This window comes from Acinetobacter sp. CY05, from assembly GCF_059515805.1.
The window spans coordinates 114,674-172,344 of record NZ_JCAKMW010000004.1 but is presented as its reverse complement, the minus strand read 5'-3'; the positions used below and the strand labels follow the sequence as shown (position 1 = coordinate 172,344).

The 57,671-nt window shown below is 41.0% G+C and carries 57 protein-coding genes and 1 other RNA gene (1 of these 58 cut by a window edge); 20 read left to right on the top strand and 38 right to left on the bottom strand.

Going from position 1 to position 57,671, the window contains the following annotated elements; translation table 11 throughout:
* The 3 genes from fba to AC5YCD_RS05925 all read right to left on the bottom strand — a co-directional run.
* Positions 1–140, bottom strand: the 5' end (the start) of a protein-coding gene (fba, locus tag AC5YCD_RS05935) for a class II fructose-bisphosphate aldolase (RefSeq protein WP_496129141.1). It extends 901 nt beyond the left edge of the window; only the first 140 of its 1,041 coding nucleotides appear in the window; the start codon lies at positions 138–140; its stop codon lies beyond the left edge, outside the window.
* A gap of 132 nt (positions 141–272) precedes the next feature.
* A complete protein-coding gene (locus tag AC5YCD_RS05930; RefSeq protein ID WP_496129140.1) occupies positions 273–506 on the bottom strand; it encodes a hypothetical protein in 234 nt (77 codons plus the stop codon).
* Between the two features lie 127 nt (positions 507–633).
* Positions 634–1,821, bottom strand: a complete 1,188-nt coding sequence (locus tag AC5YCD_RS05925; RefSeq protein WP_496129139.1) for a phosphoglycerate kinase — start codon at positions 1,819–1,821, stop codon at positions 634–636.
* A 140-nt stretch (positions 1,822–1,961) separates the two neighbouring features.
* Here AC5YCD_RS05925 and AC5YCD_RS05920 point away from each other — a divergent pair, with 140 nt between their 5' ends.
* The 5 genes from AC5YCD_RS05920 to AC5YCD_RS05900 all read left to right on the top strand — a co-directional run bounded on the left by AC5YCD_RS05920 (position 1,962) and on the right by AC5YCD_RS05900 (position 5,477).
* The gene (locus AC5YCD_RS05920; RefSeq protein ID WP_496129138.1) at positions 1,962–2,345 is read left to right on the top strand and encodes a DUF2237 family protein; all 384 of its coding nucleotides are present in this window, start codon (positions 1,962–1,964) and stop codon (positions 2,343–2,345) included.
* Complete coding sequence (locus AC5YCD_RS05915; RefSeq protein WP_496129137.1) at positions 2,345–2,938, top strand: Maf family protein; 594 nt, start codon at positions 2,345–2,347, stop codon at positions 2,936–2,938. Before AC5YCD_RS05920 ends, AC5YCD_RS05915 begins: the two co-directional genes overlap by 1 nt.
* 328 nt (positions 2,939–3,266) lie before the next feature.
* Complete coding sequence (locus AC5YCD_RS05910) at positions 3,267–3,569, top strand: hypothetical protein (RefSeq protein WP_496129136.1); 303 nt, start codon at positions 3,267–3,269, stop codon at positions 3,567–3,569.
* 61 nt (positions 3,570–3,630) lie between these two features.
* Positions 3,631–4,095, top strand: coding sequence for an SMI1/KNR4 family protein (locus AC5YCD_RS05905; RefSeq protein WP_496129135.1), 465 nt, complete (start codon positions 3,631–3,633; stop codon positions 4,093–4,095).
* 209 nt (positions 4,096–4,304) lie between these two features.
* Complete coding sequence (locus tag AC5YCD_RS05900; protein WP_496129134.1) at positions 4,305–5,477, top strand: ribosomal protein uL16 3-hydroxylase; 1,173 nt, start codon at positions 4,305–4,307, stop codon at positions 5,475–5,477.
* 36 nt (positions 5,478–5,513) lie between these two features.
* Here the strand turns inward: AC5YCD_RS05900 and AC5YCD_RS05895 are convergent, their stop codons facing one another.
* Positions 5,514–6,158 (bottom strand): response regulator transcription factor, encoded by a 645-nt coding sequence (locus tag AC5YCD_RS05895; protein WP_496129133.1) that lies wholly within the window; start codon positions 6,156–6,158, stop codon positions 5,514–5,516.
* Positions 6,159–6,363: 205 nt separating this feature from the next.
* Here AC5YCD_RS05895 and AC5YCD_RS05890 point away from each other — a divergent pair, with 205 nt between their 5' ends.
* Positions 6,364–8,034 carry an FMN-binding glutamate synthase family protein gene (locus tag AC5YCD_RS05890; protein WP_496129132.1) on the top strand — a complete coding sequence of 557 codons (1,671 nt, stop codon included), beginning with the start codon at positions 6,364–6,366 and terminating at the stop codon, positions 8,032–8,034.
* Between the two features lie 36 nt (positions 8,035–8,070).
* Here AC5YCD_RS05890 and AC5YCD_RS05885 read toward each other — a convergent pair whose 3' ends face one another.
* The 10 genes from AC5YCD_RS05885 to AC5YCD_RS05840 all read right to left on the bottom strand — a co-directional run bounded on the left by AC5YCD_RS05885 (position 8,071) and on the right by AC5YCD_RS05840 (position 19,303).
* The gene (locus tag AC5YCD_RS05885) at positions 8,071–9,099 is read right to left on the bottom strand and encodes an alpha/beta hydrolase (protein WP_496129131.1); all 1,029 of its coding nucleotides are present in this window, start codon (positions 9,097–9,099) and stop codon (positions 8,071–8,073) included.
* Positions 9,100–10,185 (bottom strand): YdcF family protein, encoded by a 1,086-nt coding sequence (locus AC5YCD_RS05880; protein WP_496129130.1) that lies wholly within the window; start codon positions 10,183–10,185, stop codon positions 9,100–9,102.
* A 3-nt stretch (positions 10,186–10,188) separates the two neighbouring features.
* Positions 10,189–11,226 carry a UDP-N-acetylmuramate dehydrogenase gene (gene murB / locus AC5YCD_RS05875; protein ID WP_496129214.1) on the bottom strand — a complete coding sequence of 346 codons (1,038 nt, stop codon included), beginning with the start codon at positions 11,224–11,226 and terminating at the stop codon, positions 10,189–10,191.
* A gap of 8 nt (positions 11,227–11,234) precedes the next feature.
* Positions 11,235–11,741 carry a low molecular weight protein-tyrosine-phosphatase gene (locus AC5YCD_RS05870; RefSeq protein ID WP_496129129.1) on the bottom strand — a complete coding sequence of 169 codons (507 nt, stop codon included), beginning with the start codon at positions 11,739–11,741 and terminating at the stop codon, positions 11,235–11,237.
* A gap of 216 nt (positions 11,742–11,957) precedes the next feature.
* Complete coding sequence (locus AC5YCD_RS05865) at positions 11,958–13,421, bottom strand: adenylate/guanylate cyclase domain-containing protein (RefSeq protein WP_496129213.1); 1,464 nt, start codon at positions 13,419–13,421, stop codon at positions 11,958–11,960.
* A 25-nt stretch (positions 13,422–13,446) separates the two neighbouring features.
* Positions 13,447–13,881 (bottom strand): HIT domain-containing protein, encoded by a 435-nt coding sequence (locus tag AC5YCD_RS05860; RefSeq protein WP_004976660.1) that lies wholly within the window; start codon positions 13,879–13,881, stop codon positions 13,447–13,449.
* A 147-nt stretch (positions 13,882–14,028) separates the two neighbouring features.
* The gene (mfd, locus tag AC5YCD_RS05855; RefSeq protein WP_496129128.1) at positions 14,029–17,496 is read right to left on the bottom strand and encodes a transcription-repair coupling factor; all 3,468 of its coding nucleotides are present in this window, start codon (positions 17,494–17,496) and stop codon (positions 14,029–14,031) included.
* Between the two features lie 94 nt (positions 17,497–17,590).
* Positions 17,591–17,947, bottom strand: a complete 357-nt coding sequence (locus AC5YCD_RS05850) for a hypothetical protein (RefSeq protein ID WP_496129127.1) — start codon at positions 17,945–17,947, stop codon at positions 17,591–17,593.
* Between the two features lie 165 nt (positions 17,948–18,112).
* Positions 18,113–18,619, bottom strand: a complete 507-nt coding sequence (gene rraA, locus AC5YCD_RS05845) for a ribonuclease E activity regulator RraA (protein WP_496129126.1) — start codon at positions 18,617–18,619, stop codon at positions 18,113–18,115.
* A 15-nt stretch (positions 18,620–18,634) separates the two neighbouring features.
* Positions 18,635–19,303 (bottom strand): NAD-dependent epimerase/dehydratase family protein, encoded by a 669-nt coding sequence (locus tag AC5YCD_RS05840; RefSeq protein ID WP_496129125.1) that lies wholly within the window; start codon positions 19,301–19,303, stop codon positions 18,635–18,637.
* Between the two features lie 214 nt (positions 19,304–19,517).
* Between AC5YCD_RS05840 and rpsT the strand changes: the two genes are divergently transcribed.
* The gene (rpsT, locus tag AC5YCD_RS05835; RefSeq protein WP_122897879.1) at positions 19,518–19,784 is read left to right on the top strand and encodes a 30S ribosomal protein S20; all 267 of its coding nucleotides are present in this window, start codon (positions 19,518–19,520) and stop codon (positions 19,782–19,784) included.
* 39 nt (positions 19,785–19,823) lie between these two features.
* On the opposite strand, the gene AC5YCD_RS05830 is transcribed toward rpsT, so the two are convergent.
* Both AC5YCD_RS05830 and AC5YCD_RS05825 read right to left on the bottom strand, forming a co-directional pair.
* Complete coding sequence (locus AC5YCD_RS05830; RefSeq protein WP_496129124.1) at positions 19,824–20,555, bottom strand: phosphoglycerate mutase family protein; 732 nt, start codon at positions 20,553–20,555, stop codon at positions 19,824–19,826.
* A gap of 53 nt (positions 20,556–20,608) precedes the next feature.
* Positions 20,609–21,460, bottom strand: a complete 852-nt coding sequence (locus AC5YCD_RS05825; RefSeq protein WP_496129123.1) for a 3'(2'),5'-bisphosphate nucleotidase CysQ family protein — start codon at positions 21,458–21,460, stop codon at positions 20,609–20,611.
* 238 nt (positions 21,461–21,698) lie between these two features.
* Between AC5YCD_RS05825 and AC5YCD_RS05820 the strand changes: the two genes are divergently transcribed.
* The 4 genes from AC5YCD_RS05820 to AC5YCD_RS05805 all read left to right on the top strand — a co-directional run bounded on the left by AC5YCD_RS05820 (position 21,699) and on the right by AC5YCD_RS05805 (position 24,610).
* Positions 21,699–22,373, top strand: coding sequence for an HAD-IA family hydrolase (locus AC5YCD_RS05820; protein WP_496129122.1), 675 nt, complete (start codon positions 21,699–21,701; stop codon positions 22,371–22,373).
* A complete protein-coding gene (locus AC5YCD_RS05815; RefSeq protein ID WP_496129121.1) occupies positions 22,366–22,806 on the top strand; it encodes an RNA-binding S4 domain-containing protein in 441 nt (146 codons plus the stop codon). The genes AC5YCD_RS05820 and AC5YCD_RS05815 overlap by 8 nt, the downstream gene beginning before the upstream one ends.
* Before the next feature lie 125 nt (positions 22,807–22,931).
* Positions 22,932–23,975: a recombinase RecA gene (gene recA / locus AC5YCD_RS05810; RefSeq protein ID WP_496129120.1), complete on the top strand. Its 1,044-nt coding sequence runs from the start codon at positions 22,932–22,934 to the stop codon at positions 23,973–23,975.
* A gap of 158 nt (positions 23,976–24,133) precedes the next feature.
* Positions 24,134–24,610 carry a regulatory protein RecX gene (locus AC5YCD_RS05805; RefSeq protein ID WP_496129212.1) on the top strand — a complete coding sequence of 159 codons (477 nt, stop codon included), beginning with the start codon at positions 24,134–24,136 and terminating at the stop codon, positions 24,608–24,610.
* 54 nt (positions 24,611–24,664) lie between these two features.
* Here the strand turns inward: AC5YCD_RS05805 and ffs are convergent.
* An RNA gene (gene ffs, locus AC5YCD_RS05800) (signal recognition particle sRNA small type) lies at positions 24,665–24,761 on the bottom strand.
* 234 nt (positions 24,762–24,995) lie between these two features.
* On the opposite strand from ffs, the gene AC5YCD_RS05795 reads away from it, so the two are divergent.
* The gene (locus AC5YCD_RS05795; protein WP_496129119.1) at positions 24,996–25,823 is read left to right on the top strand and encodes a YbgF trimerization domain-containing protein; all 828 of its coding nucleotides are present in this window, start codon (positions 24,996–24,998) and stop codon (positions 25,821–25,823) included.
* Positions 25,824–25,860: 37 nt separating this feature from the next.
* Here AC5YCD_RS05795 and lpxA read toward each other — a convergent pair whose 3' ends face one another.
* The 12 genes from lpxA to rimO are packed head-to-tail and all read right to left on the bottom strand — an operon-like array spanning position 25,861 to position 38,004.
* The gene (gene lpxA, locus AC5YCD_RS05790) at positions 25,861–26,649 is read right to left on the bottom strand and encodes an acyl-ACP--UDP-N-acetylglucosamine O-acyltransferase (RefSeq protein WP_496129118.1); all 789 of its coding nucleotides are present in this window, start codon (positions 26,647–26,649) and stop codon (positions 25,861–25,863) included.
* Positions 26,646–27,131 (bottom strand): 3-hydroxyacyl-ACP dehydratase FabZ, encoded by a 486-nt coding sequence (gene fabZ, locus AC5YCD_RS05785; RefSeq protein ID WP_496129211.1) that lies wholly within the window; start codon positions 27,129–27,131, stop codon positions 26,646–26,648. Before fabZ ends, lpxA begins: the two co-directional genes overlap by 4 nt.
* 11 nt (positions 27,132–27,142) lie before the next feature.
* Positions 27,143–28,213, bottom strand: a complete 1,071-nt coding sequence (lpxD, locus tag AC5YCD_RS05780) for a UDP-3-O-(3-hydroxymyristoyl)glucosamine N-acyltransferase (RefSeq protein WP_496129117.1) — start codon at positions 28,211–28,213, stop codon at positions 27,143–27,145.
* Between the two features lie 3 nt (positions 28,214–28,216).
* Positions 28,217–28,702 (bottom strand): OmpH/Skp family outer membrane protein, encoded by a 486-nt coding sequence (locus tag AC5YCD_RS05775; RefSeq protein ID WP_496129116.1) that lies wholly within the window; start codon positions 28,700–28,702, stop codon positions 28,217–28,219.
* A gap of 34 nt (positions 28,703–28,736) precedes the next feature.
* Positions 28,737–31,103 carry an outer membrane protein assembly factor BamA gene (gene bamA / locus AC5YCD_RS05770; RefSeq protein ID WP_496129115.1) on the bottom strand — a complete coding sequence of 789 codons (2,367 nt, stop codon included), beginning with the start codon at positions 31,101–31,103 and terminating at the stop codon, positions 28,737–28,739.
* A gap of 40 nt (positions 31,104–31,143) precedes the next feature.
* A complete protein-coding gene (gene rseP / locus AC5YCD_RS05765) occupies positions 31,144–32,496 on the bottom strand; it encodes an RIP metalloprotease RseP (protein WP_496129114.1) in 1,353 nt (450 codons plus the stop codon).
* Between the two features lie 3 nt (positions 32,497–32,499).
* Entirely contained in the window at positions 32,500–33,693 is a 1,194-nt protein-coding gene (gene ispC, locus AC5YCD_RS05760; protein ID WP_496129113.1) for a 1-deoxy-D-xylulose-5-phosphate reductoisomerase, read from the bottom strand.
* Complete coding sequence (locus tag AC5YCD_RS05755; protein WP_496129112.1) at positions 33,694–34,521, bottom strand: phosphatidate cytidylyltransferase; 828 nt, start codon at positions 34,519–34,521, stop codon at positions 33,694–33,696.
* 3 nt (positions 34,522–34,524) lie between these two features.
* On the bottom strand, positions 34,525–35,274 hold the full coding sequence (gene uppS / locus AC5YCD_RS05750; protein ID WP_496129111.1) for a polyprenyl diphosphate synthase: 750 nt from the start codon (positions 35,272–35,274) through the stop codon (positions 34,525–34,527).
* Positions 35,275–35,277: 3 nt separating this feature from the next.
* Complete coding sequence (frr, locus tag AC5YCD_RS05745) at positions 35,278–35,832, bottom strand: ribosome recycling factor (RefSeq protein WP_496129110.1); 555 nt, start codon at positions 35,830–35,832, stop codon at positions 35,278–35,280.
* 60 nt (positions 35,833–35,892) lie between these two features.
* Positions 35,893–36,624 carry a UMP kinase gene (pyrH, locus tag AC5YCD_RS05740; RefSeq protein ID WP_122897912.1) on the bottom strand — a complete coding sequence of 244 codons (732 nt, stop codon included), beginning with the start codon at positions 36,622–36,624 and terminating at the stop codon, positions 35,893–35,895.
* A gap of 39 nt (positions 36,625–36,663) precedes the next feature.
* Positions 36,664–38,004, bottom strand: a complete 1,341-nt coding sequence (gene rimO, locus AC5YCD_RS05735; RefSeq protein ID WP_496129109.1) for a 30S ribosomal protein S12 methylthiotransferase RimO — start codon at positions 38,002–38,004, stop codon at positions 36,664–36,666.
* A 353-nt stretch (positions 38,005–38,357) separates the two neighbouring features.
* On the opposite strand from rimO, the gene glnL reads away from it, so the two are divergent.
* Entirely contained in the window at positions 38,358–39,467 is a 1,110-nt protein-coding gene (glnL, locus tag AC5YCD_RS05730; protein ID WP_496129108.1) for a nitrogen regulation protein NR(II), read from the top strand.
* Complete coding sequence (gene glnG / locus AC5YCD_RS05725; RefSeq protein ID WP_496129107.1) at positions 39,454–40,923, top strand: nitrogen regulation protein NR(I); 1,470 nt, start codon at positions 39,454–39,456, stop codon at positions 40,921–40,923. Before glnL ends, glnG begins: the two co-directional genes overlap by 14 nt.
* A gap of 31 nt (positions 40,924–40,954) precedes the next feature.
* Here the strand turns inward: glnG and AC5YCD_RS05720 are convergent, their stop codons facing one another.
* Complete coding sequence (locus tag AC5YCD_RS05720; RefSeq protein ID WP_496129106.1) at positions 40,955–41,281, bottom strand: hypothetical protein; 327 nt, start codon at positions 41,279–41,281, stop codon at positions 40,955–40,957.
* A 182-nt stretch (positions 41,282–41,463) separates the two neighbouring features.
* Between AC5YCD_RS05720 and AC5YCD_RS05715 the strand changes: the two genes are divergently transcribed.
* The gene (locus tag AC5YCD_RS05715; protein ID WP_496129105.1) at positions 41,464–42,375 is read left to right on the top strand and encodes a LysR family transcriptional regulator; all 912 of its coding nucleotides are present in this window, start codon (positions 41,464–41,466) and stop codon (positions 42,373–42,375) included.
* Between the two features lie 14 nt (positions 42,376–42,389).
* Here the strand turns inward: AC5YCD_RS05715 and map are convergent, their stop codons facing one another.
* On the bottom strand, positions 42,390–43,196 hold the full coding sequence (gene map / locus AC5YCD_RS05710) for a type I methionyl aminopeptidase (RefSeq protein ID WP_496129104.1): 807 nt from the start codon (positions 43,194–43,196) through the stop codon (positions 42,390–42,392).
* Between the two features lie 365 nt (positions 43,197–43,561).
* Here map and brnQ point away from each other — a divergent pair, with 365 nt between their 5' ends.
* From brnQ to AC5YCD_RS05695, 3 genes are all read left to right on the top strand, one after another.
* A complete protein-coding gene (gene brnQ / locus AC5YCD_RS05705) occupies positions 43,562–44,854 on the top strand; it encodes a branched-chain amino acid transport system II carrier protein (protein ID WP_496129103.1) in 1,293 nt (430 codons plus the stop codon).
* Between the two features lie 332 nt (positions 44,855–45,186).
* The gene (locus AC5YCD_RS05700; RefSeq protein ID WP_496129102.1) at positions 45,187–45,411 is read left to right on the top strand and encodes a hypothetical protein; all 225 of its coding nucleotides are present in this window, start codon (positions 45,187–45,189) and stop codon (positions 45,409–45,411) included.
* A 98-nt stretch (positions 45,412–45,509) separates the two neighbouring features.
* Positions 45,510–46,361 (top strand): alpha/beta hydrolase family protein, encoded by an 852-nt coding sequence (locus AC5YCD_RS05695; protein WP_496129101.1) that lies wholly within the window; start codon positions 45,510–45,512, stop codon positions 46,359–46,361.
* Positions 46,362–46,392: 31 nt separating this feature from the next.
* On the opposite strand, the gene AC5YCD_RS05690 is transcribed toward AC5YCD_RS05695, so the two are convergent.
* Positions 46,393–47,916 carry a DUF475 domain-containing protein gene (locus AC5YCD_RS05690; RefSeq protein WP_496129100.1) on the bottom strand — a complete coding sequence of 508 codons (1,524 nt, stop codon included), beginning with the start codon at positions 47,914–47,916 and terminating at the stop codon, positions 46,393–46,395.
* 427 nt (positions 47,917–48,343) lie between these two features.
* Between AC5YCD_RS05690 and AC5YCD_RS05685 the strand changes: the two genes are divergently transcribed.
* Entirely contained in the window at positions 48,344–48,808 is a 465-nt protein-coding gene (locus AC5YCD_RS05685; protein WP_496129099.1) for a MarR family winged helix-turn-helix transcriptional regulator, read from the top strand.
* A 2-nt stretch (positions 48,809–48,810) separates the two neighbouring features.
* Here AC5YCD_RS05685 and AC5YCD_RS05680 read toward each other — a convergent pair whose 3' ends face one another.
* From AC5YCD_RS05680 to AC5YCD_RS05660, 5 genes are all read right to left on the bottom strand, one after another.
* The gene (locus AC5YCD_RS05680) at positions 48,811–49,476 is read right to left on the bottom strand and encodes an SOS response-associated peptidase family protein (protein WP_496129098.1); all 666 of its coding nucleotides are present in this window, start codon (positions 49,474–49,476) and stop codon (positions 48,811–48,813) included.
* 65 nt (positions 49,477–49,541) lie between these two features.
* Positions 49,542–50,984, bottom strand: a complete 1,443-nt coding sequence (locus AC5YCD_RS05675) for an aldehyde dehydrogenase family protein (RefSeq protein ID WP_496129097.1) — start codon at positions 50,982–50,984, stop codon at positions 49,542–49,544.
* A gap of 157 nt (positions 50,985–51,141) precedes the next feature.
* Positions 51,142–53,307: a malate synthase G gene (locus tag AC5YCD_RS05670; RefSeq protein WP_496129096.1), complete on the bottom strand. Its 2,166-nt coding sequence runs from the start codon at positions 53,305–53,307 to the stop codon at positions 51,142–51,144.
* A 284-nt stretch (positions 53,308–53,591) separates the two neighbouring features.
* Entirely contained in the window at positions 53,592–54,728 is a 1,137-nt protein-coding gene (gene zapE, locus AC5YCD_RS05665; protein WP_496129095.1) for a cell division protein ZapE, read from the bottom strand.
* Positions 54,729–54,797: 69 nt separating this feature from the next.
* On the bottom strand, positions 54,798–55,805 hold the full coding sequence (locus AC5YCD_RS05660; protein WP_496129094.1) for an AraC family transcriptional regulator ligand-binding domain-containing protein: 1,008 nt from the start codon (positions 55,803–55,805) through the stop codon (positions 54,798–54,800).
* Positions 55,806–55,972: 167 nt separating this feature from the next.
* Here AC5YCD_RS05660 and AC5YCD_RS05655 point away from each other — a divergent pair, with 167 nt between their 5' ends.
* Positions 55,973–56,881, top strand: a complete 909-nt coding sequence (locus AC5YCD_RS05655) for a LysO family transporter (RefSeq protein ID WP_496129093.1) — start codon at positions 55,973–55,975, stop codon at positions 56,879–56,881.
* 92 nt (positions 56,882–56,973) lie between these two features.
* Here AC5YCD_RS05655 and pyrF read toward each other — a convergent pair whose 3' ends face one another.
* Positions 56,974–57,654 (bottom strand): orotidine-5'-phosphate decarboxylase, encoded by a 681-nt coding sequence (gene pyrF, locus AC5YCD_RS05650; protein ID WP_496129092.1) that lies wholly within the window; start codon positions 57,652–57,654, stop codon positions 56,974–56,976.
* Positions 57,655–57,671 lie beyond the last annotated feature (17 nt).

Here is a 57,671-nt window from a genome sequence, read left to right as displayed (position 1 = left end):
ACAATAACAGGTGAGTTGGTTTGATCAGCAGCAAGCATGATCGCACGCATTTGTTCTAAGTTGTTTACGTTAAACGCTGGTACGCCGTAAGCATGTTCGCCGGCGTGATCCAAGAGCTGGCGCAATGAAATAAGAGCCATAATATCCTCCCAGGTAATGCGGCATATTCTACATGGTCATGCCATGTAATTCAGCAACAAAAAACACTATTTCATAAAAAATCCCCGCGATTGCGAGGACTTTTAGGCACTTCACTGATGTTAAGGTGCGCTCTATTGCACCTTTGGCTCAGCATCAGCGATCTCTTGAGGTACATCTGTATTGTTTTCATCTAATACAGGTTGATCGATAGCATCAATTGCTGCTTGTTGTTCTGCAGTAACAGTCGTAGCTTCAGTGGTTGCCACTTGTTCTGCACCTGCCTCTGCTGGTGCTTCTTTTTTACCACAACCTGTTAAAAGTAATGGACCAAGGATAAGTGCTGCAAGCGTGATTTTCAATTTCATCTAGTTTTCCTAGCAACAAGGATGCTTTAAGTTGAGCAGATTCTAAAAACTTAATATGACACTTTGATGAAGACCAATAAAAAAAAGGCTGACCGTAGTCAACCTCTTTGATTTAATCAACCGAAACTTATGCGCGTTCGATCAGCGCTGCAACTGCAGGTAGGGTTTTACCCTCTACAAACTCTAAGAATGCACCACCACCTGTAGAGATGTAGCCAATCTTGTCAGCAACTTCATATTTATCAATTGCAGCTAAAGTATCACCACCACCGGCAATTGAAAAACCAGCAGATTCAGCAATTGCTAAAGATAATGCTTTTGTGCCTTCGCCAAATTGATCCACTTCAAACACACCCACTGGGCCGTTCCAAAGAATGGTTTTAGAGGTTTTTAAGATCTCTGCAAATGCTTGCGCAGTTTCTGGACCTACATCTAAAATCATATCGTTATCAGATACATCTGCTACTTTTTTTACAGTTGCTTTGGCAGCAGCGAGTGAACCTAAGAAGTCATCAAAATTGATTTCTGAAGCATCAGCAACAACAACATCCGTTGGAAGCGGTACAGAAACTTTGGCAGCAATGGCTTTGGCTGTGTCGATTAAATCATTTTCACATAATGATTTACCTACGTTATAGCCTGCTGCTGCTAAGAATGTATTGGCAATACCACCACCTACGATCAATTGATCACAGATATCAGAAAGCGACGTTAATACGTCAAGTTTTGTTGAAACTTTAGAACCTGCAACAATCGCCACCATTGGTTTTTCAGGCGTTTGTAAGGCACGGCCTAAAGCATCAAGTTCGGCTGCCAGTAAAGGCCCTGCTGCGGCAACTTGAGCAAAACGTGCCACGCCTTCAGTTGAAGCTTCAGCACGGTGCGCTGTACCAAAAGCATCCATGACAAATACGTCGCAAAGCGCGGCATATTTTTGTGCAAGCTCTGGATTATTTTTCTTTTCGCCGTGGTTAAAACGTACGTTTTCAAGTAATACCACTTGACCTGGCGCTACCTCTACGCCATCTAAATAGTCAGTGAATAATTTCACTTCTTGACCAAGTGCTTGTGTTAAATACGCAGCAACTGGCGCAAGCGATTGCTCAGGTTTTGGCTCGCCTTCTACAGGACGACCTAAGTGTGAGTACACCATGACTGCAGCGCCTTTTTCTACAGCGGCTTTAATTGTTGGCAACGCGGCACGTAAACGCGCATCACTGGTAATTACGCCATTTTTTACAGGAACGTTTAAGTCTTCACGGATTAGAACACGTTTGCCTGCTAAATCGAGGTCAGTCATACGCTGAAAGTTCATGTATAGCTCACTTTATAAATATCAAAAACGCGGTGATTTTAAATGATTATGCAAAAAAAGGTTAGCAACTTTTGTATAAAAGCCGCCTAAATGCAAAGTTTTGCTATGATAGGCAAAAGTCTTTTCTGATTTCAGCGCCTATGTCGATTCATCCAGATCCAAAACTCAATCGTTTTAATGTGTTAGGTGAGCCTTTAGCCAGCTGTTGTTATGATCCGATTACAGGATACTTTCGCAATGGATTCTGCCACACTGCCAGCACTGATCTCGGTCAGCACACCATGTGTGCCCAAATGACCGCAGAATTTCTCAATTTTTCACAAAAAATTGGCAATGACTTAATTACTCCTTTGCCTGAGGTGGGCTTCGCTGGCCTACATCCGGGTGATTTTTGGTGTATTTGTGTCAGCCGGTGGGTAGAAGCCTATCAAGCCGGCGTTGCCCCGCCTGTTAAGGTACAAGCGTGCCATCAAGCCGTTTTATCTTACGTCCCTCTTCACGTGCTTATGGAATATGCAGTGTAATGAATAATTCTTCAATCATCTTGGCTTCATCAAGTCAAACGCGTAAAGCCTTAATGGATCGCTTACATCTTGATTATCAAACTATCGTGCCAGATATTGATGAAAGCCCACAAGGTGAAAATCATGCTGATGATTTAGCCAAACGTTTAGCTTTTGAAAAAGCCAAAGCGATTAGCGAATTACATCCTGAGGCGATTGTGATTGGTTCTGATCAAGTAGCTTGGCGTGAGGGTGCACCTGATATTTTTATGGGAAAACCGTTAACTGTTGACAAGGCCATTCGTCAGCTACAAGCCAATTCAAATAAAATTGTCTACTTTAGTACAGCTTTAAGCGTGCAACAGAAATCAACGGGTTTTAAAAAAACCATTGTTGAACACTATAAAGTCAAGTTCCGCCGCCTGTCTCAAGCTGAAATTGAACGCTATATTGAAATTGAACAACCGTTACACTGTGCCGGTAGTTTTAAATGTGAAAGTTTAGGCATTAGTTTATTTGAAGAGATGATTGGGCAAGACCAAACCACATTAATGGGTATGCCGATGATTAAGCTGTGCCAAATTTTGCGTGATTTAAAGGTTTTAGTGCCTTAATCTAGGCTTTTTTTTGTAAAAAGACCGAGTCATTTAACTTGGTCTTTTGATAATATTTTAATAAAAAAGTCTCAAGCATATTTGATCTGCACAGCATTTTTAAGTGAAATAGCAATAGCTTGTTTTATATTTAATCTTTCTACATAAAATCGTGAAGTATCGTGTAAATACTAAGCGTGGAACGATCTAATTTACTTAAAAAGCCCAACTGCTTAAATCTAGGTTTTTTGATTAAATCATTGAATTTTATAAACTAATAAGACTCATTTCGTATAACCGGTATTATGTTAATTTTAGAAATAATTAAAAGTTTGGAAATACTAGTAAAATGCAACTTATAGAAATAGAGCCTTATTTTTGGGAACTATATGAGGATAGCGAAAATATATACCTCAATGTTTGTATAAATATGAGTGCAGTTTCTTGGGCGAAAACGATCTGCCTAGATAAACAAACGATTCAGCAATATCAGACTCAAGGAAAAAGTTTTATTGATGACTTAGCTAAAAGAATTGAAAGCAGCCAATTTAGAAAAGATTATGAAAGATTTTACTCATATCCAGATGCTGCCAAAGAACAGAAAGAGCGAATGCTTCAAGCATTTAATGAATATAAGGCTAAGCAAAATTAAAGCCATTTAACATAATGGCTGTTATACGAAATTTCACTACTCTCAGCAGGTAAACAATCAAATGCCTTATCAAAACTTAAATATTATGTATGACTTTGGACCGATCGATATAAAGGTCATAGAGAGTTTTGAGCAAGATAATAAAATTAATTTTCCTTTAAATTATAAAAAGCTGATTGCTTCCCACAATGGCGTGCAATTTATGGAGAATAGCTTTGAATATAAAGATTCTAACAATATACTCGAAGAATCTAGCATAAGCTTTTGTTGTTTTGGAAAGCCAATAGGAGGTGATGATATTGAAAACTTTCAAGATCAGGATATATATGGGCATGACAGAGTAGTCATCTTTGGACTCAATGGTGGTGGTGACTATATCGGATTTGACTACCGATCTGACGTTAATCGTCCTAACATAGTTCTTATCCACCATAATCAATATATTAAAGATCAATATGGACAACCTAAATTAAAATTAGTCGAAGTCTCTGATAGTTTTGATAATTTTTTAAGTTTGCTAAGATAAATGAAATTATTAACATAAAATCTCTTATATAAAATTAACATATAAGCCCAAATAAATGTCCAATTTCTTAAGAATCACTGTTCCCACCAATTCTAAATCTCCTTGCATTATGCTGGCCTATAAGAAAATACAAGCTTTTAAAGCCCTGTCACTTGCAGAACTTATAGCGTTCAAGGGACAATAAGCAAAATTTAGTTGTAGTATGTGTTATGTCCCAAACTTTAGACGTCTTAGGCGGTATCAGCGCTGAACAATTCCTTGCCGAATATTGGCAAAAAAAACCTCTCCTGATTCGTAATGCCATGCCTGAAATTGTTGGCTTGTTAGAACCAAACGATGTCATGGAATTGGCACTCGATGAAAACGTCACTGCACGTTTAATCAAACAAAAAGACCGTGATCCAAATCAATGGTCAGTCAAATCATCACCTCTACTTAAAGCCGATTTCCAAAAAATGCCTAAACTTTGGAGCGTTTTGGTTCAGGCTGTCGATCATTATTCTTTTGATTTAGCAGCACTTTGGAAAAAGTTTCCTTTTATTCCACAGTGGCGTCGTGATGACATCATGGTTTCTTATGCACCCAAAGGTGGTTCAGTAGGTAAACACTTCGATTTTTATGATGTGTTCTTAGTACAAGCTCATGGTCATCGTCGTTGGCAGCTTGGTCAAATGTGTGATGCCGACACCGAGTTTTTAGCTAATCAGCCATTAAAATTATTGCCAGAAATGGATGTGCATTTTGATGAAGTGTTAGCACCGGGTGATATGCTGTATGTTCCACCGGGTTTATCGCACTATGGTGTGGCTGAAGATGAATGTCTGACTTTCTCTTTTGGTTTCCGTATGCCAAATGTCAGCGATATGATGGATCGCGTCAGTGATAAATTCTCTGCCAATGAAGTGTTACGTAATCCAATCCGCGATATTATTCGTGATCAACTCAGTGCGGCGGGTGAAGTCACTGTAAATGAATTGGCATATTTAAAAGACAAGCTCATGGCACAGCTGCAAAACTCAAATGTGCTTGAAGATGCAATTATGAGTTTAATGTCTGAAGCGAAATATCCTGAAAATATTCCTGAAGCTGAAGAAATTGGTACGGGTGACCTAGAAGATGCTTTAGGCTTAGGCTATTCATTGATGCTAGAACCTGCATCGCGCCTCTTGTATAGCGAAGAAGACGGTCAAACCTTGTTTTGGGCCAATGGTGAAGGCTTATGTCTAAGTGATGCCTCAAGCGATATTTTAAAACAATTGGCAGATGGCGAAGTGGTATTGATGGACGATCGCTTCTATGATGCTGATTTATTAGAGGATATTGCAAGCTTACTCAATGAATCTATTTTGATGTTATTACCTGCTGAAGACCAGCAAGCTTAAGACATCAGAGAAATGCCCAAGTTCGCTTGGGCATTTTTATAATAAGCCTAAATTGCGCGCTGTACTGACCGCTTGCATGCGTTTGGTCACCTCAAGCTTCCGATAAATATGTTTAATATGGCTATCAACTGTATGCCTGGAGACATACAGTTTTTCGGCAATTTGTTGATTAGATAGCCCTTCTGCCACCAGTTGTAAAATTTGTTTTTCTCGGTTGGTCAGTTCAATTTCAGAGCTAACCAGTGCGTGAATATTTTGTTGCTGCGGCAGTTGCTGTAATAATGACGCTAATAGCCGTCTGGTAATCGCGGGGTCAATCGGGGCATCGCCACTGCTCCAACTTCGCAATGCTAACAGCATTTCTGCATCATCACGTTCAGATAATGTACACCCTGTTACCCCTGCATGAATCGCACGAATAATGCCATCACTTTGACTTAAATCTGCCACTACAAATACATCTTTACTCTGCTGTAATAAACGATGTAATACCGCGTCTACCTCAGCTGCGTTTAAATCAATAATCCATAACTTTTCATGATGATGCTGTAGTGTGCTTTGCTCAAAAAGCGTGACTGTGACATGGCCCATATGTTGAAGTAAGGCATAAAAACGCTGAAAAAATTGCACATCTTGGCTATAAATCCCGATCGGGTTTGCATACTGCTGTGTTTGGCTCATCTTGAGCTCCCCCAATTATTTCAGCTGATCAGGTCATCGCTCAGCTGGATTATTTTAAACTTATCATTTATTTTTTTATCAATCATAATTTAAATTGGGTAGTTTTAATATCCCTTGATTTAAAAATACTTTCACAATTCCCTACTTGAGCGTGTACTTAAATCTTGGCACAGTAGCTAAAACGACAAAAATAGGACACGCTGAAATGGCAGGACCGGCTCAACTCGTCAGACATAAATTACTTAATACTTTCTTTTCACGACATTCGATTTGGTTCGCTTGTATTTTTTTAGCATTATTTCTTACTTGGTTACGTTTATATTATGACCCGCACTATTTGTATTATTTTATGTCAGATACAGTCATCAATAGTATTTGGCTGATCACTGGTCTACTCAGCTTAGTGGGTTTATATGATGTGCTCCAAAATAAGCATTCTATTTTAAAAAATTATCCAATTATGGGACATTTTCGCTTTTTATTTGAAGATTTCCGTCCTGAGATTCGTCAATATTTTATTGAATCTGATCAAGATGCGCTGCCTTTTTCACGTATGCAACGCAGTCTGGTCTATCAACGGGCTAAAAATGAAAATGCCGATAAGCCTTTTGGCTCGATTATTGATGTCTATCAAGCCGATTATCGTTTTATGACCCATGCCCTCAACCCGTGTAAACCTGCAGACCCACAAAGCTTTCGTATTACCATTGGTAATCACGCCTGTAGCCAACCCTATTCAGCCTCTATTTTTAATATTTCTGCCATGAGTTTTGGCAGTTTAAGTGCCAATGCCATTCGAGCTTTAAATAAAGGCGCACAGATGGGGAATTTTTATCATGATACAGGTGAAGGCAGTATTAGTCCTTATCATTTAGAACATGGTGGCGATATTATTTGGGAATTGGGAAGTGGTTATTTTGGCTGTCGAACTTTAGATGGCCAATTTGATCCAGAGAAATTTGCTAAACAAGCTGCTCTCCCCCAAGTTAAAATGATTGAAATTAAACTATCACAAGGCGCGAAGCCTGGTCACGGCGGTATTTTACCTAAAGATAAAATTAGTGCAGAAATTGCGCAAATTCGAGGAGTGAGTCGTGAGGTAGATTGTGTTTCGCCATCACGTCATCCTGCTTTTAGCACCCCCATTGAAATGATGCACTTTATTCAACAATTACGCGATTTATCCGGTGGTAAACCCGTGGGCTTTAAATTGTGTATTGGGCAACCGTGGCAGTTTATGAGTATGGTCAAAGCCATGCTACATACGCAAATTATCCCCGATTTTATTGTGGTGGATGGCGCTGAAGGTGGCACAGGAGCCGCGCCTATTGAACTAATTAATCACATGGGAACGCCGTTACGAGAAGGCTTATTATTTGTACATAACACCTTGGTAGGTGCAGGTCTACGCGAGCAAATTAAAGTAGGCGCCAGTGGTAAAATTATTAGTGCTTTTGATATTGCCAGCATTATGGCCACCGGAGCCGATTGGTGTAACTCAGCACGTGGCTTTATGTTTGCTCTTGGTTGCATTCAGGCACAGAGTTGTCATACCAATCAATGCCCTGTTGGTGTGGCTACCCAAGATAAAGATCGCCAAAAAGCGCTGCATGTCGACACCAAAGCTGAGCGTGTGTTCCATTTTCATCAAAATACCATGCACGCCTTAGCTGAAATGATTGCCTCAGCAGGTTTATGTCACCCTGCCGATGTAAAGGCTCATCATTTAGCACAGCGTGTCAATGATCGCGAAATTAAAAACTATGCCCAATTGCATTTTTGGCTCAAGCCCAATGAGTTATTAAATCCACATTTAAAAGATGAAGATAATTTCTATTATCGAATGTGGAATTTAGCTCAATTAGAACAGTTTTAAAAAAAAGAGGCTTACAGCCTCTTTTTCATAGGTATGTTAATAATAATCGCCACTGCTTTGGGCATGTAAAAAGGCAGGAATCAATCCGGTGAGTGCAGCACGAATATCAGCGCGCTCATTGATCAACTGATGTGAGCCTTCTTCTAACATTAATAAAGTTTGCAGACGGAATTTTCGTCGAATAAATTCAATATTATAACGCCAGTCTACGGTCTGATCCTGCGCCCCTTGCGCGAGCCAAACAGGAATACGGCAAGCTGGGCGCAATTCCATTTGCAGCATCCATTTTGACATGGCTAAAATCCAATCCATGCCCATCATGCGCGGCTGTAACGGATCTTTTAAACGGATAAAGCGTAAAAACTCTGGATTATGGTTATTGCGTCTAAAATGGCGTGGCACTTGGCGTTTAATACGACGAATAATCCCCAATCCCACAGGATTATGCCACCAGGCCGATTTGGCCGGACGAATTAAAGGCGATAAGAGCAACACACGCTGTACAAAAGGATTTTTACGTTGCTCAGCAAAATCAAGTAAATGATGCATCCAAATTGCCCCACCAGTACTTTGTCCAATTCCCAGCCAAGGACCAAGCAACTGCGGTGCATCTTTGACCCGATGATAGACCGCATGTAATACTTGTTGATAATGATCAAAATTTTGGATATTGGCCGGTGAACCATCACTTAAGCCATGCCCTGGCAAATCATAGGTTAAAACACTAAAACCTTGCGCGAGCAATTCATGGAAGATCGGCTGATAAATCCCACTATGTTCTAAGTAACCATGTAGTACCCATACCGTGCCTTTAACCTGCTCCACTTTGGGCTTAAACACTTGTACATGCAGCTTAAACAATGGCATTTGAATAAAGCCCTGCCAGTGCTCAGCCTCCAATTGATCCAAACCATATAAGCGCCGATAGGCTTGAATTTCTACAGAAGGTTGATCTGGCTGAGTTAAGTTTAATTCAGGTAAAAATTGTGGTGTCTGTTCACGGCTCGGTACCGGCAAATTAAGTTGTTTTAAGATACTCGGATTTAAAAATGGAATATTGGACATTTATGGCACCTCGCGGCAATCGCTTGAGCCTAACAGTACATCACGTAGAGTGGCTAACATTTCATAATTGGCACGGCGGCTATGATCATAATTTTGCATACTGGGTTGCCACTGGGTTAATTCGGTGGGCATTGGGGCTTCAACTGGCACAGTATGAATGCCATTTAAAGCAAATAAACGCCGAGTACGTGGCATATGATAAGCATCAGTAATTAAAATCACGCGTGGCGCACCACCTTTTTTTTGTAATAATAAAGAACTAAAACGACTATTTTCACAGGTGTTCATGCTACGATTTTCCAAAAGCTGAGCATCTAGTCCACGTAGTTTTAACCAGCGCTGCATATAAGGTGCTTCAACTCCACTGAGTACAATAGGCAACATTGGATATTGTTTGGCCATGCCTAAAGTGGTTTCCAAACGTAAGCGCGTATAGTCATTGACAATAATATCTTTGCCATTTTTGGCTAAGGTCAAACCGCCCCCTAACACCACAATGGCATAAGGTTCATGCGCTGTCTGTGTCAGTTGTGCATTCTGTTGATGAATCAGTGCAATATCTTGGAAAATCTCTTCATCTACTGGCGTTGCATCGATGTCAAGCGGATGCGTGATTAAAAAATCACGATATTGCTGCATGAGTGCTTGATTGGCTGAGCTTTGTAAATCAAAGCTGTAAAGCTGATTTTCTTGGGCTAATGATGCTTCATGCTCTGCGGCAAACAAGGGCAAAGCCAACTCATGTTGAGTACGCTCCTGCTTTTGCGCCTCAATTTTTTGTTGTAAAGCCTTATAACGTGCATGCACCAAGGTCAGCGTATGTGAGTTATTGCTTTGCATCTGCTGTTTCATGACAGCCAGATAGGCTTGGCGCGCAATCCACAGCTCAGAGCCCGGCTCCAAATTTTCTGAAGGACTAAGCACACCACGCTTTTGACTGCTGGCCGCTACTGGATTGACATCTACCGGCACAAATTGATTCAGTGTTTTCACCACCAATTTTGAATAAAACGGTGAATATAAAAATACAATAAATACACCGAGAAAGACAAAAAAGATCGCCGCAAAGCGCACCAATCGCAACATCAATTAGGCGTCCGTATGCGCACAAAGTGAACCATCTTTTGCAAACAGCACGGGCTCAGGTTCAAGCTGAATATGGAATTTACGATACACATCCTGCTGTACCGCACGGTAAGTGGCCTGTACATCGCTTAGGTTCGCATCGGCATAATTGACCAAGACCAAGGCTTGTTTATGAAACATGCCCACTTTGCCCAATTGTTTGCCTTTCCAACCCGCTTGATCAATGAGCCAACCTGCAGCCAATTTAACCTGACCGCTGGCCTGCGGATAGTGTGGTAAATGAGGAAATTCATGCGAAATTCGCGCAAAGACTTGTGAAGTCACCACTGGATTTTTAAAGAAACTACCGACATTTGGATAGTCTTTTGGATCTGGCAGTTTACTTTGACGGATCTGAATTACTTGTTGTTGTAGGTTTTCTAAGGTTTTTTCTTCGCCCACTGCTGCTTTTAAGTCGCCATAGCCAAGCTTCAGTTCGGCCCGTTTGGGTAAATGAAAGGTAACATGGGTAATAATGTAACGATCTGGCTCATCTTTAAACACACTATGTCGATAAGCAAAATCACAATCAGCCGCTACAATGGAACGTAACTGCTTGTGTTGACGGTCGTAGACTTGGACTGACTGAATAAATTCACCCGCCTCAACCCCATAGGCACCAATATTTTGTACCGGTGAAGCCCCCACCAAACCCGGAATCAGGGCTAAATTTTGTAATCCATATAATTGTTGGCGTGTCGTCCACAGTACAAATTGATGCCAGTTTTCACCTGCACCCACCCGTACAGTCTGGTACTCAGCATCATCTGCGACAACATCAATGCCTTGAATATCCATATGCAAGACTAGACTGTGCACATGCTCAGGCAAAAGCATGTTACTGCCACCTGACAACACCAAAATATTTAAATCAGTTAAATGCGCATAAGCCACAGCATCCAGCACATCCGCCACATTTTGAATTTTAACGTAGTGGGAGGTAATTGAGCTTAGACTTAAGGTGTTAAACGGTTTAAGTTGCACGTTGTTTTGAATATTCATGGCTTCTCTTAAACCTGTGAATTTTGTTGTTGAAAATAAGCGACCCATGCGCGACTACTCGATTCACACTGATCAAGTGCCCGTTCAAAACCAGCGCTACCACCATAATACGGATCAGGTACAGCTTGATTTGGATAGATCGGATCATGTGCGCTCATTAAAGCTAACTCAGCTCGTACAAAACCAAAGTGCTGTTTGGCTTGTTGTGCTAAGGCCTCTAGATTCTTTAAGTTGTCATGATCCATCGCTAAGATCAGATCAAATTGAATAAAATCATTAAGTTGAATCTGACGTGCACGCAAGTGCGATAAGTCATAACCACGCAATTTTGCATGCTGTTGACTGCGTAGATCAGGCGCTTTACCGGGATGATAATTACTGGTCCCAGCAGAATCGATATCGATGGAGAGTTTTTCTGCCTCACAATGTTGCCTAAGCACCACCTCTGCCGTAGGAGAGCGACAGATATTGCCTAAACATACACATAACACCTGATAGGGCGTTGGGGATGACATAGAAAACCTCACAACATATAGAGCAGTCTATGTTACGAGATTTGGGGCAAAAATCCTATTGTCTTTGGCAGGATAAATGTGGAATTAGGTATAAATTTACTGCAAATAATCGTGCTATAGGCGCAAAATAAATCAGCTAAAATACTGTTCACCCCTGCTTAAATGACAGCGTTGACTGATATTGATTCCACCCATTTCTCTCAAGCTTTGACACTGTTAGCGTGTAGGGGCGTCCAAAATATCTACCACCACTTCATCTTCTAGATTTAAACGCACTACACCATGGGCGTTGACTAAGCGTTGCTGGGTTTGAATACGTTGCACCATTTTTTCTAACACTTGAATCAGTTCTGGATATTCAAAATTTTGCACTTCATCTAAATTTAACAATAGATGAAAGCCCTTATATTCATAATCGAACCAACGCTGATATTCGGTTTGGCGTGCGCTGTGTTTTTCCATGACCTGCCAAGTTTTTACTGGCAACTGAATGCCTTTTAAAAACATGGGTTGTTTAGGCGCACATAGAAAATCATCTTTAATTAAATGATAGGTATCATCGGAAATCAGAATTTCATCTACATCGGCTGCGCTTTGTAAGCGGGCAGCCAAATTGGCATCACGCCCAACGATGGTATAGGCCATACGATGCGAAGCACCATAATTCCCGACGTGGCAGTAGCCTGTACTAATCCCCATACGAATATGTAAGGCTGGATAGCCCATCTTGATCCAACGTTCACGTAAAATTTTCATTTGCTGACGCATGGCCATTGCCATATCTACACAGGTCTTGGCATCTTGCTCAACCCCTTGTGTGGTTGGATCACCAAAGAAAATTAAAATTGCATCGCCCATAAATTTATCAACCGTTGCCTCATATTGTTTGGCAATTTCGGTCATATGACTTAAATAATCATTCAGGACAAAGGCAAGATCGTCAGGAATCAACGTTTCTGAGAGTTCTGTAAAACCTTCAATATCTGAAAAGAAGATGGTCATTTTTTTACGTTTGTATTCAATTTTGGCTTCGGTTTCACCTTTCATAATCGATTGCCACAATTGCTGCGGCGCATAACGACTCAGTTGGTTAGCAAACTCCATATAGCGATTCATTTGTGAATAATAGTATTCACGTTTTTGTGAAGCGCTATAAACACGGCGTGCTTGATAAACGGACCCTACAGTAAAATAAGCAATTAAACAAATAAAGGCCAAAACCGTAAGTTCTGTAGAGGCTGAGGCAAAATACTCCCCAAAACCAAAGACAAAAATATTGGCAAGATAAAAGACAGTAATGCCCCAAAGTCCTGCCAAAGACATCATAAAGAAGGAAATTTTACTATTAACTGTACTGTAAATCAGCGCAGCAAAGGTACAAAAGGTAATTATCAGATTTAAATGTACTGCAGAGAGCACCGCTGCAACCATGGCAATATCTATTAAAAACAAGATATTGCGTTGTACTTGCACGCTATAGCGATACTGTAACCACTGCGCTAAACGTGGGCTAAGTAACAACACCACCATAAACAAGAGTGGTAAATACAGGGGTGCATAGCTGCCATCAGTGGTAAAGGTATAAACCAACAAACCCAAGGACAACATCGAATATCCCATCAAACGATGGAAATAGCTAAATTGCTTGGGTTCGCGATCTAGCCAATAATCTAATGGCAACACGAGTTCGTCCTATAGCGCAGACTTAGTCCATACGCCAATCAAATGGCATATCACCTTGACCACGTAGGGCTAACATTAAAGTTTGACGCATATGCGCTAACACTTCATTGCTATATGGCACAGCCGGCGTACCCCATACTGGTTTTGGCCATGCCACATCATTTTGGTAGCGCACCACATGATGAAAATGTAGTTGTGGCACCATGTTACCTAAAGCAGCAACATTCATTTTATCGGCACGGAAAACACGTGATAATTGGCTAGATAACCAGCTTGATTCACGTAAAAATTGTTCTTGGTCAGCTTGGCTGAGTTCGTATAATTCTGTCACCCCTGGTACGCGTGGAATTAGAATAAGCCAAGGGAACTGCATATCATTCATTAAACGACATGTAGAGAGCGGAAAGTCGCCGACAAAAAATGTATCTTGAGCAAGTTGTGGATGCAAACTAAACATATTCTTTATTTATGACGCAAAATGAAAGTGATGGCTAATACTATCACATCAATTTCGCCCTGAGTACGCCCGAATAAAGCTTTCAGTATAAATATCAAAATACAACGGGCAAAGCTTTCACCCTGCCCGAGCTTTAAGCCGAGCCTCTTAAGCTTTAGCGATGTCTTTGAGTAAATAGTCCAGCATATCATTGACAAACTGCAAGCGTTTTTCAGGCTCTTCTTGCAACAGCATTACCTTTAAACGCTGTCCACCTTGCATCCTAAAATAAGTTGGGTGTTGTTGCATCATTTGAATAATGCTGCCCGCTTGTACTGGAGTATCGGGCGAAAACTCAAAATGCCCACCATGTGCACTTAAATCAATTTTGGTAATACCTAAAGTTTCTGCTTTTAAACGAATTTGATGCACCGCAAATAAATGTTTGACCGCCTGCGGGGCAATACCAAAACGATCAATCAACTCCATACGAATATGATCAAGTTTGTCTTGGGTGGTGGCATTACTGATACGCTTATAGAACAATAAACGCTGATGCACATCACCTAAATACTCATCTGGAATTAAAGCCGGTAAATGCAGGCTAATTTCTGAAGTCAGCGCCAGCGGTGCATCAAAATTCGGTGTTTTACCGTTTTGAATGGCTTTGGTGGCTTTTTCCAGCATTTCCATATACAAGCTATAACCAATGGCATGCATCGAACCACTTTGCTGTTCACCTAATAGCTCACCTGCACCACGAATTTCTAAATCTTCGGTGGCCAACATAAAACCCGCACCTAAAGTTGAAGCACGTTGAATGGCATCAAGGCGTTTTTCGGCATCGCCTTTTAAGCCTTTTATTGATGGCACCAACAAATAGGCATAGGCTTGGTGATGCGAACGCCCGACGCGACCACGCAATTGATGCAACTGGGCAAGCCCTAATTTATCGGCACGTTCAATAATAATGGTATTGGCATTAGGGACATCAATGCCTGTTTCAATAATGGTTGAGCAGACCAAGACATTGTATTCTTTGTGATAGAACTGCTGCATGACTTGCTCAAGTTCACGCTCACGCATTTGCCCATGGGCTACAGCTACCCGCGCCTCTGGCACTAGATGACGAATATTTTCTGCCATCCGTTCAATGCTATCGACTTCGTTATGTAAGAAATACACCTGACCACCACGTAGCAATTCACGTAAAATGGCTTCTTTGACAGATTCATCGGTTTGTTCTTGCACAAAGGTTTTGACTGCTAAACGACGCGCGGGTGGTGTGGCAATAATAGATAAATTACGCATACCACCAAACGCCATATTTAAAGTACGCGGAATTGGTGTTGCAGTTAAGGTCAGCATATCCACATCGGCACGCATGGCTTTAATACGTTCTTTATCACGTACCCCAAAGCGATGTTCTTCATCGACAATCATTAAACCTAAATCAGAAAACTCCACGTTTTCTTGCAAGATTTTATGCGTGCCGACCACAATATCCACTTTGCCATCTTTTAAATCTTCTAAGGTTTTGAGATGACTTTTACTCGAACCAAAACGTGATAAGACTTCAATACGTACTGGCCAATCTGCAAAGCGATCTTTAAAAGATTCATAATGCTGCTGTGCTAATAGCGTGGTAGGCACCAATACCGCCACCTGTTTGCCATTTTGCACCGCCATAAAGGCTGCACGCATCGCCACTTCGGTTTTACCAAAGCCAACATCACCACAGACCAAACGATCCATCGGTTTGGCTTGTTGCATATCGTATAACGTGGCTTCAATGGCATTGGCTTGATCTAAAGTTTCTTCATAAGCAAAGCCTGACGCAAATTGCATATACATTTTTTCATCTACCTCAAAACCAAAACCGGGTTTGGCATGACGACGTGCTTGAATATGTAATAATTCTGCCGCAACATCATGAATTTGCTCGAGTGCTTTACGTTTGGCTTTGTTCCAAGCATCCGAACCAATTTTATGCAGCGGTGCCGAATCTGGATCACCACCGCTATAACGGCTAATCAGATGCAAATTCGTGACAGGCACATACACTTTGGCGCCATCGGCATAATCGAGTTGTAAAAACTCATGATCTTGCCCATCAATCTCTAAAGTCACTAAACCTGCATAACGACCTACACCATGATCGATATGCACCACAGGCGCACCAATCGACAGCTCGGTTAAGCTCTTAATTAAATATTCTTCGGAAATCTCATGCTGGCGTTTACGACGACGCTGCACCACACGATGTTCATAGAGCTGATTTTCGGAAATCACACTGAGTTGATCAGTGATGAGTAAACCACGATCTAAAGGCGCATGAGTGATAGCAATGGCAAATAAGGACTGCTGAAAGGCCTCAAAGCTCTCTACCACTGGAATTTCGCCCAGGCTGCTACGTAGGGCATCTTTTAAGGTTTCACGGCGCCCGGCACTCTCTGTAACCAATAACACCGGATGATTGGCCGCATCGACATAGGCTTTGACTTCTGCAAATGGTTTCTCACGCTTTGGATCTACCGGTAAACGTGGCGGGGCTTGGGTAGCTAAATTAAAATGACCCGCTTTATCTGTACTAAAAGCCTCAGGTGAAGCGATTAAACGCGGAAAAGTATTCAGTTTCTCTAAAATACTATTGGGTGCTAAAAATAGTTGTTCAGGCGGTAATAACGGCTGGTCGATATTATGACGACGTTGTTCATAGCGCGTGACGACATCTTTATAAAAATTGCTCCACCCCTCTTCGGCATATTTATCAGTAATCACAATTGCAGAGGCGGGTAAATAATCAAATAGCGTACTTTGGCTTTGCATGGCTTTGGCATCAAAGAACAGCGGTAAGTAAAATTCAATCCCCGGTGACGCAATACCTTCTAATACGTCTTGATAAAGTTGATTTTTTTTAGGATTGGCGCTTGGGAAACTTTCCGCATAACGATCACGAAACAGGCTACGCGCTTCTTTGAGTGGGAACTCTTTGGCTGGTAACACGGTAAAGTGTTGTAAGGTCTTGGTAGTGCGCTGAGTTTCTGGATCAAAGAATTTTAGGCTTTCGATTTCATCATCAAATAAATCAATCCGAATCGGGGCTTCTTGTCCAGAGGCATAAATGTCCATAATACTGCCACGCACTGCAAATTCACCATGGTCATACACCGTATCTACCAACTGATAGCCGGCTTGAACCAAACGTTGTTTTTGCTGCTCTAAGGCAAACTTTTGCCCCACATGAATATCAAAGTGTTCGCCTAAGACCCAAGACGTCGGAGCCACACGTTGAGCCAAGGTTGAGGCAGAAAGCAATAAAATACCTTGCTTTGGCATATTGGATAAGATCGCCAAACGCTCAGAGACAATGTCTTGGTGTGGCGATAAGCGGTCATAGGGCAGAATTTCCCAATCAGGGAAAATGGTGGGTTTAAGCCCATAAAATTCAAGCTCGCTTTCAAGCTGGGCCAAATGCTGATTATTACGTGCCACCACCACCAAAAGCTGCGGTAAATTTTTGGCGATTTCTTTCAATAACAGCGCGGCGGCTGAACCTTGCAAATTACCGATCCAGCGTTTTTCGCCGACTTTAAGTTGTTTTAATTGAAGCTGTGTAATGGAATCTTGAAACATGGCCATTCTAAGCATGAAAGACAGGCTTCTATCTTAACATGATGTTTTTCAAGCTTTATGTAATTTTTATGTGCAATCGATTATCCACATTGACCTAACGTTTTTCACGTAGAAATTGACGGTAGTAATCACCTAAAAGTGCAATAATCGCTTTAAACTCAGTTAAGTTTTCTGGTGTATTGCCTAAACGTGCCACATAACGGCCTGTGGCCATTTCCAAATCAATTTTTTCATTAATCAGCATGGCGGCAAAATAGAGCGCTTTTAAATCATCAAATTTTCTTAAGCGACGGTTGGAAAAATACTCCAAACGCTCAGACAACGTCTCATTTAATACCACACCGCCTACACTATAACCAAGACTGTCATCCCATTCTATGTGATGCTCACGCATAAATACCAATCGTGGATCTTCTTTAGTTTTAAACAACTGACGTACTTTATCAAACATCGTATTTACCTTACTAAGCCAATGCACAGTGTAACTGCTTTTAACCGGACATAGCATACTGCGCTACTTATACTCAGGCCATTGGTTTAGTTTTTAGCAAGCCCATTAGTCCAAAGATAAATTACTTAATAAAAAACCCATGCTATTGCATGGGTGTTATAACCATTAGAGCTTAACCAAGGCTTTACGCGAAATAATCATGCCATTGTTATCAGCATATAAATAATCGCCTGAGCGGATGACAACACCAGCAAAGCTTAAGGTTAAATCCACTTCACCAACACCTTTGCGGGTACTTTTTTGCGGCGTCGCTGCCAAGGCATATACACCTAAATCCAGCGCCGCAATAGCATCAACATCACGTACACAGCCATAAATTACCACGCCGTTCCAATGATTTTGCACTGCAGATTCTGCAATCAAGTCGCCCATTAAGGCACAGCGCATCGATGCCCCACCATCGACCACCAAGACTTTACCAGTACCATCGCTTGCTAATAACTCTTTAACACGAGAATTATCTTCGTAACATTTGACCGTCACCACCTGGCCACCAAAGGTTTTGCATGCCCCATAGCTTTTAAACGCTTTACCATCAATGGATGGTGAAAGCACCTGTAAATCAAGCTCTGGATGATCGTCAAGTAAATCGCAAGTTACAAATGCTGCCACGTGCTTAACCCTCTATTATGTTTCATATTGTTGTATACGCAAATTAGCATAAATTTCACACGTTTTATCCTGATTTTGCGCAGCATCGACCATAGTATGAGCCACTTGTTGGGCAGTGACGGGGCGGTACTTCAAGTTTTTAGGCAGATGATGGGCAACTTTCTGATACAGCTTTTGTCCCAAATCCTCTAAAATTCGCCTCTCTTCACGTTCTCCAATTAACAAAGACGGCTGAATAATCGACAAACGGTATAAATTTAAACTTTTTAGCTTATCTTCAAGCTGACCCTTGACTTTTGCATAGAAAAATAACGATTTTGCACTGGCATTCATACTACTCAGTAGCAGAAAATGTGTCTTTGTATTTAAGAGTAAATGGGCAATATGCGCATTGATTTTGTAGTCCACATTGTAAAAGGCGCGTTTAGAACCTGCTTGCTTTATTGTGGTACCCAAACAGCTAAATACATGACTATAGCCACTTAGCTGCTCAGAATTGAGCAATAAAAAGTCATCTAACACAATTTGTTGAATTTTTTTTTGCTGTAAAAATACTTTATTTTCACGGCGTACAATCAGTGTGATTTCTTCACAGCAATCTAGTGCATTCAGTTGTAAAACCAAGGCCTTGCCCACCAGTCCAGTGGCGCCAACCACCAAGACTTTTTTGATCGAATTAATCATTTTTTGTACAATCTCCACTTAATCTGAGTAATCTTAGGTTTTCTTTAAGTTTTTTATACGGCTAAAATGGCATCACGGCGTGTCAAGGCTTGACTTAACAGCAATGTTAAATCAAAATATGGCACTTGTTTACGGGCTGGGTATAGTTCTTCTGATGTTGGTTTTCAGTTGAGTTGCAGCCCGCCCAGACTAATCTATTTCAAGGAGTGCACGAGTGGCAAACTCTGCTCAAGCTAAAAAACGTGCTCGTCAAAACGTTAAAGCACGCAAACACAACGCAAGCTTACGTTCTATGGTTCGTACTTATCTTAAACGTACAGTAGCTGCTATTGCTGCTGGCGATTATGCTGTTGCTTCAGAAGCTTACAAAACTGCGGTTCCAGTAATCGATCGCATGGCTGACAAAGGCATCATCCATAAAAACAAAGCTGCTCGTCATAAGAGCCGTTTAAATGCACAAGTTAAAGCATTAGCTAACTAATTTATGCATTAAAAAAAAGCCCTTTTATAGGGCTTTTTTTTATTGTGCAGCATTAAATTTCGCAATATCAAGACAATGTAATTGACCACGCCAAATCCATTTTAATTGACACTCTAAAAACTCACCCCCTTCAAACCAGACAAATAACCCCTCCATCATCTGTGGCCAATCTTCTACCGTTACTTCATTGCGTTCAGAAATAATGGCTAAAATTGCGGCAATAATGGTGTCATGGCTCACTGCCAAACTCAAACCATAGCTATTGCGCGGATGAGTGTTATAAATCAATTCTAGTACATCAACCACACCGCTAATCGGGTGTTTCATGCCAGGTAAGGCATTATTGACAAAGCTATTGATGAATCCTAAAGCACCTTGGCGTTTAAAATATGGCCCTGCTTTTTTTATATCTAAGACAAAACTGCCCGGTTCAACCAATAAGCCTTGCTCTACAATTTCAATATGATGCGTATTGACGGTATCTACAGTATCAGCACCTTGAATCATTAAGGCAGCTGTATCAACACAACGCTGAATGGGGCTTGAAATACAATGCTGAATTTGGCGACCACTCTTGGCAATTAAATATTCACCCCACGCCTCAGCCAATTCACGCCCTTGTCTGGTAAGTTGTAGGTCATAACCTGCTAAGCCTTGCCCCTTCACGTCTTCACGCAAGGAATGCCGCGTAAACAGCGTGACAGGCGTCTTAGGATCTGGGAGTAGATCCAGTGCATGTAACATGCTGCTAGGAAGCAAATCGAGTGCCATAGTACTGTCACAATGAAAAGATAGACTTCACTATAACATGTTCATTTTCTAGCTCAATGCTTGTTCGACATTCGTCCAAGTGCTTGTAAGGCAAGTTGTTTCATTTCGGGGCTACGATAGGCCAAAAATCCATCATTGAGTAAACTTTGACGCTGGTTATACACAAATGGGCGTCCTTGAAAATCGATTAAGCCACCGCCAATACGTTCAATTAAACATTGTCCAGCACTGGTATCCCACTCACACGTTGGGTGAAAACGTGGATAAATATCCACTTTATCTTCAAGCATCATACAAAATTTATAAGCACTGCCTGACTTAAAAATCGAATACGGGGTAATTTGCGCTAAAGCGGCAAGATACTCTACATACTGCGCTTTTTGCTGGCTACTTTGACTTAAACCCACCTGAATGGCTTGATTGACTGCAGGCGCTTGATATTGCAACCATGCATCAATCTTAGCGTCATATTTAAGTGGTAAGCCCTGTAATGGGCAAATATAAACCGTATAGTCTTCTGGTACAGCCAACATTGCAAAAACAGTCTCATGCCCCTCAATTAAGCTTAAGTTAATGGTAAATTGCGGGCGCTGATGTAAAAACTCTTTAGTGCCATCTAAAGGGTCTAATAACCAAAATTCTTTCCAAGTTTCACGGCCAGTTTTGTCACCTTCTTCAGAAAGCAAAGGTAAATCCGAAACGGCTTGCAAAGCTTCAGTTAAGTACTGATTGACCCTAAAATCTGCTTGGGTTACTGGTGAATCATCACTTTTTTGATTCACATCAAAGCTGCCACCTGCACAGTAATGTTGATATTCTTCACGCAATATTTCGCAGGCATGCATCATCGGCGGCAAAATTTTTGTTATTAAGGCATCTTTAGGTGCTTGAGTGCGGATAAACATTGCCGATCTCTTTTTATTTACAATTTAAAACCCTATTGTAATGCCAAACCACCTCCCTCACTCAAGGGCTTTTGTTATGGGCCTGTGCTTGAAATGCAAGGTTGATCACAAATCTTAAGCACAGCACGCTACAATGCTGGAGACTCAACACCACATTTAGCGAAATCAGGTATACTCATTTTTCGATTTTTTAAGCCTCTTGTTGCTTGAGGCCTATGTAGACTATGAGGCAAGCGTCATGCAAAAACCGGTGATCATTTTTGATATGGACGGAACGCTATTAGATTTAGCGTATGACGATTTTATTTGGAATGAGCTATTACCTGAGCGCTATGCACAAACTCATGGCTGTTCGCTTGAACACAGCAAACAACATCTGTATGGCTTTTATCAACAACACAACCATACTTTAAACTGGTATTCGTCACGATTTTGGACCAGTAAAGTGGGTGTAGACGTATTGGCGATGCAAATTGAGTTTCAGCACAAAGTAGCAAAACGTGATGGTTGTATTGAATTATTAGAATTTTTAAAAGCCCAAGGTTATCCATGTTGGCTGGCCACCAATGCAGATTGTAAAGGGCTTGAATTTAAACTTAAAGCTATGGATTTAGCCCAGTATTTTGAGGTGATTGTCAGCTCAGAAACTTTAGGTCATGCCAAAGAGTTTGTCGAATTTTGGCAACAATTACACGCTCATTATCCATTTGATCGCAAACATTGCTATTTTATTGATGACACAGAAAAAGTCTTAAATGGCGCAAAAAAGTTTGGCATCAAAAACTTGATTACCATTGCACAGCCCTCATCTACAAAACAGGCGAAAACTCAAGCCAACTATCCAATGCTTGAGCATCTCACCGATTTAATTCCCATGTTGCAACAGGTTGAGGAACAGAAAAAATATGCGTAAATCTTCTTTAGCTGAAGATGCTGTGGGCATGCGTATTGATAAATGGCTGTGGGCGGCACGCTTTTTTAAAACTCGCTCGATTGCTAAAAATGCCATTGAAGGCGGTAAAGTCCATCATAATGGTGAGCGTGTTAAAGTGTCGCGTGAAGTACGTGTTGGTATGGAACTTACCATCGCACAAGGCATTGAGAAAAAAACCGTGCTGGTGAAGGCACTCTCCGATGTGCGTGGCCCAGCACCTGTCGCACAATTGCTGTATGAAGAAACTGAAGTCAGTATTGCTAAACGTGAATTGATTGCTACCCAACGTAAAATGCATAATCTGGCACGACCGGATCATCGTCCAAGCAAAAAAGATCGTCGTGACATCCAACGTTTTAAACATGATAATGATGCGGGCTTTGAGCAACATTGGTCGTATTTAGACGATTAATACACTGCGTCATAGAATGTCGCACCTACATCAATTAAACTAGAACATTAAAATAAAATCTGTCACTATTGACCCATAGGCATCCACTTGGGTGAATCGTGAATCTACAGTTTTGAGGTTGTAAGATGGATGAAAATAAAAGCAAAGCTTTAAATGCCGCTTTAAGCCAAATTGAAAAACAATTTGGTAAAAACACAGTAATGCGCTTAGGCGAAAATACGGTACAAGCCGTTGAAGCCATCTCTACAGGCTCATTAACATTAGATATTGCACTAGGCATTGGTGGTTTACCTAAAGGTCGTATCATTGAGATTTACGGTCCTGAATCGTCAGGTAAAACCACAATGACCTTACAAGCCATTGCCCAGTGTCAAAAAAATGGTGGCACCTGTGCCTTTATAGATGCCGAACATGCACTCGATCCACAATATGCACGTAAATTAGGCGTTGATATTGACAATCTCTTGGTTTCTCAACCAGATCATGGTGAACAAGCCCTTGAAATTGCTGATATGTTGGTGCGCTCAGGTGCAGTTGACATGATCGTAGTCGATTCAGTCGCAGCCCTCACCCCACGTGCCGAAATTGAAGGCGAAATGGGTGACTCACATATGGGTCTGCAAGCACGTTTGATGAGCCAAGCCTTACGTAAAATTACAGGTAATGCCAAGCGTTCAAACTGTATGGTGATCTTCATTAACCAAATTCGTATGAAAATTGGTGTGATGTTTGGTAGCCCAGAAACCACAACAGGTGGTAACGCCCTTAAATTCTATGCCTCTGTGCGTTTGGATATCCGTCGTATTGGTCAGGTCAAAGAAGGCGATGAGATTATTGGTTCAGAAACCAAAGTTAAAGTGGTTAAGAACAAAATGGCACCGCCTTTCCGTGAAGCCTTGTTCCAAATCCTATATGGTAAAGGTGTGAATCATTTAGGTGAATTGGTTGATCTTGCAGTACAACAAGATATCGTGCAAAAAGCAGGTGCTTGGTACTCTTATCAAGGCAGCAAAATTGGTCAAGGTAAAAACAACGTGATTCGTTTGTTAGAAGAAAATACCGCGATGGCTGAAGAAATTGAACGCTTGATTCGTGAGCAACTTCTTACTACCAATCAAGCGCCTGCCGATGATCAGGATGATGATGCTGAATTTGAAGCAGCAGAATAACTCAATATTTATAAAAACGCCCTACGGGGCGTTTTTGTCTTTTTAAGGATATTTTCATGAGTGATGCTAAATTTAGCAAAATTATTTATTATGAAGCATTAAAACGTGAATACGGCACTGATGATGCTGTACAAGGCTATGAAGCTTTAAGTTTTGACATGCCTGAAAAAAAATCACAACGTGGTTTACTCAAAGGCTCACGCTTACGTTCTTATGCGTTTGCTGTGCTGACCCGTAAAGAGTATTCCAAAGCTGAGCTCATTGAAAAATTAGCCTTGTATGCAGAGGATCGTGATGAAGTGCTGGCATTGGTTGAAGAGCTCGCTAGTCAACTTTATCAAAGTGATCAACGTGTCGCAGAAACTGTTTTGTCTAGCCAGCAACGTAAAGGCAAAGGTCCGGCACGCATTAAATTGGCACTTAAAAATAAGAAAATTGACAGCAATTTAATTCAGGAGGAAATGCAAGAGATAGATTGGGCAGAACAAGCCTATCAACTTAAAGTCAAAAAATATGGTGTAGCGGTCAGCAAAGATCCAAAGCTAAAAGCCAAACAAATACGCTTTTTGCAATATCGTGGTTTTGATTTAGATACGATTTTTAAGGCAATTAGCCGTCGAGAAGAAGACGAATAAAACTTGAGACATTTAAAATAGATATTGGCTATTATTATAAGAATTTGGTGGCAGCCCTACCAGCAAGCCTTCGGCACATCATATATCTATTACCGTTGCTACCTTCCGGTCCTGGCGGGGTTCATAGGATACAATTGCGAAGTAACCAGCAGGGCTACCATTGCAAGAACGATTATAGAGATTTTTGAAGCACATGCAAGACCTAAGCACTAAAAAAAGCAATAAAGCTATCTGTTTGATTAAATTAAGAACACTTTATAAATACCAAGCCATTTTGCTACATAAAAGCAACTTTAGCCCGCATCTAAGACTTGCTTTTCGATAGGCATGTGTTTTTAATGGACTCAGGTTTTAAGCCCATAATCACAAATATGGATTTTTTAATATGATGCTCAATCAGCACATTTTGTTTGGCTGTGCTTTGTTCGCAACAACGCTCAGTTTTGCTAATATTCCCATTGAATCACGTGGTTTAACTCAAGCCACATCTGTTTCGACCCCTGTTGCAGCCAGTACAGGTGCAGAGCAGGTTTCAACCAATCTCAATTGGCAATTGATCCAAAAAAATCAACAATTAGAAACAGAATTACGTCATTTACGTGGCAAAATTGAAGAATTGGAAAATGCCAACGAAAAGCTTAATCATGAGTTGAACAATCGTTATACCGATTTAGATCAGCGCTTAGAATTACTACAACAAAAGCTTGATACGGAACAGACTGAAGAGAGCCCAGCGCAAGCGGAGGATAATCAACAAGATACTGTACCCAGTGGCATAACGGTTCAAGCCCCTGATCCAGTTCAGCCGACTGCTGCCCCAACTGTTGTTACTGCGGCACAATATGACAATGAATTAGATCGTGCTGCGTATACCATTGCTTTAGAAGTTTATAAACAAGGTGGTGCCGCCAAAGCTATTGCACCGATGCGCAATTTTATTAAAAACCATCCCAATAGTATTTATGTGAGTAATGCTTATTTTTGGATGGGTGAGTTTTATTTAGCCATCGAACCCATTAACTATAAACGTGCTCAAGCCAATTATGCTGAAGTGGTGCATCAATATCCTCACTCAGCCAAAGCTGCCTCTGCTCTGTATCGATTATATAGCATGGCCAAAAATGTGGATAACAATCCAACGCTTGCGAGTGAATACGAAGCAATGCTTAAGAAGAACTATCCAAATTCTGAAGAGGCTGGATTTTTAAAATAAAAAAGACACCCTAAGGTGTCTTTTTTCACAATTTTGGTTAACGCACGATACCACGCTCAGATTGTTCAATTGAATCAACAAAAAGACCGACCTCAGCACATTGTGGTAGCAAATCAGCGCGAATTTTTTCGACCGCCTGATCTTTGGTTAAACCAGATTTATACACCAGTTTAAATGCTTCACGTAACACTTGGATCACTTCTTTAGACCAACCTTTACGACGCATGCCTTCAAAATTCATAGCAAAAGCATGTGCTGGGTTACCCGAAGCCATCACATAAGCAGGCACGTCTTTCACAATTAAAGACGCTGCACCCACCATACTGTAAGAACCGACCTTACAGAATTGATGAATTCCGGAGTTCCCCCCCAAAATCACATAGTCACCAACATGCACGTGACCGGCCACACCCACGTTGTTGGCCATAATATTATGATCACCGACCATACAGTCATGGGCAATATGGGTATTGACCATCAATAAGTTATGGCTACCAATTTTGGTTAAACCTTGGTCTTGTACTGTACCGCGATGCAAGCTGCAATGTTCACGGATACTGTTATGATCACCGATTTCCAACCACGTTTCTTCGCCACGATATTTTAAATCCTGACAAACTTCACCTACGCTGGCAAACTGAAAAATTTCATTCTGCTCACCAATACGGGTATAACCGCCGACAACCACATGCGAATGTAGTTTTGTCCCAGCCCCAATTGTGACATGGGGACCAATAACACAGTATGGACCAATGCTCACATCTGCTGCAATTACAGCAGATGGATCAATAATGGCGGTTGGATGGATTAAATCGGTATTACTCATGCCTGCTCGACTTTTAGGTGCGAAACTGTAATTTCCGCAGTGGTTGCAACGACGCCATCAACCGTGGCTGTACAAGCATACTTGTAGATTCCACGTTTGTGCATTAACAATTCAGATTTTAATACAAGTTGGTCACCTGCAACCACTTGTTTCTTAAATCTTACCTTATCTACACCTGCAAATAAGAATAAAGAATCTGCAGTTGGCTTTTGTCCGCTCATGACGAAGCCCAAAATACCCGAGATTTGCGCTAAAGCTTCTACAATCAGTACGCCCGGCATAATTGGGTATTCAGGAAAATGTCCTTGGAAAAACTCTTCATTAATGGTGATATTCTTATAACCAACAATGCTGTTATCATTAATTTCAACCACACGATCCACCAATAAAAACGGATAGCGATGCGGTAAATATTCACGGATAGTTTGAATTGTCATTGGCAATTCTGGTTTCGTGAATGCTGGCGGAGTTGACTCTGTCATCATGTTCATAATTATTTACGCAATTTTAAAGTTGATTCAAGGGACTCAATCTGAGTCTGTATATCATCAATTTTTTTCACAACTTGGGTCAATGGCACATCTGCTAATTGTCTTAAGCGCACCACAGTACGTTTCCATCTGTGATTTTCAAATAATCCAATGCCTGAAGAGTATTTTCCAGCTTCAGAAATATTATTTGTCACCATTGACATTCCAGTTAAAGTCACGTTATCGGCGATATTTAAGTGACCTGAAATCGCAGATCCCCCACCAATGATACAGTTTTTGCCAATTGTAGTACTTCCCGCAATGGCTGTTTTCGCAGCAATGGCTGTGCCTGCACCCAATTTGACGTTATGTGCGACTTGCACAAGATTATCAATAATGACACCATTGTCTAAAATTGTGTCATCCAAGGCACCACGGTCAATACTGGTATTTGAGCCAATACGCACATCATTGCCAATACGCACCGAACCTAATTGTGCAATACGATGCCATTTACCTTGATAAGGGGCAAAGCCAAAACCTTCACTGCCAATCACGCTATTGGCATGCACGCGCACACGATCCCCTAAATGGCTCTCACCAGTAATGGTCACATGAGAATCAATAAAGCAATCTTTGCCAATTTCAACAAAATCATCAATTTTGACATGTGATTGAATTACAGTATGCTCACCAACCACACAGTTCTCACCAATCACCGCATAGTGACCAATATAAGCTGTATCTGCAATAATGGCAGATGGATCAATTTGTGCTGTACTTTCGATGCCCTGTTTGCTGACTTTACGCTCGAAGACGTGAGTTAAAATCGCAAATGCCAAATAGGGATTGGCCACCACAATATAATTACCGTCAGCAGGTAATTGCTTCAATAAATCTTGTGTGACAATTAAAGCACCCGCTTTTGAAGCCAATGCTTGGGCTACATATTTATCCCCATTCACAAAACCAATGTGCTGTTTTTGTGCGTGTTCTAAACTGGCAAGTTTAGACAATTGAAGATCTGCTTGCCCGATCCACTCGCCTTGAACACGGCGAGCAAGATCTTGCAAGGTAAATGAAGAATGAGTCATAAGTTATTTAATTGCATTAACCTTTTGAATCATTTTATCAGTTAAATCTGCTTTTACGTCATAAGCAAACACAGCATTTTTATTGACAATCAAGTCAAGCTTATTTTCTTGGCGCAATTGTTCAGCAGTGGCTTTAATACGACCTTCAAAGGTTTTGTTCACGTTTTGCATACTGCTTTGCACAGTAGTTTGAACTTGCTGTTGCAATTTTGCTAATTGCTCTGCTTTGGCTTCAAAATCTTTGGCCAACTTCTCACGCTCAGCTTGAGTTTTAGCAGCTTGACCTTTTTGCTGAATGGCAGTCAAGTCTTTTTGCAGCTGTTCAATTTGTGTGGTTTGTGGCTTAATAGTAGTTTGCAAATTACTATTTTGCTGTTTCAAATAGCTGCTATTTTGCACCACACGCTCAAGATCAACCACCCCATAGCCTGCTGCATGCGTTAGGTTGACTGCTAAAGCTGCCATGGCTGCGATTACTAATTTTTTCATTGTTTTATCCTATGCATTTTTTTGAAGGTCGACCTTAGAAGGTACGACCGATTTCAAATTGAATATTTTTGGTTTCATCGCCTGGCTTATCATTGAGCGGGAAAGCGTAACTCAGGGATAATGGACCAATCATGGTAATCCAAGTAAAGCCAACACCTACCGAATAACGCATTTCATTTAAGTCAAACTGATAGTTATCTTTACATGACTGTTGATCACGTGCTTCATTTGGCACATCGCATGTGGTATCAAAGACCTGAGCACCTTCAGCAAACACGACAGGACGTACTTGACTGGTCCAATCACCTTTAAATGGCAATGGCAACACCAGTTCTGTACCAAATTGCACCAAGGCATTACCACCCACTTCTTCATAATATGGATTTTCTGAATTATTATCCGCATCAAACTGGGTAATATATTTAGGCCCTAAGGTGCTGTTTTCATAACCACGGACCGAACCATAACCACCCGCATAGAAGTGTTTATAAAACGGTAGATCATTACCATAGCCTAACTTACCATAGCCACGTAGTACAAAGTCTTTACCAAGTGGGAAGAAGCTTTGTGCTTCATAGGTAATTTTTTGATATTCAGCGTCACCACCGGGTAATGCCACTTCCGCATTGACACGGTGCAATGTCCCTTTGGTTGGGAACATTGGACGGTTTAAAGTATTGTATGACCAGCCTAAGTTTAAGTTATAGGTTAAGAAGCTGTCCGTACCTTGGTCTTCTAAATAGTCATTAATGTAAGTCGATGCGTATGGTCCAGTTGAGATATCAGTTTGGTCAATATTTAGACCAAAACTAATACTTTGGTTTTCATCAATTGGGTAACCAAAGGTTAAACCACCACCAATACTATCGGTCACATAGTTGTTAACGTTATAGTCATCATCTAACTTGGTTTTACGGTAGTACATGTTATAACCACGACGCACACCATCGATGGTGAAGTACGGGTCAGTCACACTTAGGTTATAGTAATCTTGGGTTTCAGAGCGCGATAAATCCATCGCGACACTATTACCGGTACCTAAGAAGTTGGTTTGACTTAAACCCGCTTGGAAGGTAATACCGCCGGTTTGTGAGTAACCTACCGCAAGCGTACTTGTACCTGAATGCTGTTCTTCGACATTAACATTGATATCAACTTGATCCGGTACGTTAGGTACACGTGCCAACTTCATATCAACGGTTTTAAAGAAGCCGGTACGTTCTAAACGAACTTTAGATAAATCAATTTTATCTGTGCTAGCAAGCGCGCCTTCCATTTGACGCATTTCACGACGTAATACTTCATCGGCAGTTTTCACATTGCCACTAAAGTTAATTCGACGCACCGTGACTTGTTGACCTGGATTAATGTAGTAGTTTAATCCTACAGTTTTGCTGTCGTTGTCAATTTGTGGCACCACATTGACTTCAGCAAAGTAGTAACCCGCATTGCTATACTTACGTTGTAGTAATTGTTTAACCGAATTGACTTTTTCTTGCGAGTACGTTTGACCGTCTTTATAAACTTGTAGGGCTTTTAATTCTTCTGGTGCATATAAGGCATCACCTAAGAACTTGCTTTCACCAAATTTAAATTGTTCGCCTTCATTTACTGCCACTTCAATAAAGACATTTTTTTTGTCTTCACTTAAATTTAAGCTTGAATTGGTAATATCAAAGTTAATATAACCCTTGTTTAAGTATAAAGCACGCAATGCTTCTAAACTCGCCGCCATCTTTTCACGCGCATAACGGTCATTTTTAGACAGGATGGAATTCCAACCCGTTTCTTTAACCGCAAAGGCACGTTTAATCTCATCGTCTTTAAAGACTGTGTTGCCAATTAAATTAATATCAACAACTTTAGCCGCTTTACCTTCGACAAATTCTAAAGTCACCGCAACACGGTTATTCGACTGTGGTGTTGTAATGACTTTGACATCAGCATCATAACGACCTTGCTGCATGTACTGCTGTTCAAGCTCAGATTCAACGGTTTGTAATAATGATTTTTTTAAAACCTGACCTTCTGCCAAGCCCATTTTCTTTAAGCCTTCAGTTAAGGCTTCTTTAGGAATAAGTTTATTGCCCTTGAGTTCTACACTAGAAATTAATGGACGTTCCACCACTTGGAAGCCTAATACATCTTCTAAATGGGCTGATTTAATATCATCAAAGTTTTCTGTTGCGTATAAAGCACGAATCGCTTCGGCAATTGCAGCATCGTCAACACGTTGTCCCACTTGAATTGGCAATGCGCTATATACTTGCGCCGGGGTTAAACGTACGAGACCATCTACTTTAATGTCACGTACGACAAACGCTTCCGCTGCATATACTTGTGGTACTGCTGCCATAGCACTAGCTAGTGCCAAAGGCATAAATAAATATCTGTGCTGCATGCCAGTCTTTTCCGCTGTTAGTTTATTCCATTACGTTTTGTTATAAACGCATAAAGTCATTAAATAATGCCAGAAGCATCATACTTCCGAGCAGTACCATACCAATTTTCAATCCAACCAATTGTATTTGTTCCGAAACAGGTTTGCCTCGAATCAACTCGATAAAATAATAAACTAAATGGCCACCATCAAGCATCGGAATCGGTAATAAGTTTAAAATTCCTAAACTCACGCTCATTAACGCCATAAAGCCAATAAAGGTTTGCCATCCCATTTCGGCACTTTGACCTGCCACTTTCGCAATGGTAATTGGACCAGATAAATTGTCTAGACCAATCAAACCTTTTACCATTTTTACCATAGAATTCAAGATCATACTTGAGATATGTACAGTTTTATCTGTCGCCATACCCAAAGCTTCAATTGGACTATATTGGATGGTTTGTTTGTATTCAGCTGGGATAGTAATTTTGCCAGGATCGCTTTGTACACCCAGCATTCCTGTTACCCGTCCCATATTATCGCGTTTACCTTGAGGCATCACCTCAAGCAAAACAGTTTTATTATCACGTAACACCTCAATTTTTAATAGTTTTTCAGGTGATGCTTGAACTTTTTCAACCACAGCATACCAATCGTTCATTTTTACGCCATCTATGGCGATAATTTGATCACCCACCTGCATACCTTGACGAATCGCTGCACCATCTTCGGTGAGTTTCGATACCACCGCAGGAATCGTTGGACGGTATGGCAAGAAGCCTAATTCATCAAGAGGCGATTGGCTTTGATCTTTTAAGAAATCTTGAATAGGGAGCTGCACAACTTGATCTTGTCCAGCACGGTCAATACTTAAGGCAATTTGACCTGTCTCACCCGCACGATCGACCAATGCAAAGCTCAGCTTTTCCCAATTAGGTGTTTGCGTGCCATCCACGGCCTCAATTTTATCACCCACTTGTAACACATTGGCAGCTGGCGTATTTTCAATGACCTTGCCAACTCGGGTATTCAGCTGGGTTTGCTCAGGTAAAAATAAGACCCAAAACAGTAATATGGCAAACACCAAATTAACTAAAGGGCCTGCTGCCACAATCGCAATTCGTTTCCACGGATGCTGACGGTTAAAAGCATGTGGTAAATCTTCTGCTGCAACATTACCCTCACGCTCATCTAGCATTTTGACATAGCCACCTAAAGGCAATGCTGACAATTGATACTGAATCCCTGATTTCTTCGAAGTCCATTTCAATAAGGTCGGACCAAAACCAATCGAATAGACTAAAACTTTGACACCGAGTTTTCGTGCCACAAAATAATGACCAAATTCATGAATCGCAATTAACGGCCCAAGCAATAGAATTGCCGCCACAATCATAAATAAGGCACTCATGTTTTAGCTTCCTGTTCGAATATAGTCAGACGCAATCTCACGCGCGTGTTGATCTGCCGCCAAAATGGCTTCAAGGCAGCCAGCTGCTGCGTGCGCCATTGTAGTTAAACTGTGCTCTACGACTTGTGGAATTTGTGTAAAGCCAATTTGACCTTGCAAGAACGCTGCCACAGCCACTTCGTTGGCCGCATTTAAAATAGTCGGCGCTGTTCCACCGGCTTGCATGGCTTGACGTGCCAATTTTAAGGCAGGAAAACGAACAACATCTGGCGCTTGGAAGTTCAATTGCTGATTGATAAATAAATCGAGCGGCGGCACATGCGTACTTAAGCGCTCAGGCCATGCCAACGCATGAGCAATCGGAGTACACATATCTGGATTACCCATTTGCGCCAAGGTCGAGCCATCGACATATTGCACCATCGAGTGAATAATACTTTCAGGATGCACCACTACGGTAATATAGTTTTCAGACACTGCAAATAAATGACAGGCTTCAATGAGCTCTAAACCTTTATTCATTAAAGTCGCTGAATCAACTGAGATTTTTTGTCCCATCGACCAATTAGGGTGTTTACAGGCTTGGGCAGGTGTGACTGTTTTTAACCGTTCTAAGTCATGGTTTAAGAATGGTCCACCTGAAGCGGTGAGCAAAATCTGTTGCACACCCAACTTTGGCTGACCATGACGCTCGGCGTCTAAATAGTTACTTGGTAAACATTGGAAAATCGCATTATGCTCTGAATCCACTGGTAACAACAAAGCACCATGCTCACGTGCAGCTTGCATCATGATGTCACCAGACATCACCAAAGCTTCTTTATTGGCCAATAACACGCGCTTACCGGCTTTGACTGCAGCAAGAGTTGGTAATAGCCCTGCCGCACCAACAATGGCTGCCATCACCACATCTACGCTTGGATGCTCGGCCACGGCAATTAAACCGGCTTCACCACTTAGGATTTCAATCTGTGATAAGCCAGCCGCTTTAAGCTTCTGTGCAAGCTCATCGACTTTATGCTGCGGTACAACAGCAACTTTGGGCTGATGCTGTTTACAAATGTCCACCAGTGCATCAATACGGCTATGCGCCGTGACTGCATACACAGCATACTGCTCAGGATGTTGTTGTAAAATTTTTAAGGTACTTTGACCAATGGAACCTGTAACACCTAAGATACAAACAGCTTGTGACATTTATAAATCTACGCCAATTAATTTTAAAACATACATGCCCGCTGCAAAAATCGGTGCAGCAGCCAGTAAAGAGTCAATACGATCAAGTACTCCACCATGACCCGGTAGAATACGGCCTGAATCTTTAATTCCTGCACGGCGTTTAATCATGGATTCAAATAAGTCGCCAAGCACTGAACTAAATACGGTAAGTACAGAAAGTCCCAAAAACAGTAAGTGCTGTGCTAGGCTTAAATCTAAATAAACCACTTCAACCACCACCACAATTAGCATAGCGGTTAGTACACCACCATATAAACCTTCTAAAGATTTATTGGGACTTACACAGGGTGCCAGTTTATTCTTTCCTAATTTACGACCTACAAAATACGCACCACTGTCTGCACCCCATACCAAGAGGAACAGGTACATCAGCCACCATGGAGAACTGCTCCACAGACTAAAAATAGCGGTAATTGCCGCAGCAACTAATACAACCCCAATAATTTTTAGACTTGGGTTATACCATGCATCATAATCTGGATAAGATTTTACCCAATATACACTTAAGCACCACGATAAAATCGAGGCCGACCAAAGTAAAATAACAATATCGTTAAAATAAAGTGCTAAAGCAGAAAGTGCTGCAGTTAAAATCCCATATCCATAGGCCAGAGGTGTATTGATCAGGCTGTCTGCTGTTTTCGGCATGAGCTTATACCACTCATAGCCTGCTACCCCTGCAGCACCTGTCATTAAGACTAACATTGGATATGGTGAAGTTGTCGCAAACATGCAGCAAAGTACAATTGCGACCAATACCAATGCGGTAATGATCCGCTCTAACATCGATTAATTCTCATTTTTCTCTTGTTGGATTTGCTCAGAAGTTTTACCAAAACGGCGTTCACGTCCTGCAAACACATGAAAGGCATCTTCAAGCTCTTCCACTGTAAACTCAGGCCAAAGTGTCTGAGTAAAATACAATTCTGCATAAGCGGCTTGCCAAAGCAAGAAATTAGATAATCTAAAATCTCCCCCAGTACGGATTAATAAATCCACAGGCGGTAAATCCGACATACTAATATAAGCACCAAAACGTTCCGTGGTGATGTCATCAATCGCCAATTGATTGGCCATAACATCACAAGCGAGCTGTTTTGCGGCTTGTGCCATATCCCACATACCACCGTAACTGACTGCAATACACAGTGTCATTTCAGTGAACTTAGCAGTCCTTTGTTCTGCATGCAACATCAACTCACGTAAATGTGGCGAAAGACGCGAACGATCCCCAATAAAACGTAAGGAAATTTCAAATTTCTCCATACGTGGAATTTGTTCTTGTATCGTGTCTTCGAGCAGCTTCATCAGCAAGTCAACTTCAAATTGCGGACGATTCCAATTTTCGCTTGAAAAAGCAAAAACTGTTAAAGCACGAATTTTTTCTTGACGGCAATATTCCACAATCGGATCGAGAACAGTTTTCCCTTCACGATGGCCATCGCCTTTTTGCATCTGATTTTTTTTGGCAAAACGATTGTTGCCATCCATGATGATGGCAACATGTTTCGGAAGATGTGTGATGTCTTCAGCGGTCATTGATTAGACCTTCATCAATTCAGCTTCTTTCGCAGCTAAACGCTTGTCTACTTCTGCAATGTGTTTGTCAGTGATTTTTTGGATCTCATCACTTGCACGGCGCTCATCATCTTCAGAAATTTCTTTTTCTTTCAATAATGCTTTGATATCGCCCAATACATCACGGCGAATATTACGGATCGCAACTTTGGCATTTTCAGCTTCTGAACGTGCTACTTTTTGCATGTCTTTACGTGTTTCTTCAGTCAATGCAGCCATTGGTACACGAATTGCATCAGCAGTGATTGGATTAAGACCTAAATCAGATTCACGGATTGCTTTATCAATTGCAGATACCATTGAACGTTCAAAAGGTTGTACCAATAAAGTACGTGAATCTTCAACGCCGACGTTTGCCACTTGGTTTAAAGGCACGTCAGAACCGTAATAAGGTACCATCACACCGTTTAAAATCGATGGATGCGCACGGCCAGTACGGACTTTGTTAAAACCTTGTTCTAAAGATTCCAAAGACTTCTGCATACGAACTTCAGCGTCTTTTTTAAGATCGTTAATCATATGATCTTCCTTAGTTAATTCTAAAATAGTAAGTAGTATAAAGTGCTTTTGGGCACACGTCTAATTGGTGACGTGTGTACCCTCTTTCTCGCCCATGACCACAGACAATAAAGCACCTGATTTGTTCATATCAAACACTTGTAGCGGCACATTATGGTCACGACATAAGCAAATTGCAGTTAAATCCATCACACCTAACTTTTCATCTAACACTTGGTCAAAGGTTAAGGTGTCATATTTCACTGCATCTTCGTGTTTGCTTGGATCTTTATTGTATACACCATCTACTTTGGTGGCTTTTAAGATCAAGTTGGCTTCAATTTCAATACCACGTAAGCAAGCTGCGGTATCTGTGGTAAAGAATGGATTACCTGTACCTGCCACAAATACGCAGACTTCACCTTGGGTTAAGTGACGAATCGCATCGCGGCTTGAGTATGACTCAACCACAGTGCCAATCGGTAATGCTGACATTAAACGGGTTTTAATGTTACGACGTACCAAAGCATCACGCATGGCTAAACCATTCATTACAGTCGCCAACATGCCCATTTGATCGCCTGTTACACGACCCACTAAACCATCTTTTTGTAATTGGCTACCGCGGTATAAGTTACCACCACCGACAACAATACCCACTTGCACACCTAAACCCACAAGGTGCGCAATTGCTAAAGACATTTGATCGAGCACTTGTGCGTCAATCCCCATGTCTTTGTTGCCCGCTAATGCTTCACCTGAAAGTTTTAGCAAAATACGGCCATAACGTGGATTTTTAGAATCAGTTACCATGTTAATAAACTCCAAACTCAATCTTGTTATCGGTATCGGTTAGGCTTTAATACGAATCAGTTTCGCATATAAGTCATATTCGTCAGCATCAGTGATTTCTACTTCAAGTAGATCACCAGCTTTAATTAAGCTCTTATCGATATCTTCGACAAAAACGTTACCGTCAATTTCTGGTGCATCAGCATATGAGCGTGCCACAGCCACTGGGAACTCATCTTCTAAATCATCCACCAGCACGGTCATGGTTTGACCAATACGTTTTTGCAATTTTGCCGCAGAAATTTCTTGCTGTACTTGCATAAAACGTTCATAACGCTGTTGCTTAATCTCTTCTGGCACATGATCTGGTAGATCGTTAGCAGTTGCACCCTCAACTGGTGAATATGTGAAGCAACCGACGCGATCTAAATCAGCTTCTTTGAGCCAATCAAGCAACATTTGGAAATCTTCTTCGGTTTCGCCTGGGAAGCCCACCACAAATGTTGAACGAATCACCAAATCAGGACATTTTTCACGCCATACTTTTAAACGCTCTAAAGTATTTTCGCTGTGTGCAGGACGCTTCATCAGCTTTAAGATGCGCGGACTGGCATGTTGGAATGGGATGTCTAAATACGGCAAGATTTTGCCTTGTGCCATTAAGTCAATCACCGCATCCACATGTGGATATGGATAAACATAATGTAAACGCACCCAGATACCGAGTTGACCTAATGCTTCACACATGTCAAAGAATTTGGTTTTGACTGGTTGACCGTTCCAGAAATCCAGTTTGTATTTGGTGTCAACACCATATGCAGAAGTGTCTTGGGAGATGACTAAAACTTCTTTTACACCGGCATTTTTTAATGCTTGTGCTTCTGACAGCACCGAACCTACAGGACGAGAGACTAAATCGCCACGCATGCTTGGGATAATGCAGAAAGTACAACGATGGTTACAACCTTCTGAAATTTTTAAATAAGCATAATGTTTTGGCGTTAAACGAATACCTTGTTCAGGCACCAAGTCAATAAATGGATTGTGTTTTGGCGGTTCAGGCACGTACTCGTGTACCGCATCCATGACTTCTTCATAAGCTGCTGCGCCAGTGACTTTTAAGACATTTGGGTGCATTTGACGAATTTTGTCTTCGTCTTTACCCAAACAACCTGTTACGATCACACGACCATTCGCGCTCATGGCTTCGCCAATTGCGTCTAAAGACTCTTGTACTGCAGATTCAATAAAACCACAGGTATTAACAACGACTAAATCAGCACCGTCATAATCTGATGCTACATCATAACCTTCAGTCTTTAACTGAGTTAGAATTCGTTCAGAATCGACCAATGCCTTAGGACAACCTAAAGAAACAAAACCGACTTTGGGGGATTTCATGAATCTGCGCTCCACTAGAATGGGCGTATTGTATGTCTTTTCTGTCTATAAAAATAGTTGCTTAGGCCACTCTTTGCATAATGCACCAAAATACAACCATAATTTAAGCAATATAAACATGCATGCACCATTTTGGTTCAAAAATACTTTACTGTGCCCAATGAATTGGGTATACCTTTTTTATTTCAGAACAATTTAAGCGCATCGCATTCTTCAAAGCTGACCAATTTGCAGCATTTTTTTCAAGTTGGCGTGTATCTTGCTTAAATTGCCTCAATTCAGAACTTTTATATCAAGATGATTTGCTTTATGACGCTGCCGCTGCGCTATTTTAATACAGGACGTTGCCACTAATGGATCAACCCAACCTGATCGACTATCGCCTTTTAGTGGACAATATGACCACGGCGATTTTGTTAGCCGATCGTGATCTTAATGTTTTCTATTTAAATTCGGCTTGTGAAGCCTTATTTGATATGAGTTTATTACGTGCATCTGGTCAACCGGTACTCAATTTATTGCATATGCCAGATGATGAGTTTAATACCAAAGAAGCGCTTAAAAATACACTCAGTACTGGCCAGCCTTACACGCGCCGTGAAGCCACCATTAATGTCAACTTTAAAGACATTCATGTTGATTATACTGTATCTGCTTTAAATTACGATAAACCGTATCACCCTTTATTAATTATTGAGCTGAATCCCCGTGATCGTATGCTGAAAATTTCCAAAGAAGAAAATTTTATTCAACAGCATCAAGTGGCACGTCAACTCATTCGCGGTGTAGCACATGAAATTAAAAATCCATTGGCGGGTATTCGCGGTGCCACGCAGTTATTAGCCCGTAGTCTCAATGACCCAGAATATGCCGAATTTACTGACATTATTATTAGTGAAGTGGATCGTTTAAGAAATTTAGCCGACACCATGCTCGGTTCACGTCAACTACCAAGTTACGAACCGGTCAATATTCATGAACCTTTAGAACGAGTACGCTCTTTAATTGCCAATCAAACCAAAAAACGCGTGCAGTTAATTCGTGATTATGATTTGTCGCTGCCTGATGTATTGGCGGATCGTGATCAACTCATTCAAGTGATGCTCAATATCAGCGTCAATGCGGTACAAGCCATGAATGAAAATAAAGATTTCTTTGTTGATGAACAACCGCAACTGATTTTAAGAACCCGTATTCAACGTTTAGTTACCATTAATGGGGTGATTCACCGTTCAATGGTGCGTATTGACATCGAAGATAATGGACCAGGTGTGCCTGAAGATATTATCGAATCCGTTTTTTATCCACTGGTGACCGGACGCGCCAAAGGCACCGGTCTAGGCCTGAGCATTGCACAAAACATTATGCATCAACATCAAGGAATGATTGAGTGCCAATCGGTGCCAGGCAAAACAACATTTAGCTTATATTTACCTTGGGAGGCGAGTCATGTCGCGAAATAAAATTTGGGTGATTGATGATGATCGCGCCATGCGCTGGGTACTGGAAAAGACCTTTAAAGAAGAAGGTTTTGATGTCACCAGCTTTGAAGAAGCGCAATCTGCGCTCGACCAACTAAGTATTGATGCACCAGATGTCATTTTAACCGACATTCGTATGCCTGGTATTGATGGTTTAACTTTTTTAGGCAAAGTCAAAGGCAATTACCCTGACCTACCTGTGATCATTATGACTGCGCATTCCGATTTAGAGTCGGCGGTGTCGAGTTATCAAACAGGTGCTTTTGAATATTTACCTAAACCGTTTGATATTGATGAAGCTTTGGCTTTAGTCAATCGTGCCATTTTGCATATTACGAAGCTACAACAACAAGAATCGGCGAAAACAGCCCCACCTATTCAATCGACTGAAATTATTGGTGAATCACCTGCTATGCAGGAAGTGTTCCGCGCCATTGGTCGTTTATCGCAATCCCACATCACTGTACTGATTAATGGTGAATCTGGGACAGGCAAAGAGCTTGTGGCGCATGCGCTGCATCGTCACTCACCGCGCAGTGCTAAGCCTTTTATTGCACTGAATATGGCGGCGATTCCCAAAGACCTGATTGAAACCGAACTCTTTGGCCATGAAAAAGGGGCCTTTACTGGTGCCAATACGCAGCGCCAAGGTCGTTTTGAACAAGCCAATGGTGGCACGCTGTTCTTAGATGAAATTGGCGACATGCCATTTGAAACCCAAACCCGTTTATTACGTGTGTTGGCAGATGGTGAGTTCTACCGTGTCGGTGGACATATTCCAGTGAAGGTCGATGTGCGGATTGTGGCTGCAACGCATCAAGATTTAGAAAAATTGGTACATGATGGACGTTTCCGTGAAGATTTATACCATCGCTTAAACGTGATTCGGATTCATATTCCAAAACTTGCCCACCGTGCCGAAGATATTCCAATGCTAGCCCAGCATTTCTTAGCACGCGCAGGTAAAGAATTAGGCGTGAGTCCAAAAATCTTACGCCCTGAAACGCAAGAATACATGCAGCAATTGCCATGGCAAGGCAATGTGCGTCAGTTAGAAAATACCTGTCGTTGGCTCACAGTCATGATCACAGGTCGTGAGGTTTATCCTGAAGATTTACCTTCAGAGCTTAAACAAATTCCAATTGAAAAATTGGGTGATGGTCAAGCGGCCCTAGATCGTCTTGCTATTCATCATTGGGATGAGCTGTTAGGTCAATGGGCCGTGCAAAAGCTCAAAAATGGAGAAATGAAGATTTTAGACATTGCGACGCCTATGTTTGAACGAACTTTAATTAATGCCGCCTTACAACAAACCCGTGGACGTAAACGTCATGCTGCTGAGTTACTTGGCTGGGGGCGTAATACCTTGACCCGTAAACTTAAAGAACTGGGCATGGACACCGCCGATGACGATGTTGAAGAAGAAGTCGAAGGCTAAATCAAAAAGCACCCTCGGGTGCTTTTTTATATTAGAGGGTAAAGCCCAAGTAGCGTGAATAGCCTTGCATACCTAAATCTGCTTTTAAAATTAAGAAGTTGCTATAGGTCGCTTGATCAATGGCAGCAAACATATTCATTTGGTCATCATTGGCATGCAACTCATCTACGCTATGCGGCATGGTCTGTTCAAATTCATCAGTAATATATTCAAAGCCAATATCCATGGCAATAAATAAGGTATGCTCACACGGTTGTACATATTGCTCTTCTTGCCAGTTAATCACCCAGTGCGCGCAATGCGGACAAGCAATTGAATCTGTAGCTTGATGCTCAAGTTGAATCAGTTGATAGGCCATGACAAAAACTCAAATAGAAACTTCTGCTAGTGTAAAAATTAATATTTCAACATGCAAAAAAAATTACATGCCAATATTGATTCTATAAATACTTAGGCTATTTATTCATCAATAAATTTGCATTGACAAGATGCAACAATCAACATGTAATATCTTTTATCGTTGCATAATTGGCATAGGATATGTTGTCAGATCTGGATGATTTTTATTGTTTTGCTCAAGTGGTAGAACATGGTGGCTTTAGTGCTGCAGAACGCGCGACCGATATTCCCAAATCTAAATTGAGTCGTCGGGTGTATCAGCTCGAAGAACGCTTAGGCGTGCGTTTAATTCAGCGCAGCTCGCGCCACTTTGCAGTGACTGAGATTGGCCTCAACATCTATCGTCATGCGCAAGTGATGATTAATGCAGCGCAAGCAGCGCATGATTTAGTTGATCATTTAACTATTCAGCCACGCGGTGTAATTAAAGTCAGTTTACCGGTATCGATTGCACAAAATGAAATTGCGAAAATATTACCGCAATTTTTAAAGCTTTACCCGGAAATTAAAGTACAGCTCTTGGTCAGTAATCGCCGTGTCGATTTAATCAATGAAGGGATTGATGTAGCGCTACGGGTACGCTCTAATCTAGACAGTGACCCAAATCTGATTATTCGCCAGTTTGCCCATATCGAGCAGCATTTATTTGCCAGCCAAGCCTATTTAAATCAATTTGGTGAGTTAAAAACCCCTGAAGATCTAATGCAACACCATATTTTAAGTATGTCTGATGAGCATTTAGATCAATATATTGTGGTGCACAATCAAAAGCAGGAGCAGAAGAAAATTAAAGTCAACCCAACTGTAATGGGCTCTGATTTAATGCTCCTGGCACAACTGGCCTGTCAAAATTGTGGCATTGCACTTTTACCCGATAGCATTGTGCACGATTATTTAACATCAGGTGAACTGGTGCGGGTGTTGCCCGAGTGGAGCGCAGCACATGGTATTTTTCATGCAGTTTATCCTTCAAGACGTGGTCAACTGCCTGCTGTACGGGTGTTCATTGACTACCTCGTTGAACATTTAACTGAAAAAAAAGCTGATCGTTGATCAGCTTTTTGTCTTTATTCAGCCACTTCAATTGGCATGTAACTTCCTGTACCTTCTGGCCAAGGTGATAATACCTCAAAGCCCGTTTCAGTGACCGCCACCATATGTTCCCATTGTGCCGACCAACCACCATCCACTGTGACGACTGTCCAACCATCTTTGAGTTCTTTAACGCTAGCACGTCCTGCATTGACCATCGGTTCAATGGTAAACACCATCCCAACTTCTAATTTTAAACCATGCCCCGGTTGACCATAATGCACCACATTCGGTTGCTCATGATACACCTTACCAATGCCATGACCACAGTACTCACGCACAATACTATAACCTTCACGTTCAGCGACAGTTTGAATTGCATGGCCCACATCGCCTAAAGTAGCACCGGGTTTAACCGCACGAATACCCGCCACCATCGCTTCATAGGTGGTATCAACCAAGCGTTTAGCTTCAGGCTGCACACTACCGACATAGTACATACGACTGGTGTCACCAAAGTAACCATCTTTAATAATGGCCACATCAATATTAATAATGTCACCGTCTTTGAGTTCAATAGTGGCTGCTGGAATACCGTGACATACCACTTCATTGGGTGAGATACACGTGGTTTTGGTATAGCCATAATAGCCAATATTAGCGGGGGTCACTTTTAAGGTGTTGACAATAAAGTCGTAGCAAAGATCATCTAAATATTCTGTCGTGACACCGGGCTTGACATGCGGACCTATCATTTCTAAAACTTGTGCAGCCAAACGGCCAGAGATACGTAGATGTTCTAAATCTTGCGCAGTTTTAATGGTAATGGCAGGAGCTCGCATGAATTTTATCCTCTTTAAGCGTATCCGTAGTATAGACCTTTTTTCACGCAGATGCTGAGCATGCCCTATAAAACAGAATAATTCTCATTTTTATCGATGTGTTTGTTGATTTATTAAGCATTTAATCTATATAGCATAGCATACTGAATTCCAACGATGATTTGAAAATCAAATCGCTTAAAATTGAAGTTTTGGCATTTTTTGTTCTTGAATCAAACTTATAAATCAACCCAGTTTTTACAATTCGATCAAAATCAAATCAGCTCATATAAAAACTATTCATAATTTATATAAATTTAATTACCAAAAAAACATGCTTTGCTCTAAAATTGCTTTTTTTTGTTCCACCTAGTTGTTCTCCCATTATGACGAGTTTACGTACCCGGGATATTATTGCTCTAGGTTTTATGACCTTTGCACTGTTTATCGGTGCGGGCAATATTATTTTCCCTCCGATCGTTGCACAACAAGCAGGTGACCATGTTTGGTTAGCTGCTTTTGGCTTTTTAATCACTGCTGTTGGTTTACCAGTGATCACTATTGTGGCCTTATCTCGTGTAGAAGGCTCTATTCAACGCTTAAGCTCTCCCTTAGGTAAAGTTGCCAGTCTTATTCTGACGGTGGTGTGTTACTTAGCGGTAGGCCCGTTATTTGCTACACCGCGTACTGCCACCGTATCCTATGAAATTGGTTTTTCATCATACTTTGGTACTTCAGCGTCTAGCTTACTGATCTATAGTGCAATTTATTTTGCCTTTGTCACTTTAGTTTCGCTTTATCCCAATAAAATTTTAGATACTGTTGGCTATGTACTGTCACCCCTTAAGATTTTAGCGTTAGTAATCTTAGGTGTTGCGGCTTTCGTCATTCCTGCCGGCTTTATTGATGAGCCTGTAGGTAACTACATTAATAGTCCCGTTTCTGAGGGCTTCGTCAATGGTTACTTAACCATGGATACGCTAGGCGCCTTAGTATTTGGTATTGTGATTATTAATGCCATCCGTTCACGTGGTGTAACAGATAGCAAATTAATTACCAAATATGCTGTGATTGCCAGCCTGATTTCAGGTATTGGTTTAACTTTAGTTTATTTAAGCTTATTTAAACTGGGTCTTGGTAGTCATGATGTAGCAGCCAATGCAGCCAACGGCGCAGTGATCCTACATGCTTATGTACAACATGCTTTTGGTGATTTTGGCTCCTTATTCCTTGCTGCCATGATCTTTATTGCATGTATGGTAACAGCGATTGGCCTGACCTGTGCATGTGCTGAATACTTCTCGCAAATTACCAAAATTGGTTATAAAGCGTGGGTATTTATTTTAGTTGGCTTTGCCTTTGTCATTTCAAACTTAGGCTTAACTAAACTGATTGCCGTGTCTGTACCTGTACTAAGCGCAATTTATCCACCTGCAATTGTTGTCATTTTGCTTGGCTTCTGCTGGGGCTTCTTTAACAAACCTTCACGTGTGATTGCACCTGTTACAGCTGTGTCATTGGTGTTTGGTATTATTGACGGTCTAAAAGTAGCAGGCTTTGAAGAATGGTTACCTGCCGTACTGGCACACTTACCATTAAGCGCACAAAATTTAGCATGGTTAATCCCATCTCTTGTGGTGCTGATCATCTGTATTATCGTGGATAACGCGAAAAAATAAGATTTTTTCGAATGTTAAAATTGTTGTTTTACCCAAACACAATTTTAAGCTTAAGCAATAAATGTCAGGTTTTACCCAAACAGACCTTTATTGTTTCTACATGATTTTAATGATAGCAGCACACCTCATCTAAACATGCTGCCTGAACAAACAGCTATAATTTTAATTGAGCTTTATGGTAAAGCCTAAATACCACTCAAACCAGCACAATAAAAATCATAAAATGATGTCAATTTTGTGACAGATCACTTGCTATTTAAAAAAAATACACGTACAACAATAGAAACCAACCAATTATAACAATAGGGTTTATCCAACAAGGAGGCGTGGAGATGTCAGTTCAAGACTTTAATAAATCATTCTTTCAGAATGCTCTAAAGCAGAACAGCAATGCTCTCATCTACTTGAGCACCACCTTTGCATTGATCTTAACGCTGGCCATTTACGGCAGCATCCAAGGTAATCTGAAAGCCGAATATTTTGTTTATGGTTTAATGGTATCGCTGGTATTTTTGATCTGGGCGATCATTGAACATAAATATCGTAAAGATGATTAGCAGATGGATGCGTTGCATCCATCTTTGACTATAGCGTCACCTCAATTGCTTATCATTGCGTTATAGTCACATGACATAACAATAATTTGCGCACACTTATGTCTATACAAAATTTTTACTTTTATGCTCAAGATGGCTACCCCCTCGCCGCACAATTTTATCCTCATCAAGCTCAAAAACGTCACTTACCAGTTCTCATCGCACCTGCGACAGGCATTGTACAAGGCTTCTATCGACACTTTGCCACTTATCTGACCACGCTAGGCTATGATGTTATGAGCTTTGATTTTCGTGGTATTGGGCAATCACTACACGGCAAACTTAAACATAGCAGAGCCTCAATTTCAGATTGGGGGCAATATGATCTACCTGCGGCTGTAGATACATTGCTGCATCTTAGCCAAGCTAAACAAGTGCTTTTGGTGGGACATAGTGCTGGAGGGCAGCTGCTAGGCGTGATGCATAATTTTAAACAGGTTGCCAAACTTGTTACTGTGGCAGGTTCGAGTGGCTATTTAGGTGGGCTCAAAGGTCGCACACAGCTTTTGGCTCCACTCATGTTTTATGTCCTTTTTCCTTTAGGGCATATATTCAAAGGCTTTTCACCCACTCAAATCATCGGCATGGGAGAAAATCTCCCCCAAAACGTTGGACGGGATTGGGCCAAGTTTTGTAGTCAGCCCGGTTATATTCTAAACGCTAAGCAAGCCCTTCAGGCAGATTATCATCAGCAAATTTCTTGTCCAATCACTGCAATTTTTTCTAGTGATGATCAAATCGCAACACCCCATAATGTAAAAGATTTATTAGAGCGTTACCCCAATGCACAGACGTCAATGTTTGAGTTAAACCCAGAAGATTACCAACACAGCCAAATTGGGCATATGCTCATGTTTAAAAAGAGCCATCAAAATTTATGGCCTGTACTTGCACATGCCCTACTGCTATAAAAAAAGCCTCACATAAGTGAGGCTTTTTAACTTAGTGCTGAATCATGACGGTTTTAATACGATTACCATCAAGCTCTGTGACACTAAAATGCACACCCTTATACTCAAGTTCTGTGCCTACGGTCACTTCACCTTGAGTCTGGTCAAGAATTAAGCCTGCAACACTAATATAGCTAGCATCTTCTTCGACTAAATCAAGCATACCCAATTCAAGTTCTAGCTGATATAAATCCAACATACCCGTAGCTTTCCATTTGCCTTCTTCGAGTTTAATTAAATCAAGTTGCTCGTCAGCGTCAGGGAACTCACCTGCAATGGCTTCAAATACATCAAGCGGTGAAATTAAACCTTGTACATTACCAAACTCATCGCTCACCAAGACCAATGAACCCTTCGAAGTACGCAAAGTATTAATCGCGTCAATAACCTTCATGGTTTCAAAGATATAAATTGGACGATGTAGACGAATTAAAGCTTTCATTTGCTCTTCATCATCAAGGACATCTAATAATTCTTTGGCACGTACAATACTAATGACTTTATCTAAGCTACCACGGCATACCGGGAATAAGCTATGCGGTACAGATAGAATTTTTTCACGGATCATTTCTGGTGAATCATTTAAGTCAACCCATGAAATTTGACTACGTGGCGTCATAATTGAGGCAACAGAACGCTCTGCTAGGGTCAATACCCCACCAATCATATAACGTTCTTCATCAGCAAATGCTTCTTGTGCTGGTGAATGGCTTGTCTCATCATCAGTTTCAATTTTTCCGCCCATTAATTTTAAAATAGAGTCGGCAGTACGATGACGTAACGGAATTTTAGCCGCATGTTTGGCTGTATTACGTAAACGGTATTGGTTAAAGCCTTCCATTAAAATGGCAACACCAATGCCTGAATAGATATAACCTTTTGGAATATGGAAACCAAAACCTTCAGCAATTAAGCTAATACCGATCAATAGCAAGAAGCTTAAACATAAGATGACAACAGTTGGATGACGGTTTACAAAGGTTGTGAGGGGCTTAGACGCCACCAACATCACCACCATAGCAACCACCATGGCCACCATCATAATACGGATGTCATCAACCATACCAATGGCTGTAATCACTGAATCCAATGAGAATACCGCGTCAAGAACCACAATTTGTGCAACGACTGCAGCAAAACCTGCATACACCACTTTGCTATTTGTGCTCTTAACTTCCGGTTTACCTTCCATCATCTCATGTAATTCTGAAACAGCTTTATACAATAAGAATAGACCACCACCTAATAAGATCAGGTCGCGTCCGGAGAAGCTGTGTTCAAAAATAGTAATCAACGGCTGTGTTAGGGTGACCAGCCAAGAAATCGCAAACAGAAGACCCAAACGCATCAGCAATGCAAGGGTTAAACCGAGAACACGTGCTTTATCACGTTGTTCTGGAGGAAGTTTATCTGCCAAAATGGCAATAAAAACGAGGTTATCAATACCTAAAACGATTTCTAAAATAATTAGAGTTATTAAACCAACCCAAATTCCCGGATCTAATAAAAATTCCATTAGTCAAGAACTCCGGATTGATTCATTGAAATCGTAAGTGTGGGCAAATACGCCCCCGGCGACGGATCCATTCAATATGACCTTTGCAACTAGAGATAATTTCATTATGCATAAACTGCCGCAGTTGTAATTATATTTTTTATTTTTTTTATTAAAATATGTGATCTATTACACACTACGCCACATATTTTTAGCTGAAAAATGCTTTATTTTTTATTGATTATTATATAAACCCCCTTAAACAAGGGATCAAATCTTAAATCTAGACCTTGTATACTCAAGTGTCTTGTCAACGCCATAACACCCCTCATGGACTTGGGTGGCAAAAAGGCAAAAAAATTGATATAGCAACTTGAGTTTTCACATAAAATAACAAATAATTGTGACGCAATTAAAACTAAAATACCGGTAACAGGAATAACATCACATGACTAAAAAATATGCTAAATTTTTGCCTTCGTCGCATAATACGAATTTTGAAGAGTTTCCTTTTTATTGGATCATGCAAGTTCATGCACAATACGTCAACAATGTCGATCATGCCTTAAAAAAGTATGGTCTAGACAATTCACGTCGTCGTATTTTAGTGGCATTACAAAGTAAACCCAATGCTAGTGTCTCTGACCTCTCTCAAATGGTGGTGTCTAAAATGTCAACCACCACAAAAATTATTTATCGACTCAAAGATGAAGGTTTAGTCGACACCTATTCATGCGAAGATGATGCACGTATTACACGCGTGGTATTAACACAAAAAGGCATCGAGATGACGGAAAAGGTAAATGACTTAACGGGTATTGTGTTAGAGCAATCTTTTGATGGCTTAACCCCATTACAAATTGAGAAAATGATGGATGGCCTCAAACAAATCTTTAAGAACTTGGCCCATTAATGCTATAGCGCATCGAAAAAGTTGAGTTGTGGACTCACTTTTTCGATTTTCGCCTTAGACACGTGTGAACATTCAAACTCCTCTACTGGAAAACCTTGAACAAAAGAACTTAAATTGGGCTGTTTTAAACTCAGCCACTCCCCTAAACGTGCTTCAGGGATCACAATCACTGAACGTTTAATCGGTCCCGGCTCATGAAAGTCTTTCATCATCGGGTGATCAATCGCATCCATCGTAATCATGCTGGCTGAACGTACGATTTCATCACCTAATTTGCAAATTTCATACAGCGCAGCGATATAAAATCCCTTGCCATCACGGCGACGTACCCCCCAACGCTGTGGTTTACCATCAAAATATTTTGATTCGTAAAACTCATGCACGGGAATCACGCCAAATTTAGCTTTAGCCGCAGCTTCGGCAAAACTTGGCTTTTGTAATAAGGTTTCGTTACGGGCGTTGTAAGTACGTGTCGCGACTGATTTATCTTCTGCCCATTTAGGTACCAAGCCAAAATTGACCGAACGCCACTCTAGACCTTGGTTGGATTTAAACAGTAAAGGTAAAGCATAGTTAGGATAAACTTCCTCAGGATAGTCAAAAGGAATCTCAGGGAGTTGTAACTCACGCTGTTGGCTACGGGTTAGCGGTTTAAAGTTCGCACACATGCTAAAAAACACCTCTACAACACTTCAGCTATTATAACGTGAAGCATGCTCTAAGCTGAGGTTTTTTATTGTGGTAGGGTCAACCAATGGCTACGAGTAAACTCTTCAAAAATCCAGTGCCCGTTAAAGCGCCCTAGGCCTGAGTTTTTTTCACCACCAAAAGGTGCATTGGCATGATCAGCAACGGTAATACCATTAATATGCGTCATCCCTGCATCAATTTTTTCAGCAAACATTTGACCACGTTGAATGTTTTGGGTACATACCGCACTAGACAAACCAAATTCAGTGTTATTGGCTAAATCTACAGCATGTTGTTCATCTTTGGCTTTTAAAATCGGTAAAATTGGGCCAAAACTTTCTTGCTGAGCAATCTCAAAGTAGGGATCCACATGAGTAAAGACATGTGGGGCAACAATATTACCGTGAATACCCCCCTCATAGATCAATTCAGCGCCTAAATCTTGGGCATATTGAATGATCGCTTGATGCTTACTGACTTGAGATTGATTGATAATCGGACCAATCATCGTTTCTGCTAAGTTTGGATCGCCCACTGGAATTTTTGCCACAGCCTCAAGCAGTTTTTCCACATATGCATCATGAATAATTTGATCTACAATCACACGATTAGTACTCATACAAATTTGCCCTTGATGTAAAAAACGCCCCATAATGGTTAATTCAACGGCTAAATCTAAATCAGCATCATCTAAAATGACCAAAGGCGCATTACCACCGAGTTCCAAAGCCAAGCGTTTTATCCGTGAGCTGGCCAAGGCTTTACTGCCTACCCCTTGCCCCACTTCGGTTGAACCGGTAAAAGAAATCAGTTTAGGCGTAGGATGCTCTACAAAATAGTCTCCAATTTCACGACCACTGCCCACCACGACATTCAGCACCCCACTCGGTGTACCGGCTTCTTCAAATAATTTTGCCAATAAGGTTCCACCTGTCACTGGGGTATCACTGGCCGGTTTTAACACCACGGTATTACCACAGGCAATTGCTGTGACCACTGAGCGCATAGACAAATGAAAGGGGAAATTCCATGGGCTAATGACCGCAATTACCCCTAAAGGTTTACGTAGGACATAACTTTGACGGCTGGGGTCTTGGCTGCTTAAATGTTCTTGTTTGAACCAATCTGGAAATTGCGCGCTATATTGAATGATACCCAAGGCTGCATCTACTTCAATATTAGCTTTCATGCGTGTGCTACCAGATTCGTTAATTAACCATTGCACAATCTCTTCACGGCGTTTTTGGATAATATGGGCTAAATTCTCAATAATTTTGACTCGCGTCTCTTTACTGTGTAATACCCCTTGGCGAAAAGCCAATGAGGCTGCGGTATAAGCTGTATCGACATCATCACTATTGGCACATTGCAACTGAAAAATGAGCGCTTGGCTATAAGGATTAATATTTTCTAAATGATGTGTTGAATTACCGATCTGCCATTCACCGGCAATAAATTGTTGATTTAAATTGTGGTAAGCCTGCATGATGATAGTCCTTATTTTGATCTGCCATCACTTTAACAGAAGCTGAAAAAACCTGCCTACCTCCGCCACGATTTATTACCTGTTTATACATATTGCTAAACAGTGATACGCAAGGCATAAAAAAAGCCTCCGAAGAGGCTTTTTAAATTACATAGGTTTAGTCACCTGTATAACCTTTTAATTTTAAACGCGCTGCGTGTAGTAGTGGCTCGGTGTAACCAGCAGGTTGTTCACCACCTTTGAAAATTAAATCAGAGGCTGCTTGGAATGCGATGTTATTGGCAAGGTCAGCCGACATTGGCGTATAAAGTGGATCATTGGCATTTTGCTCATCCACGATTTTTGCCATACGTTGCATTACTTCTTCAACTTGTGCACGGGTTACAATACCGTGACGTAACCAGTTCGCCACATGCTGTGAAGAAATACGTAAAGTTGCACGGTCTTCCATTAAGCCAACATCGTTGATATCCGGCACTTTAGAACAACCAACACCAAGGTCAACCCAACGTACCACATAACCTAAAATACCTTGGCAGTTGTTTTCAAGCTCTTTGAGCTTTTCTTCTTCTGTCCAATTGGTGTCTTTGGCAAGTGGTGGTGTCAATAAGTCATCTAATGGCAATGCTTCTGTTGCAAGAAGTTCTTGCTGACGGTTTGCCACATTAATTTGATGGTAGTGAATCGCGTGAATCACCGCACCTGTTGGTGATGGTACCCATGCACAGCTTGCACCCGCTTCTGGATGTTCAGTTTTAGTTTTGTACATATCAAGCAGCATGTCTGGTTTTGGCCACATGCCTTTACCAATTTGCGCTTTACCACGTAGACCTGTTTGTAAACCCACCATGACGTTGCGGTTTTCATAGGCTGGGAACCAAATTTGACCTTTGATTTCGCCTTTACGTACGAATGGACCTGCTTCCATAAAGGTATGAATTTCATCACCAGTACGGTCCATGAAACCTGTATTAATGAAGATGGTACGATCTTTGGCTTGCGCGATACAGTTTTTTAAGTTCACAGATGTACGACGTTCTTCATCCATGATCCCAATTTTGATTGACTTGGCAGGTAGACCAAGCGCTTGTTCAGCACGTTCAAACAGTTCTACCGCAAATGCCACTTCTTCAGGACCATGCATTTTTGGCTTCACGATATACATTGAACCTTTACGCGAGTTCTTAATCGTGTTTTCGCCACGGATGTCCGCAATGGTTAATAACGGTGTTACTAACGCATCCATAATACCTTCGTAGATTTCTTGACCATCTACAAGGATTGCAGGATTGGTCATCAAATGGCCGACATTACGCAACAACATTAATGAACGACCGTGAACTTTAGTTTCGCCACCCTCAAGGTTTTTGAAAGTGCGATCAGCATTGAGTTTACGGGTAACTGTTTTACCATTTTTCTCAATAGACTCTTCTAAAGTACCGCGCATTAAGCCTAACCAGTTGCGGTAGCCTTCTACTTTCTCTTCAGCATCAACCGCAGCAACTGAGTCTTCTAAGTCTTGAATCGTAGTTACAGCAGCTTCTAATACAACGTCTTTTACGCCAGCCGCGTCTGTTTGACCAATTGCGCTTGATGCATCAATTTGAATAATTGCATGTAGACCGTTGTTTTTAAGCACAACTTCTGTTGGTGCAGCAGCATCGCCATTAAAGCCCACAAATTTAGATGCATCAGCAATTGTAGTTGTAGAGCCATCTTTTAAGCTTACAACCAATGCATTGCCTTCAACAGTATATTGGGTTGCATCGGCATGTGAACCATTCGCTAAAGGGAAAGTTTCGTCTAAGTAGTTTTTTGCAAAGGCAATTACTTTTTCGCCGCGTTTTGGGTTGTAGCCTTTGGTTTTTTCTGCACCATCTTCTTCCGAGATTACGTCAAAACCGTAAAGTGCATCGTATAAAGAACCCCAACGTGCATTGGCAGCGTTTAAGCAGTAACGTGCATTACGTACAGGTACAACCAGCTGTGGGCCTGCAATGGTCGCAATTTCTTCGTCGACATTTTCTGTGGTAATTTGGAAATCTTCTACTTCTGGTAATAAGTAGCCAATTTCAGTTAAGAAGGCTTTGTAAGCTTCTAATTCAAAAGTGTTATTACGGTGCCATTCATCAATTTGTGCTTGAATTTGGTCACGCTTAGCCAAGAGTGCTGTGTTTTTTGGACTAAGATCGACAACGACTTGTTCGAAGTTGCTCCAATAAGTCTCACTGTCGAGACCTGAACCTGGTAGTGCTTCATTTTCGATGAAATCGTAAAGTTCTTTAGCAATCGCTAACTTGCCTTTTTGAATACGTGCAGTCATTGTCTTTCCTGATATTGCTATTTTTTATTCCAAGAGCTTCCGAGTATACCCATTTATACCGTTCTGAATAGGATTATTAATAAACAAAATAATGGGCATTTTTTAAACACAGTATTGATTTATTAACATCATCAGAATGAATGCTCTTTTATAGTGTATAAAGTTTTTGAAATGTCTAAATTAGACTTAAGTTCAGATTTTCGTTCAAAAAACCATCGATAACGCAATTTTTTAGATTTATTTACATGCTACAAGTAAAGAAAAGCGCCCGTAGGCGCTTAATTTTAGACTTCGGCTTTTTCAGGATTATTATCTTGAATTTGTCGATGTGCCGCATTTAAGTAATCATCGGACTGCATTTCAAGTAAACGTGAACGGGTACGTTCAATCTCAAAGGCAAGTTTTTCACCTGAATAAATCTCAATAATATTATCTTCTGAAGTCAGTAATAATTTTACACCGCGATCATAAAATTCATCGACCAAATAAATAAAGCGACGCGTACCATCGGCCAAATAATCGGTCAAATGCGGAATATTACTCACCAACACAGTATTATAAATATTGGCAATTTCAATAAAATCGGCTGGGCTACGTGGTTTTAAGCATAAATCAGCAAAATCACACCACAACACATCTTCAGTATGACAAATCGTTTTCACCTGACGATTATTAATCACAATATCATCGCTAGATTTAGCTTGTGTTTGCGTCAGGGCATCAAAACGTTGTTGCATCCATGCTTCATGTTCGGGATTCAATGGATATTTAAATAGTTGTGCTTGTTTTAACACCCGTAAACGATAATCTACACCAGCATCTACGTTTAAAATCACACAGTTTTGCTTAACCATTTCAATGGTTGGCAGAAAACGATCACGATGAATCCCATTCTTATATAAACCATCGGGTGCAATATTGGACGTTGCCACTAAAGTAATGCCACGCTTAAATAATTTTTGGAATAAATCACTTAAGATCATCGCATCAGTCACATTAGACACGAAAAATTCATCAAAACAAATAATCACAGCATCTTTATAGATTTGATCAGCAACGATATCTAATGGGTTTTGCTGACCCGATAATTTATTCAGCTCTTTATGCACATATTGCATAAAGTGATGGAAGTGCATACGGGTTTTACGACGAAATGGGACAGCATTATAAAATTGATCCATCAACCAAGTTTTACCACGTCCAACCCCACCCCACATATATACGCCTTGTGGTGCAGTTTGACGACGAAAGCGTGCAAATGGTTTTTTTGCGGCTTTATAACGTTGGATCAGTTCTTGCCACACACGATCTAACTCATGCACAGCCTGTGCTTGCGCCTCATCAGGCATAAACTGCCCAGACGCTAAAGCTTGGGCATAGCGCTCTGCGGGCGATAATGGGTTTGAAGTTAAGTCAGACATATCATTGCATACTATTTTGAGCTTAAAGGAGTATAACCAAGATTCAGCATTGTGCTATAACACTTTGGCTTATTTATGGTATTGGCGCGGACTTTGTCCAAACCAACGTTTAAACGCATGATTAAAAGCAGCTGGCTCTGAATAACCTAACAGCTCAGCAATCATTTCTATGGAATATTCTTTATATTCAATTAATTCTAAGGCTTTATCTTTCATAATTTGTTCACGAATATCTTTATAACTCCTCCCTAGCTGTTGTAATTGATGTCTTAACGTACGCTCTGGAATTTGTAACACGTGTGCCGTTTGTGCCATGCTTGGCAACATGCCTTGTTGTAACTTTAAATAGTCATACACCCGTTGCAGTAAAACCGGTTCTTTTTCATCAATTTTTAACCGATTCATCTCACTTATGCACTTATGTTCATAGGTTTTAAAGGTCATGGCATCTGCTGAGGGAATCTTCTTATCTAAAACTGCACGATCACACCAAAAAACTGCTTCACCACGGTCAAAAATTAAATTCTCACCATAAACACGGGCATAATTTTCCATGAGTTCGTCGGTTTCAGGGGCAAAAAATGGCAACTCAATGGCAAATTTGGGCACCTTTAAACCCATGGTTTTGTACAGGTCTGATAAAAACTTAAAGGTACTGGAGATTTCACAATGGGCACTTAGTAAGCCTAAGTCGGTATTCAGCTGTTCTGGCACATAACATAGACCTACCCGGTCAGCTTCATAACGCAAACTTAGTTCACCAGTCAAATGTGTTAAGCGTTGATATTCAACCGCTTTTTCTAAGGCAATCTCTATCCTCGCGCTGGTCACTAGCAACATGAGCAAGGGTCCATAACCCACTAAATTATAGTGTTGCCCAATCCATAGACCCAAAGCAGGATTGACGTTTTTGCCCACGACTTGTAGCAAATTCCACTCTAGACTTGGATGAATCACTGCACTGCTTTCTAAAGCTTCAGCCCTTAAGCCTACTGCATGTAACTTAGGATCAACCTCTAGACCTGCCTTACGCATGCCTTGAATTAAGTACATCAGCCCTAAAATCGATCTCTTCATAATTTTGCCACAGCTAAACAACACTTACGTTTTTACGCTATTTTAGGGTGTTTGAACATTGCCGAAATGATCACTTTTAAGTTTAACTGCTCAATCTATATACAAAACTATTTCATCGGCTGCTCGAGCTAAGTATCATAAGCCTAGATTATTTTTTTGCGCTTTTTATGTACTCTGTGTGGCTGATTTTGCAATTGCTGTTGTGTTTAAGCTTGGGTTTTATATTGGCAGACAAACTTCCGGCCCTCATCAAAACACTTGCTTTTAAAATACTGCCTTATTTTAGTTATATGCTATTAGTCGCGATCGCGATTGAGTTTTTTCAAGCCTTACATGCCATACCAAATTTAGATGTCATTTTGCGCCCTGCCTTGACCTTAGCCGCTAGCACCTCTCTAGGTGCATTTATGTGCTGCTACTTGTGTTTTAAAGCCTTGGGGTATCAAACCAACCATGGTCGCGTTAATTTATCCTTAGTGCTCAGCTCACTATTGAATATTAGTTATGCGCTTTTAGCTTTAATGTTAGGTATTTTAATCGCTTATTATGCTGAACTATCGCAGTTAAGCCTACACATCAATAGTTGGTGGTTATTGCTAGCCTTTATGTTATTGATTGGTTTAGACCTCGCCTACACACCTCTTAATCGCTCATGGCTAAATTGGAAAATTTTACTGGTGCCCTTAGCGTGTATTGTCGGTTCAATTTTTGGTGCCTACATCAGTTATCTGCTGCTAGAGCAATTGACTTTTCAAGATGCCTTATTATTTTCGCAAGGCTATGGCTTTTACTCGATGTCAGGCATTGTCATTAGTGAATTAAAGGGGGCTGAATTAGGTAGTATTGCCTTAATCAATGATTTATTTAGAGAAATATTTGCCATTTTACTGATGTATTGTGTGGGTTGGCGTTATCCGCGTGCTGCAATTGCCTCTGCAGGTGCAACCGCAATGGATGTAACCTTACCTATGGTCAAACAAGCTTGTGGTCATGATTTTATTCCACATGCCATGGTCAGTGGATTTCTGTTATCTATACTTGCCCCAATTGCGGTGAGTGTTTTAGCGGCGATTTGATTGAATCATCCCTACATTTAAAATCTCTCTAAATCCCTCTTTATCAAAGAGGCAATTTCCTCCCTTTGAAAAAGGGAGGTTGGAAAGGGTTTTTACAATGTCGCTAAAATATCTTTTAGAGTCTGACGCATATTTTCAGATTTGGTAATCGGGCGACCAATAACCAAATGCGTTGAACCATCGAGCATGGCTTGTTTAGGGGTCACAATACGTTTTTGGTCATCAGCTGCTGAACCTGCAGGACGGATGCCAGGTGTGACTAAGGCAAAATCTTGCCCTAAAGTATCACGTAGCATTTTTGCTTCTTGCGCTGAACATACCACCCCATCTAAACCACTGTCTTTGGTAAGACTTGCTAAGCGTTTGACATGTTCAAAAGGTTCAATATCCAAACCTAAATCTTTGAGATCTTCACGGCCCATTGATGTTAATACAGTCACAGCAATCAGCTGTGTGTTGTAGTTACCTGCTTTTAAACGCTCAACACAAGTTTCCATCATTTGACGTCCACCTGAAGCGTGCACATTCACCATCCAGACGCCCATATCCGCTGCAGCACACACTGCCTGTGCAGTAGTATTTGGAATATCATGAAATTTAAGATCCAAAAACACTTCAAAACCTTGTTGATGTAAGGCTTTAACCACACTTGGACCTTCATGGGTAAATAACTCTTTACCAACTTTGACACGACATAAAGTAGGGTCAAGTTGTTCGGCAATAGTTAAAGCGTCATATTGGCTTTTGGCATCTAATGCAACGATAATACTCAAGAGACTTACCCTTTTAA

What these genes read in the sequence shown, in the direction of transcription:
- AC5YCD_RS05805 (WP_496129212.1), top strand. Translation starts at nt 24,134, where the DNA reads ATGCCTGAAAAAAAATCACAACGTGGTTTACTCAAAGGCTCACGCTTA.
- AC5YCD_RS05685 (WP_496129099.1), top strand. Translation starts at nt 48,344, where the DNA reads ATGACTAAAAAATATGCTAAATTTTTGCCTTCGTCGCATAATACGAAT.
- fabZ (WP_496129211.1), bottom strand. Translation starts at nt 27,131, where the DNA reads ATGACAGAGTCAACTCCGCCAGCATTCACGAAACCAGAATTGCCAATG.
- AC5YCD_RS05830 (WP_496129124.1), bottom strand. Translation starts at nt 20,555, where the DNA reads ATGGCACTCGATTTGCTTCCTAGCAGCATGTTACATGCACTGGATCTA.
- AC5YCD_RS05840 (WP_496129125.1), bottom strand. Translation starts at nt 19,303, where the DNA reads ATGATTAATTCGATCAAAAAAGTCTTGGTGGTTGGCGCCACTGGACTG.
- AC5YCD_RS05690 (WP_496129100.1), bottom strand. Translation starts at nt 47,916, where the DNA reads ATGGAATTTTTATTAGATCCGGGAATTTGGGTTGGTTTAATAACTCTA.
- AC5YCD_RS05775 (WP_496129116.1), bottom strand. Translation starts at nt 28,702, where the DNA reads ATGAAAAAATTAGTAATCGCAGCCATGGCAGCTTTAGCAGTCAACCTA.
- AC5YCD_RS05680 (WP_496129098.1), bottom strand. Translation starts at nt 49,476, where the DNA reads ATGTGTGCGAACTTTAAACCGCTAACCCGTAGCCAACAGCGTGAGTTA.
- AC5YCD_RS05870 (WP_496129129.1), bottom strand. Translation starts at nt 11,741, where the DNA reads ATGTCATCCCCAACGCCCTATCAGGTGTTATGTGTATGTTTAGGCAAT.
- AC5YCD_RS05920 (WP_496129138.1), top strand. Translation starts at nt 1,962, where the DNA reads ATGTCGATTCATCCAGATCCAAAACTCAATCGTTTTAATGTGTTAGGT.
- AC5YCD_RS05695 (WP_496129101.1), top strand. Translation starts at nt 45,510, where the DNA reads ATGTCTATACAAAATTTTTACTTTTATGCTCAAGATGGCTACCCCCTC.
- AC5YCD_RS05670 (WP_496129096.1), bottom strand. Translation starts at nt 53,307, where the DNA reads ATGACTGCACGTATTCAAAAAGGCAAGTTAGCGATTGCTAAAGAACTT.
- murB (WP_496129214.1), bottom strand. Translation starts at nt 11,226, where the DNA reads ATGAATATTCAAAACAACGTGCAACTTAAACCGTTTAACACCTTAAGT.
- AC5YCD_RS05660 (WP_496129094.1), bottom strand. Translation starts at nt 55,805, where the DNA reads ATGAAGAGATCGATTTTAGGGCTGATGTACTTAATTCAAGGCATGCGT.
- AC5YCD_RS05675 (WP_496129097.1), bottom strand. Translation starts at nt 50,984, where the DNA reads ATGCAGGCTTACCACAATTTAAATCAACAATTTATTGCCGGTGAATGG.
- rimO (WP_496129109.1), bottom strand. Translation starts at nt 38,004, where the DNA reads ATGAAATCCCCCAAAGTCGGTTTTGTTTCTTTAGGTTGTCCTAAGGCA.
- map (WP_496129104.1), bottom strand. Translation starts at nt 43,196, where the DNA reads ATGCGAGCTCCTGCCATTACCATTAAAACTGCGCAAGATTTAGAACAT.
- AC5YCD_RS05820 (WP_496129122.1), top strand. Translation starts at nt 21,699, where the DNA reads ATGCAAAAACCGGTGATCATTTTTGATATGGACGGAACGCTATTAGAT.
- AC5YCD_RS05895 (WP_496129133.1), bottom strand. Translation starts at nt 6,158, where the DNA reads ATGAGCCAAACACAGCAGTATGCAAACCCGATCGGGATTTATAGCCAA.
- AC5YCD_RS05900 (WP_496129134.1), top strand. Translation starts at nt 4,305, where the DNA reads ATGTCCCAAACTTTAGACGTCTTAGGCGGTATCAGCGCTGAACAATTC.
- AC5YCD_RS05880 (WP_496129130.1), bottom strand. Translation starts at nt 10,185, where the DNA reads ATGTTGCGATTGGTGCGCTTTGCGGCGATCTTTTTTGTCTTTCTCGGT.
- glnG (WP_496129107.1), top strand. Translation starts at nt 39,454, where the DNA reads ATGTCGCGAAATAAAATTTGGGTGATTGATGATGATCGCGCCATGCGC.
- pyrH (WP_122897912.1), bottom strand. Translation starts at nt 36,624, where the DNA reads ATGGTAACTGATTCTAAAAATCCACGTTATGGCCGTATTTTGCTAAAA.
- AC5YCD_RS05930 (WP_496129140.1), bottom strand. Translation starts at nt 506, where the DNA reads ATGAAATTGAAAATCACGCTTGCAGCACTTATCCTTGGTCCATTACTT.
- frr (WP_496129110.1), bottom strand. Translation starts at nt 35,832, where the DNA reads ATGATTAACGATCTTAAAAAAGACGCTGAAGTTCGTATGCAGAAGTCT.
- lpxA (WP_496129118.1), bottom strand. Translation starts at nt 26,649, where the DNA reads ATGAGTAATACCGATTTAATCCATCCAACCGCCATTATTGATCCATCT.
- zapE (WP_496129095.1), bottom strand. Translation starts at nt 54,728, where the DNA reads ATGTCTGACTTAACTTCAAACCCATTATCGCCCGCAGAGCGCTATGCC.
- AC5YCD_RS05915 (WP_496129137.1), top strand. Translation starts at nt 2,345, where the DNA reads ATGAATAATTCTTCAATCATCTTGGCTTCATCAAGTCAAACGCGTAAA.
- ispC (WP_496129113.1), bottom strand. Translation starts at nt 33,693, where the DNA reads ATGTCACAAGCTGTTTGTATCTTAGGTGTTACAGGTTCCATTGGTCAA.
- brnQ (WP_496129103.1), top strand. Translation starts at nt 43,562, where the DNA reads ATGACGAGTTTACGTACCCGGGATATTATTGCTCTAGGTTTTATGACC.
- AC5YCD_RS05815 (WP_496129121.1), top strand. Translation starts at nt 22,366, where the DNA reads ATGCGTAAATCTTCTTTAGCTGAAGATGCTGTGGGCATGCGTATTGAT.
- AC5YCD_RS05715 (WP_496129105.1), top strand. Translation starts at nt 41,464, where the DNA reads ATGTTGTCAGATCTGGATGATTTTTATTGTTTTGCTCAAGTGGTAGAA.
- bamA (WP_496129115.1), bottom strand. Translation starts at nt 31,103, where the DNA reads ATGCAGCACAGATATTTATTTATGCCTTTGGCACTAGCTAGTGCTATG.
- AC5YCD_RS05850 (WP_496129127.1), bottom strand. Translation starts at nt 17,947, where the DNA reads ATGTTTGATAAAGTACGTCAGTTGTTTAAAACTAAAGAAGATCCACGA.
- AC5YCD_RS05795 (WP_496129119.1), top strand. Translation starts at nt 24,996, where the DNA reads ATGATGCTCAATCAGCACATTTTGTTTGGCTGTGCTTTGTTCGCAACA.
- AC5YCD_RS05755 (WP_496129112.1), bottom strand. Translation starts at nt 34,521, where the DNA reads ATGTTAGAGCGGATCATTACCGCATTGGTATTGGTCGCAATTGTACTT.
- AC5YCD_RS05720 (WP_496129106.1), bottom strand. Translation starts at nt 41,281, where the DNA reads ATGGCCTATCAACTGATTCAACTTGAGCATCAAGCTACAGATTCAATT.
- uppS (WP_496129111.1), bottom strand. Translation starts at nt 35,274, where the DNA reads ATGACCGCTGAAGACATCACACATCTTCCGAAACATGTTGCCATCATC.
- AC5YCD_RS05910 (WP_496129136.1), top strand. Translation starts at nt 3,267, where the DNA reads ATGCAACTTATAGAAATAGAGCCTTATTTTTGGGAACTATATGAGGAT.
- AC5YCD_RS05905 (WP_496129135.1), top strand. Translation starts at nt 3,631, where the DNA reads ATGCCTTATCAAAACTTAAATATTATGTATGACTTTGGACCGATCGAT.
- AC5YCD_RS05925 (WP_496129139.1), bottom strand. Translation starts at nt 1,821, where the DNA reads ATGAACTTTCAGCGTATGACTGACCTCGATTTAGCAGGCAAACGTGTT.
- AC5YCD_RS05890 (WP_496129132.1), top strand. Translation starts at nt 6,364, where the DNA reads ATGGCAGGACCGGCTCAACTCGTCAGACATAAATTACTTAATACTTTC.
- lpxD (WP_496129117.1), bottom strand. Translation starts at nt 28,213, where the DNA reads ATGACTCATTCTTCATTTACCTTGCAAGATCTTGCTCGCCGTGTTCAA.
- rseP (WP_496129114.1), bottom strand. Translation starts at nt 32,496, where the DNA reads ATGAGTGCCTTATTTATGATTGTGGCGGCAATTCTATTGCTTGGGCCG.
- mfd (WP_496129128.1), bottom strand. Translation starts at nt 17,496, where the DNA reads ATGTTTCAAGATTCCATTACACAGCTTCAATTAAAACAACTTAAAGTC.
- AC5YCD_RS05700 (WP_496129102.1), top strand. Translation starts at nt 45,187, where the DNA reads ATGTCAGTTCAAGACTTTAATAAATCATTCTTTCAGAATGCTCTAAAG.
- glnL (WP_496129108.1), top strand. Translation starts at nt 38,358, where the DNA reads ATGGATCAACCCAACCTGATCGACTATCGCCTTTTAGTGGACAATATG.
- AC5YCD_RS05825 (WP_496129123.1), bottom strand. Translation starts at nt 21,460, where the DNA reads ATGTTTATCCGCACTCAAGCACCTAAAGATGCCTTAATAACAAAAATT.
- recA (WP_496129120.1), top strand. Translation starts at nt 22,932, where the DNA reads ATGGATGAAAATAAAAGCAAAGCTTTAAATGCCGCTTTAAGCCAAATT.
- AC5YCD_RS05885 (WP_496129131.1), bottom strand. Translation starts at nt 9,099, where the DNA reads ATGTCCAATATTCCATTTTTAAATCCGAGTATCTTAAAACAACTTAAT.
- AC5YCD_RS05655 (WP_496129093.1), top strand. Translation starts at nt 55,973, where the DNA reads ATGTACTCTGTGTGGCTGATTTTGCAATTGCTGTTGTGTTTAAGCTTG.
- AC5YCD_RS05860 (WP_004976660.1), bottom strand. Translation starts at nt 13,881, where the DNA reads ATGTTTAGTTTGCATCCACAACTTGCTCAAGATACATTTTTTGTCGGC.